70 protein-coding genes and 3 pseudogenes (1 of these 73 running past the window's edge) are annotated in these 52,368 nt (G+C 48.8%); 51 read left to right on the top strand and 22 right to left on the bottom strand.

The window, feature by feature from the left end; all coding sequences use genetic code 11:
* Nucleotides 1–526, bottom strand: the 5' portion of a protein-coding gene (gene ypfJ / locus ACTHTG_RS01350; protein WP_440360489.1) for a KPN_02809 family neutral zinc metallopeptidase. 314 nt of this gene lie to the left of the window's left edge; only the first 526 of its 840 coding nucleotides appear in the window; the start codon lies at nucleotides 524–526; the stop codon falls past the left edge of the window.
* Between the two features lie 186 nt (nucleotides 527–712).
* Here ypfJ and ACTHTG_RS01345 point away from each other — a divergent pair, with 186 nt between their 5' ends.
* Nucleotides 713–1,210: a YbhB/YbcL family Raf kinase inhibitor-like protein gene (locus ACTHTG_RS01345; RefSeq protein ID WP_039862157.1), complete on the top strand. Its 498-nt coding sequence runs from the start codon at nucleotides 713–715 to the stop codon at nucleotides 1,208–1,210.
* 76 nt (nucleotides 1,211–1,286) lie between these two features.
* Here ACTHTG_RS01345 and ACTHTG_RS01340 read toward each other — a convergent pair whose 3' ends face one another.
* From ACTHTG_RS01340 to ACTHTG_RS01330, 3 genes are all read right to left on the bottom strand, one after another.
* Nucleotides 1,287–1,796: a peptidylprolyl isomerase gene (locus ACTHTG_RS01340; protein ID WP_004519830.1), complete on the bottom strand. Its 510-nt coding sequence runs from the start codon at nucleotides 1,794–1,796 to the stop codon at nucleotides 1,287–1,289.
* Nucleotides 1,797–1,913: 117 nt separating this feature from the next.
* Complete coding sequence (locus tag ACTHTG_RS01335; protein ID WP_440360488.1) at nucleotides 1,914–3,329, bottom strand: SLC13 family permease; 1,416 nt, start codon at nucleotides 3,327–3,329, stop codon at nucleotides 1,914–1,916.
* 265 nt (nucleotides 3,330–3,594) lie between these two features.
* A complete protein-coding gene (locus tag ACTHTG_RS01330; RefSeq protein WP_070504804.1) occupies nucleotides 3,595–4,767 on the bottom strand; it encodes a sugar transporter in 1,173 nt (390 codons plus the stop codon).
* Nucleotides 4,768–4,916: 149 nt separating this feature from the next.
* On the opposite strand from ACTHTG_RS01330, the gene ACTHTG_RS01325 reads away from it, so the two are divergent.
* Nucleotides 4,917–5,126 carry a heavy-metal-associated domain-containing protein gene (locus tag ACTHTG_RS01325; protein WP_004519826.1) on the top strand — a complete coding sequence of 70 codons (210 nt, stop codon included), beginning with the start codon at nucleotides 4,917–4,919 and terminating at the stop codon, nucleotides 5,124–5,126.
* A 246-nt stretch (nucleotides 5,127–5,372) separates the two neighbouring features.
* Here ACTHTG_RS01325 and cueR read toward each other — a convergent pair whose 3' ends face one another.
* Nucleotides 5,373–5,765 carry a Cu(I)-responsive transcriptional regulator gene (gene cueR, locus ACTHTG_RS01320; RefSeq protein WP_049336562.1) on the bottom strand — a complete coding sequence of 131 codons (393 nt, stop codon included), beginning with the start codon at nucleotides 5,763–5,765 and terminating at the stop codon, nucleotides 5,373–5,375.
* Between the two features lie 147 nt (nucleotides 5,766–5,912).
* On the opposite strand from cueR, the gene ACTHTG_RS01315 reads away from it, so the two are divergent.
* From ACTHTG_RS01315 to ACTHTG_RS01290, 6 genes are all read left to right on the top strand, one after another.
* Complete coding sequence (locus ACTHTG_RS01315; RefSeq protein WP_003674677.1) at nucleotides 5,913–6,122, top strand: heavy-metal-associated domain-containing protein; 210 nt, start codon at nucleotides 5,913–5,915, stop codon at nucleotides 6,120–6,122.
* Nucleotides 6,123–6,221: 99 nt separating this feature from the next.
* A complete protein-coding gene (locus ACTHTG_RS01310) occupies nucleotides 6,222–8,384 on the top strand; it encodes a heavy metal translocating P-type ATPase (RefSeq protein ID WP_070504807.1) in 2,163 nt (720 codons plus the stop codon).
* Nucleotides 8,385–8,455: 71 nt separating this feature from the next.
* Entirely contained in the window at nucleotides 8,456–8,938 is a 483-nt protein-coding gene (locus ACTHTG_RS01305) for a sel1 repeat family protein (protein WP_070504810.1), read from the top strand.
* Between the two features lie 91 nt (nucleotides 8,939–9,029).
* Nucleotides 9,030–9,287: a hypothetical protein gene (locus tag ACTHTG_RS01300; protein ID WP_049329664.1), complete on the top strand. Its 258-nt coding sequence runs from the start codon at nucleotides 9,030–9,032 to the stop codon at nucleotides 9,285–9,287.
* Between the two features lie 122 nt (nucleotides 9,288–9,409).
* Nucleotides 9,410–9,976, top strand: a complete 567-nt coding sequence (locus tag ACTHTG_RS01295) for an SGNH/GDSL hydrolase family protein (protein ID WP_070460885.1) — start codon at nucleotides 9,410–9,412, stop codon at nucleotides 9,974–9,976.
* Nucleotides 9,977–10,095: 119 nt separating this feature from the next.
* Nucleotides 10,096–10,443: a CsbD family protein gene (locus ACTHTG_RS01290; RefSeq protein ID WP_036490595.1), complete on the top strand. Its 348-nt coding sequence runs from the start codon at nucleotides 10,096–10,098 to the stop codon at nucleotides 10,441–10,443.
* 64 nt (nucleotides 10,444–10,507) lie between these two features.
* Here the strand turns inward: ACTHTG_RS01290 and trpD are convergent, their stop codons facing one another.
* The 13 genes from trpD to ACTHTG_RS01225 all read right to left on the bottom strand — a co-directional run bounded on the left by trpD (nucleotide 10,508) and on the right by ACTHTG_RS01225 (nucleotide 16,497).
* Nucleotides 10,508–11,536, bottom strand: coding sequence for an anthranilate phosphoribosyltransferase (gene trpD, locus ACTHTG_RS01285; RefSeq protein WP_070587759.1), 1,029 nt, complete (start codon nucleotides 11,534–11,536; stop codon nucleotides 10,508–10,510).
* An 88-nt stretch (nucleotides 11,537–11,624) separates the two neighbouring features.
* Nucleotides 11,625–12,215, bottom strand: a complete 591-nt coding sequence (locus ACTHTG_RS01280) for an aminodeoxychorismate/anthranilate synthase component II (protein WP_003683598.1) — start codon at nucleotides 12,213–12,215, stop codon at nucleotides 11,625–11,627.
* A gap of 86 nt (nucleotides 12,216–12,301) precedes the next feature.
* Nucleotides 12,302–12,472 carry a helix-turn-helix transcriptional regulator gene (locus ACTHTG_RS01275; RefSeq protein WP_440360487.1) on the bottom strand — a complete coding sequence of 57 codons (171 nt, stop codon included), beginning with the start codon at nucleotides 12,470–12,472 and terminating at the stop codon, nucleotides 12,302–12,304.
* Nucleotides 12,469–12,672, bottom strand: a complete 204-nt coding sequence (locus ACTHTG_RS01270; RefSeq protein ID WP_440360486.1) for a hypothetical protein — start codon at nucleotides 12,670–12,672, stop codon at nucleotides 12,469–12,471. The genes ACTHTG_RS01275 and ACTHTG_RS01270 overlap by 4 nt, the downstream gene beginning before the upstream one ends.
* A complete protein-coding gene (locus ACTHTG_RS01265) occupies nucleotides 12,669–13,118 on the bottom strand; it encodes a nucleoside triphosphate pyrophosphohydrolase family protein (protein ID WP_440360485.1) in 450 nt (149 codons plus the stop codon). The genes ACTHTG_RS01270 and ACTHTG_RS01265 overlap by 4 nt, the downstream gene beginning before the upstream one ends.
* Before the next feature lie 82 nt (nucleotides 13,119–13,200).
* Nucleotides 13,201–13,689, bottom strand: coding sequence for a siphovirus Gp157 family protein (locus ACTHTG_RS01260; RefSeq protein WP_440360484.1), 489 nt, complete (start codon nucleotides 13,687–13,689; stop codon nucleotides 13,201–13,203).
* 49 nt (nucleotides 13,690–13,738) lie between these two features.
* Nucleotides 13,739–14,398, bottom strand: coding sequence for a hypothetical protein (locus ACTHTG_RS01255; RefSeq protein ID WP_440360483.1), 660 nt, complete (start codon nucleotides 14,396–14,398; stop codon nucleotides 13,739–13,741).
* Nucleotides 14,382–15,095, bottom strand: a complete 714-nt coding sequence (locus tag ACTHTG_RS01250; protein WP_440360482.1) for an AAA family ATPase — start codon at nucleotides 15,093–15,095, stop codon at nucleotides 14,382–14,384. Before ACTHTG_RS01250 ends, ACTHTG_RS01255 begins: the two co-directional genes overlap by 17 nt.
* Nucleotides 15,096–15,209: 114 nt before the next feature.
* Nucleotides 15,210–15,461 carry a hypothetical protein gene (locus ACTHTG_RS01245; protein WP_440362635.1) on the bottom strand — a complete coding sequence of 84 codons (252 nt, stop codon included), beginning with the start codon at nucleotides 15,459–15,461 and terminating at the stop codon, nucleotides 15,210–15,212.
* Nucleotides 15,443–15,643, bottom strand: a complete 201-nt coding sequence (locus ACTHTG_RS01240) for a hypothetical protein (protein ID WP_440360481.1) — start codon at nucleotides 15,641–15,643, stop codon at nucleotides 15,443–15,445. The genes ACTHTG_RS01245 and ACTHTG_RS01240 overlap by 19 nt, the downstream gene beginning before the upstream one ends.
* An 8-nt stretch (nucleotides 15,644–15,651) precedes the next feature.
* Nucleotides 15,652–15,930, bottom strand: a complete 279-nt coding sequence (locus ACTHTG_RS01235; RefSeq protein ID WP_440360480.1) for a hypothetical protein — start codon at nucleotides 15,928–15,930, stop codon at nucleotides 15,652–15,654.
* Between the two features lies 1 nt (nucleotide 15,931).
* Entirely contained in the window at nucleotides 15,932–16,192 is a 261-nt protein-coding gene (locus ACTHTG_RS01230) for a hypothetical protein (protein WP_440360479.1), read from the bottom strand.
* Between the two features lie 89 nt (nucleotides 16,193–16,281).
* Nucleotides 16,282–16,497, bottom strand: a complete 216-nt coding sequence (locus ACTHTG_RS01225; protein WP_440360478.1) for a hypothetical protein — start codon at nucleotides 16,495–16,497, stop codon at nucleotides 16,282–16,284.
* 256 nt (nucleotides 16,498–16,753) lie between these two features.
* Between ACTHTG_RS01225 and ACTHTG_RS01220 the strand changes: the two genes are divergently transcribed.
* The gene (locus tag ACTHTG_RS01220) at nucleotides 16,754–17,674 is read left to right on the top strand and encodes a S24 family peptidase (protein ID WP_440360477.1); all 921 of its coding nucleotides are present in this window, start codon (nucleotides 16,754–16,756) and stop codon (nucleotides 17,672–17,674) included.
* A gap of 348 nt (nucleotides 17,675–18,022) precedes the next feature.
* Here the strand turns inward: ACTHTG_RS01220 and ACTHTG_RS01215 are convergent, their stop codons facing one another.
* Nucleotides 18,023–18,871 (bottom strand): hypothetical protein, encoded by an 849-nt coding sequence (locus ACTHTG_RS01215; protein WP_440360476.1) that lies wholly within the window; start codon nucleotides 18,869–18,871, stop codon nucleotides 18,023–18,025.
* Between the two features lie 53 nt (nucleotides 18,872–18,924).
* Nucleotides 18,925–19,611, bottom strand: a complete 687-nt coding sequence (locus ACTHTG_RS01210; protein WP_440360475.1) for an XRE family transcriptional regulator — start codon at nucleotides 19,609–19,611, stop codon at nucleotides 18,925–18,927.
* A 362-nt stretch (nucleotides 19,612–19,973) separates the two neighbouring features.
* Between ACTHTG_RS01210 and ACTHTG_RS01205 the strand changes: the two genes are divergently transcribed.
* The 39 genes and pseudogenes from ACTHTG_RS01205 to ACTHTG_RS01015 all read left to right on the top strand — a co-directional run bounded on the left by ACTHTG_RS01205 (nucleotide 19,974) and on the right by ACTHTG_RS01015 (nucleotide 50,781).
* Nucleotides 19,974–20,246: a helix-turn-helix domain-containing protein gene (locus tag ACTHTG_RS01205; RefSeq protein ID WP_440360474.1), complete on the top strand. Its 273-nt coding sequence runs from the start codon at nucleotides 19,974–19,976 to the stop codon at nucleotides 20,244–20,246.
* The gene (locus tag ACTHTG_RS01200) at nucleotides 20,243–21,130 is read left to right on the top strand and encodes a replication protein (protein ID WP_440362634.1); all 888 of its coding nucleotides are present in this window, start codon (nucleotides 20,243–20,245) and stop codon (nucleotides 21,128–21,130) included. The genes ACTHTG_RS01205 and ACTHTG_RS01200 overlap by 4 nt, the downstream gene beginning before the upstream one ends.
* Before the next feature lie 9 nt (nucleotides 21,131–21,139).
* Entirely contained in the window at nucleotides 21,140–21,916 is a 777-nt protein-coding gene (locus ACTHTG_RS01195) for an ATP-binding protein (RefSeq protein ID WP_440360472.1), read from the top strand.
* Nucleotides 21,917–22,158: 242 nt separating this feature from the next.
* Entirely contained in the window at nucleotides 22,159–22,851 is a 693-nt protein-coding gene (locus ACTHTG_RS01190) for a DNA methyltransferase (RefSeq protein WP_440360471.1), read from the top strand.
* A 15-nt stretch (nucleotides 22,852–22,866) separates the two neighbouring features.
* Nucleotides 22,867–23,301, top strand: a complete 435-nt coding sequence (locus tag ACTHTG_RS01185) for a hypothetical protein (protein ID WP_440360470.1) — start codon at nucleotides 22,867–22,869, stop codon at nucleotides 23,299–23,301.
* A 115-nt stretch (nucleotides 23,302–23,416) separates the two neighbouring features.
* Nucleotides 23,417–23,779, top strand: a complete 363-nt coding sequence (locus ACTHTG_RS01180) for a hypothetical protein (RefSeq protein WP_440360469.1) — start codon at nucleotides 23,417–23,419, stop codon at nucleotides 23,777–23,779.
* Nucleotides 23,776–23,898 carry a hypothetical protein gene (locus ACTHTG_RS01175; RefSeq protein ID WP_440360468.1) on the top strand — a complete coding sequence of 41 codons (123 nt, stop codon included), beginning with the start codon at nucleotides 23,776–23,778 and terminating at the stop codon, nucleotides 23,896–23,898. Before ACTHTG_RS01180 ends, ACTHTG_RS01175 begins: the two co-directional genes overlap by 4 nt.
* 155 nt (nucleotides 23,899–24,053) lie before the next feature.
* Complete coding sequence (locus ACTHTG_RS01170) at nucleotides 24,054–24,236, top strand: hypothetical protein (RefSeq protein WP_440360467.1); 183 nt, start codon at nucleotides 24,054–24,056, stop codon at nucleotides 24,234–24,236.
* Entirely contained in the window at nucleotides 24,233–24,526 is a 294-nt protein-coding gene (locus ACTHTG_RS01165) for a Ref family recombination enhancement nuclease (protein WP_440360466.1), read from the top strand. The genes ACTHTG_RS01170 and ACTHTG_RS01165 overlap by 4 nt, the downstream gene beginning before the upstream one ends.
* The gene (locus ACTHTG_RS01160) at nucleotides 24,519–24,917 is read left to right on the top strand and encodes a recombination protein NinB (RefSeq protein ID WP_440360465.1); all 399 of its coding nucleotides are present in this window, start codon (nucleotides 24,519–24,521) and stop codon (nucleotides 24,915–24,917) included. The genes ACTHTG_RS01165 and ACTHTG_RS01160 overlap by 8 nt, the downstream gene beginning before the upstream one ends.
* Before the next feature lie 56 nt (nucleotides 24,918–24,973).
* Nucleotides 24,974–25,408: a hypothetical protein gene (locus ACTHTG_RS01155; RefSeq protein WP_440360464.1), complete on the top strand. Its 435-nt coding sequence runs from the start codon at nucleotides 24,974–24,976 to the stop codon at nucleotides 25,406–25,408.
* Nucleotides 25,409–25,439: 31 nt separating this feature from the next.
* Nucleotides 25,440–25,868, top strand: a complete 429-nt coding sequence (locus tag ACTHTG_RS01150) for a hypothetical protein (RefSeq protein WP_440360463.1) — start codon at nucleotides 25,440–25,442, stop codon at nucleotides 25,866–25,868.
* A 196-nt stretch (nucleotides 25,869–26,064) separates the two neighbouring features.
* Complete coding sequence (locus ACTHTG_RS01145) at nucleotides 26,065–26,595, top strand: phage antirepressor N-terminal domain-containing protein (RefSeq protein ID WP_440360462.1); 531 nt, start codon at nucleotides 26,065–26,067, stop codon at nucleotides 26,593–26,595.
* A gap of 327 nt (nucleotides 26,596–26,922) precedes the next feature.
* A complete protein-coding gene (locus ACTHTG_RS01140; protein ID WP_440360461.1) occupies nucleotides 26,923–27,372 on the top strand; it encodes a hypothetical protein in 450 nt (149 codons plus the stop codon).
* A gap of 71 nt (nucleotides 27,373–27,443) precedes the next feature.
* Nucleotides 27,444–27,947, top strand: a pseudogene (locus tag ACTHTG_RS01135) (phage terminase large subunit); the annotation flags it as partial.
* A 9-nt stretch (nucleotides 27,948–27,956) separates the two neighbouring features.
* Nucleotides 27,957–29,033: pseudogene (locus ACTHTG_RS01130) on the top strand (hypothetical protein); the annotation flags it as partial.
* 3 nt (nucleotides 29,034–29,036) lie between these two features.
* Nucleotides 29,037–29,957, top strand: a pseudogene (gene terL, locus ACTHTG_RS01125) (phage terminase large subunit); the annotation flags it as partial.
* Nucleotides 29,954–32,095 carry a phage portal protein gene (locus tag ACTHTG_RS01120; protein ID WP_440360460.1) on the top strand — a complete coding sequence of 714 codons (2,142 nt, stop codon included), beginning with the start codon at nucleotides 29,954–29,956 and terminating at the stop codon, nucleotides 32,093–32,095. The pseudogene terL and the gene ACTHTG_RS01120, both read left to right, overlap by 4 nt.
* Before the next feature lie 64 nt (nucleotides 32,096–32,159).
* On the top strand, nucleotides 32,160–33,173 hold the full coding sequence (locus ACTHTG_RS01115; RefSeq protein ID WP_440360459.1) for a caudovirus prohead protease: 1,014 nt from the start codon (nucleotides 32,160–32,162) through the stop codon (nucleotides 33,171–33,173).
* Between the two features lie 40 nt (nucleotides 33,174–33,213).
* Nucleotides 33,214–34,713: a hypothetical protein gene (locus tag ACTHTG_RS01110; protein ID WP_440360458.1), complete on the top strand. Its 1,500-nt coding sequence runs from the start codon at nucleotides 33,214–33,216 to the stop codon at nucleotides 34,711–34,713.
* Between the two features lie 62 nt (nucleotides 34,714–34,775).
* The gene (locus tag ACTHTG_RS01105) at nucleotides 34,776–35,021 is read left to right on the top strand and encodes a hypothetical protein (RefSeq protein ID WP_440362633.1); all 246 of its coding nucleotides are present in this window, start codon (nucleotides 34,776–34,778) and stop codon (nucleotides 35,019–35,021) included.
* 2 nt (nucleotides 35,022–35,023) lie between these two features.
* The gene (locus ACTHTG_RS01100) at nucleotides 35,024–35,554 is read left to right on the top strand and encodes a head-tail connector protein (RefSeq protein WP_440360456.1); all 531 of its coding nucleotides are present in this window, start codon (nucleotides 35,024–35,026) and stop codon (nucleotides 35,552–35,554) included.
* Nucleotide 35,555: 1 nt separating this feature from the next.
* Complete coding sequence (locus tag ACTHTG_RS01095; RefSeq protein ID WP_440360455.1) at nucleotides 35,556–36,038, top strand: HK97 gp10 family phage protein; 483 nt, start codon at nucleotides 35,556–35,558, stop codon at nucleotides 36,036–36,038.
* Nucleotides 36,035–36,463, top strand: coding sequence for a hypothetical protein (locus ACTHTG_RS01090; RefSeq protein WP_440360454.1), 429 nt, complete (start codon nucleotides 36,035–36,037; stop codon nucleotides 36,461–36,463). Before ACTHTG_RS01095 ends, ACTHTG_RS01090 begins: the two co-directional genes overlap by 4 nt.
* 23 nt (nucleotides 36,464–36,486) lie before the next feature.
* Nucleotides 36,487–37,263, top strand: a complete 777-nt coding sequence (locus ACTHTG_RS01085) for a hypothetical protein (protein WP_440360453.1) — start codon at nucleotides 36,487–36,489, stop codon at nucleotides 37,261–37,263.
* A gap of 60 nt (nucleotides 37,264–37,323) precedes the next feature.
* Nucleotides 37,324–37,653, top strand: coding sequence for a hypothetical protein (locus ACTHTG_RS01080; RefSeq protein ID WP_025455553.1), 330 nt, complete (start codon nucleotides 37,324–37,326; stop codon nucleotides 37,651–37,653).
* 11 nt (nucleotides 37,654–37,664) lie between these two features.
* Nucleotides 37,665–37,931 carry a hypothetical protein gene (locus tag ACTHTG_RS01075; protein ID WP_440362632.1) on the top strand — a complete coding sequence of 89 codons (267 nt, stop codon included), beginning with the start codon at nucleotides 37,665–37,667 and terminating at the stop codon, nucleotides 37,929–37,931.
* A gap of 1 nt (nucleotide 37,932) precedes the next feature.
* Nucleotides 37,933–38,532 carry a DUF2460 domain-containing protein gene (locus tag ACTHTG_RS01070; RefSeq protein ID WP_440360452.1) on the top strand — a complete coding sequence of 200 codons (600 nt, stop codon included), beginning with the start codon at nucleotides 37,933–37,935 and terminating at the stop codon, nucleotides 38,530–38,532.
* Nucleotides 38,529–39,395 carry a DUF2163 domain-containing protein gene (locus ACTHTG_RS01065; protein WP_440360451.1) on the top strand — a complete coding sequence of 289 codons (867 nt, stop codon included), beginning with the start codon at nucleotides 38,529–38,531 and terminating at the stop codon, nucleotides 39,393–39,395. Before ACTHTG_RS01070 ends, ACTHTG_RS01065 begins: the two co-directional genes overlap by 4 nt.
* Nucleotides 39,396–39,836: an NlpC/P60 family protein gene (locus ACTHTG_RS01060; RefSeq protein WP_440360450.1), complete on the top strand. Its 441-nt coding sequence runs from the start codon at nucleotides 39,396–39,398 to the stop codon at nucleotides 39,834–39,836.
* Nucleotides 39,837–39,896: 60 nt separating this feature from the next.
* Nucleotides 39,897–40,295, top strand: a complete 399-nt coding sequence (locus ACTHTG_RS01055) for a hypothetical protein (protein ID WP_440362631.1) — start codon at nucleotides 39,897–39,899, stop codon at nucleotides 40,293–40,295.
* Nucleotides 40,296–40,312: 17 nt separating this feature from the next.
* Nucleotides 40,313–44,404 (top strand): phage tail protein, encoded by a 4,092-nt coding sequence (locus ACTHTG_RS01050; RefSeq protein ID WP_440360448.1) that lies wholly within the window; start codon nucleotides 40,313–40,315, stop codon nucleotides 44,402–44,404.
* 16 nt (nucleotides 44,405–44,420) lie between these two features.
* Nucleotides 44,421–44,723, top strand: a complete 303-nt coding sequence (locus ACTHTG_RS01045; RefSeq protein ID WP_440360447.1) for a hypothetical protein — start codon at nucleotides 44,421–44,423, stop codon at nucleotides 44,721–44,723.
* 53 nt (nucleotides 44,724–44,776) lie between these two features.
* Entirely contained in the window at nucleotides 44,777–48,019 is a 3,243-nt protein-coding gene (locus tag ACTHTG_RS01040; RefSeq protein WP_440360446.1) for a tape measure protein, read from the top strand.
* Nucleotides 48,020–48,077: 58 nt separating this feature from the next.
* The gene (locus ACTHTG_RS01035; RefSeq protein ID WP_440360445.1) at nucleotides 48,078–48,407 is read left to right on the top strand and encodes a hypothetical protein; all 330 of its coding nucleotides are present in this window, start codon (nucleotides 48,078–48,080) and stop codon (nucleotides 48,405–48,407) included.
* Nucleotides 48,404–49,315, top strand: coding sequence for a collagen-like triple helix repeat-containing protein (locus tag ACTHTG_RS01030; protein ID WP_440360444.1), 912 nt, complete (start codon nucleotides 48,404–48,406; stop codon nucleotides 49,313–49,315). The genes ACTHTG_RS01035 and ACTHTG_RS01030 overlap by 4 nt, the downstream gene beginning before the upstream one ends.
* 81 nt (nucleotides 49,316–49,396) lie before the next feature.
* Entirely contained in the window at nucleotides 49,397–49,882 is a 486-nt protein-coding gene (locus tag ACTHTG_RS01025) for a hypothetical protein (RefSeq protein WP_440360443.1), read from the top strand.
* The gene (locus tag ACTHTG_RS01020) at nucleotides 49,882–50,190 is read left to right on the top strand and encodes a hypothetical protein (RefSeq protein WP_342685331.1); all 309 of its coding nucleotides are present in this window, start codon (nucleotides 49,882–49,884) and stop codon (nucleotides 50,188–50,190) included. Before ACTHTG_RS01025 ends, ACTHTG_RS01020 begins: the two co-directional genes overlap by 1 nt.
* A gap of 48 nt (nucleotides 50,191–50,238) precedes the next feature.
* A complete protein-coding gene (locus ACTHTG_RS01015; RefSeq protein ID WP_204788882.1) occupies nucleotides 50,239–50,781 on the top strand; it encodes an NlpC/P60 family protein in 543 nt (180 codons plus the stop codon).
* Between the two features lie 87 nt (nucleotides 50,782–50,868).
* Here the strand turns inward: ACTHTG_RS01015 and ACTHTG_RS01010 are convergent, their stop codons facing one another.
* Nucleotides 50,869–51,270, bottom strand: a complete 402-nt coding sequence (locus tag ACTHTG_RS01010) for a type II toxin-antitoxin system HicB family antitoxin (protein WP_003680975.1) — start codon at nucleotides 51,268–51,270, stop codon at nucleotides 50,869–50,871.
* Nucleotides 51,271–51,359: 89 nt separating this feature from the next.
* Entirely contained in the window at nucleotides 51,360–51,542 is a 183-nt protein-coding gene (locus ACTHTG_RS01005) for a type II toxin-antitoxin system HicA family toxin (protein ID WP_003680974.1), read from the bottom strand.
* Nucleotides 51,543–51,577: 35 nt separating this feature from the next.
* Between ACTHTG_RS01005 and ACTHTG_RS01000 the strand changes: the two genes are divergently transcribed.
* The 3 genes from ACTHTG_RS01000 to ACTHTG_RS00990 are packed head-to-tail and all read left to right on the top strand — an operon-like array spanning nucleotide 51,578 to nucleotide 52,287.
* A complete protein-coding gene (locus ACTHTG_RS01000; RefSeq protein ID WP_440362630.1) occupies nucleotides 51,578–51,811 on the top strand; it encodes a hypothetical protein in 234 nt (77 codons plus the stop codon).
* Nucleotides 51,792–52,136, top strand: coding sequence for a hypothetical protein (locus tag ACTHTG_RS00995; protein ID WP_440360441.1), 345 nt, complete (start codon nucleotides 51,792–51,794; stop codon nucleotides 52,134–52,136). Before ACTHTG_RS01000 ends, ACTHTG_RS00995 begins: the two co-directional genes overlap by 20 nt.
* Nucleotides 52,120–52,287, top strand: a complete 168-nt coding sequence (locus ACTHTG_RS00990; RefSeq protein WP_440362629.1) for a hypothetical protein — start codon at nucleotides 52,120–52,122, stop codon at nucleotides 52,285–52,287. Before ACTHTG_RS00995 ends, ACTHTG_RS00990 begins: the two co-directional genes overlap by 17 nt.
* Nucleotides 52,288–52,368 lie beyond the last annotated feature (81 nt).

Raw genomic sequence — 52,368 nt, 5'->3', positions numbered from 1 at the left:
TAGGCAGAATGCCGAGCAGGTTTTGAACGTGATGGCCGACTTCATGGGCAATAACGTAGGCAAACGCAGCATCGCTGGCAGATTTGAGTTTGGTGCGCATGTCTTCGTAGAAACTCAAATCCAAATAAACTTTTTGGTCGCCCGGGCAGTAAAACGGACCCATGGCAGATTGGCCCGTACCGCAGGCGGTGGACGTGCCGCCTTCATACAACACCATGGTTGCCGGTGTATAGCGTTGGCCGTGTTGTTGGAAATATTTGCTCCATGCTTTTTCCGTATCGGCAAGGACGACGCGGGACAGTTCGTTCAACTCGGCTTCTTGTTGGCTGTCGAGTCGGGAAGCTTGCTGGGTAGGAATGCCCATCGAAGATGAGCCGCCAACCAAACCGCTCAAATCCACGCCGTAATATGCGCCGACCAAAACCACGATAATGCCGAGTATGCCCGGTGTTTTGCCGCCATCGCCGCCACTGCTTCCGCGGCGATCTTCGACGTTTTGGCTTTGTTCACGACCTTTCCAATCCATAATGCGAATCCTGTGTAGTTTTCATGCGGCGGATTATACTATGGAATGTCAAATGTGTTTGATCGAATTGTGAATATTGCTTGAGGCCGTCTGAAAATGCGACATCGGGAAAGTGAAAACGGCAGTATCTTTCAGATGGCCTTGGTGTTTGTTAGAATGAGCCAACCTACTATTGGGAGATGTAAGATGAAAGTCAGCAGTAAAGCTATTGTTAACGGCGAATTTGAAGACAAATACGGCAAGCGCGGCAGCCAGTTCAGCCCGAGCGGTATGCCTTCTTATTCGATTCCTTTTGAGATCAAAGATGCACCTGAAGGAACAAAATCGTTTGCTGTGGTGTTGGAAGACAAAGATGCCATTTCAGCATCGGGTTTCGTATGGACGCATTGGTTGATTTCGGATTTGAAACGCACTTCCGTGGCAGAAAATGAAAGTATTTCTGCAACAGATTTCACACAGGGCGCGAACACTTGGGCGAGCGCGTTGGGTAAATTTGAAATCGAAGAGGCCTCATTTTACGGCGGTATGGCACCACCGAACAACCGTCATCGTTATGAACTGATTGTGTACGCGCTGGATACCGTTTTGGATTTGCCGCGCGGTTTCCGCTTTAATGAGCTGCATTTTGCCATGCAAGGCCATGTTTTGGATTCGGCATGCGTGGTCGGTACTTATGATGTGTGACGGTATGTGTCATTATTGAAAAACAGCCTGTCCGTTTGCAATTCGGACAGGCTGTTTTTATGGGAAATCAAATCGATTAAACCACTTCGGCTTTAGTGATGATGACAGGTTCGCTCGGTACGTCGTCGTGGTAGCCGTGACGTTTGGTAGAAACGCCTTCGATGGCATCGACAACGTCAAAACCGTCAACGACTTTACCGAATACGGCATAGCCCCAGTCTTGGACGACAGTTTTGCCGTACAACTCTTTAGAACGGAAGTTCAGGAAAGCGTTGTCGGCAGTGTTGATGAAGAATTGCGCGCTGGCAGAGTGCGGATCGGAAGTACGCGCCATGGCGATGGTGTATTTTTCGTTAGGTAAACCGTTGGACGCTTCGTTTTGAATCGGATCGCGGGTTTCTTTTTCGTTCATGTTTTCATCCATGCCGCCGCCTTGAATCATAAAGCCTTTGATGACGCGGTGGAAGATTACGCCGTCGTAGAAGCCATCTTTAACGTATTGCTCGAAGTTTTTAGCAGTAACGGGGGCTTTGTCGAAATCGAGTTCGATTTTGATGTCGCCTTTGTTGGTGTGCAGGATAATCATGGGTTTCCTTTCGTTAGAATCCGGTTTTAATCATTCGTTAAATTGTGTCTGAATGACAAACTTCAAGGCCGTCTGAAAAATATTCTTTCAGACGGCCTTGTTGTTTAGGTCGATGGTTTACATCAGTACAGCATAAGCCCACAGAGCAACCAATACCACGCAGAGGATGTTCAGCAATAAGCCGACATTCATCATTTCGCGTTGTTTGATTAAGCCTGTACCGAACACAATCGCGTTAGGCGGTGTGGCAACCGGCAACATGAAGGCACAAGATGCGCCGACACCGATGACGAATACCAAGACTTGTTCCGGCAGACCCATTTGCGCGGCAATGCTGGCGAAAATAGGCACAAGCAGGGCGGCGGAAGCCGTGTTACTGGTGAACTCGGTAAGGAAGATGATGAAAGTGGCAACCACGAAAATCACCAGCAATGCAGGAGAGTGGGAGAACGTGGAAGCAACTTGCTGACCCAATGCTTCAGATGCGCCGGAAGATTGCAGCAACGCGCTCAAGCTGATACCGCCACCGAAGAGCATCAATACACCCCAGTCGGTATTGCGGGCAACTTCTTTCCATTGCGCCACGCCGAATACGACGACGGCAACGGCGGCAATCAGGGCAATAACGGTATCAGGGTTGGAAATACCGAATGCGGCTTTGATTTTGGAGCTGAATACCCAAGCGATGGCTGCGGCCAAGAAAATCAACAGCGCGATAACGCGGTGCAAAGTCCAAGGGATAGATTCAGCTTTAACTTCCACGCGCTCATTCAAATTAGGTTTGAGGATGACGTACATGGAGAACAGCATCAGCGGCAGAATCAACAGCATCATCGGCAGGCCGAGTTTCATCCAGCCGACGAAGTCCAAGTTCAGCGCTTTGGCGGCAATCATGTTCGGCGGAGAACCGACCACGGTACCCAAGCCGCCGATACTGGCGCAGTAGGCGATACCGAGCAGGACGAAAACATAGGTTTTGCGTTCTTTTTCTTGGTCGAGGTGGCTCATCATACCCATTGCCAAAGGCAGCATCATCGCGGCAGTCGCAGTGTTACTGATCCACATAGACAGGAAGGCGGTAACGGCAAACAGCATCAACACGGCAACTTTCATATTGCCGCGGGACAGGCGCAACAGGCTGACGGCGATTTTACGGTCGAGACGCTGCATGTGCAGGGCGGTTGCAAGCGCGAAGCCGCCGAAGAAGATGTGAATCGTCGGGTCGGAGAAACCGGCCATCGCTTTTTTGATGTCCATATCCGGGAAGCCGAGTACAACGGCAAGGATAGGGATCATCAACGCGGTAACGGTAATGTGTACGGCTTCGGTAAACCAAAGTGCCGCAACAAAAATCAACAGCGCGATACCTTTGTTGGCATCGGGGCTGTAGGGAAGGATGTAATAAATGCCGAAGCAGACAACAGCAGAGATAATGGTCGTCAGCAGTCCTTTAAAGTCGGTAATCGGCTTCTGCGCACTGAGAAGCTCGACGTTCTCAGGATGCTGAGTCTTATCCTTGGCGTTTAAGTCCATGATGTATTCCTCTGAAACATGATTGGTTTTTCTTTTCAGCCGAACGTTCAGACGGCCTAATAGGCGACAGTATATTTGTAATTTGATGTAGTGTAAACAAATTGTAAATTATTTTTTAAAAATGAAATGAAAACCGGATAAGCAGCAAGAAAACTGCTTATCCGGCGGAATGAAGACCCATCGTGGGTTAATAAGCATCAGGACAAATCGGTAAAACTGCCAAAATTACGGCCGGGTCAGTAATACCATCCTGATTTATATGGATTTAAACGTTTTGCGTCAGATTGTCTTGTTCCTTAAACAACAAACCGCAAACGGCAAAACCTGTCGCAGCTAAGAGCGCGCCTGCAATGCCGATATTGGAAAGGCCGAACCAGACGGTTACATAATGCCCCAAAAGCGCACCGCCGCCGATACCGACATTGTACAAACCTGAATAAATCGAGTTGGCCACATCTGTTGCATCCGAGGCAAATGCCAAGACTTTCGACACCATGCCCAAGCTGACGATGACGATGGCCACGCCCCAAATAAACACCAGCGCATACACCGCATAAGGGAAAGAGGCAAACGGCAGAAGCAGAAGGGCGGAGAGTAGGATGACCGCCACTGCGCCGAGCATAAACAGGCGTTGCGATTTGGCAAACCATTTACCAAACAAGTAAGAAGCGGCAAAGCCTGCCAAACCGTACAGGCTCAAAACGATGGTAACTTGTTCTGCCTTAAATCCGCCAACTTGCAACACAAAAGGCTCGATATAGCTGTATGCCGTGAAGTGTGCCGTAATAATCAACACCGTCATGGCATAAAGCAACATCAGGTTGCGGCGTTTGAACAGACTCGGCAGGCTGCTTAAAGAGCCGGTATTTTGGCTAGGTAAAGCAGGCAGGTTTTTAGCCAACACCAGCATTACGCCGGCAGCACAGACGCCGATCAGCAGGAAGCTGAGCTGCCAGCCGAAGTATTGCCCGACCACGCGCCCCAGCGGAATACCCAACACCATCGCCAAAACCGTACCCGTACTGAGCAGGCCCAAAGCCTGATTGGTTTTGCCGGTGGGTGCAAGCCGTACCGCCAAAGAAGCCGTAATCGACCAAAAGACAGCGTGTGTCAGCGCAATACCAATACGGCTGATCAAGAGGATGTTGAAGTTCCAAGAAAAGAACGACAGCGCGTGGAATACGACGAATAATGCAAACAACGCCAGCAATAATTTGCGCCGTTCGATGTTTTTCGTCATCAGCATTAGCGGCAGAGACAGCAACGCCACAATCCACGCATACACCGTGATCATCATGCCTACTTCCGTTGCCTGCATTTTGAAGCTTTGGCCAATATCGCTCAAAAGCGCAATCGGAATGTATTCGGTGGTATTGAAAATAAACGCCCCCACCGCCAGAGCGCATACGCTAACCCATTGTTTGAATGTTGAAGTCATTATTATGTCCGTTTGATGAAGCAAAAGGCGTTATTGTACACCTATCTGCATTTTTCAGACGGCCTTAATGAAGAATTTGCAAGCTGTTTGTGTAAGGAGTAAAGTATTTGGCAACCATATTTGATTTGTGTGAATGAAAGGAAATACAAATGCAAACTGTTACCCTCAACATCGATGGCATGACCTGTGGCGGCTGCGTGAAAAGCGTAACCCGTCTTTTGGAAGGCGTAGAAGGCGTGGAAAAAGCAGAAGTCAGCTTGGAAAACAAAAATGCAGTGATTACTTTTGATGAAAGCAAGACAGATACCGATGCGCTGATTGATGCCGTAGAAGATGGCGGCTACGATGTGGCTTTGTAACCGATAAGCGTATTTTGAAAAGGCCGTCTGAAACGCTTCAGACGGCCTCTGTCTCTTGATAACTTACTTTTTGCCATTATTTGGATTACACCGCCACACGGGTAAACAAAAGTTTTCGCGCATATCTGAAGCAAAGCGGCGGCAAGTGGCTGCCGTATTACGACGAGGCCTGTACCAAACCGTTAGCGGCCGACTAAGGCTACCTGAAACTTTTCAGGTAGCCTGTTTCTATTCTGCCCAAGCCGCCTAACGCTCCTCCAGCCCGGCCAAAATCGCACAATCCGGGCAGTCGTCTCCCGCGCAGGCATCGTGCCAACGTTGCAGCTCGGCCACCATGCCCTGCAAGCGTTCGATTTTGGCTTCCAGCTCGGCGATGTGCCGCGCGGTGAGCGTTTTCACTTCGCGGCTGGTACGCTGCGGGTTGTGTTGCAGGCTCAAAAGCTGCCCGATCTGCGGCAGCGAAAAGCCCACTTCCCGCGCATGGCGGATAAAGCGCAGCCGGACAAGGTCGGCCTGTCCGTAGCGGCGGTAGCCCGCTTCGCTGCGCGCGGCCGGAGCGATTAGGCCGTGCTTTTCGTAGTCGCGGATTTGTTTGGCGGAAAGGCCGCTCTCGGCCGCAGCCTGGCTGATGTTCATCATGATGCTTGACCTTTACTTCGGGTAAAGCTTTATAGTGGCGGCACTTAGCGGGAAAGCAAGAGCAGACCCATCATTTCAGGTTACCTGAAAGCTTTGGCTGCAACGGGCTTTAAAACCTCAGCCTCATTCCAACAGAAAGGAAACCCTATGCAAACCATCACATTAAACATCGAAGGCATGACTTGCGGCGGCTGCGTGAAAAGCGTTACCAGCATCCTCGAAGGCGTAAACGGCGTGGACAAGGCCGAAGTGAGCCTGGAAAACAAGAATGCCGTCGTGGAATTCGACCCCGCCCAAACCAACCCCGCCGCGCTGATAGAAGCGGTGGAAGACGGCGGCTTTGATGCGGCTTTGTAAATCGAATCGCAACAAATCGACTGCAACACCCCAAAGGCTACCTGAAAACCCTGCTCCGCTTTTTTCAGGTAGCCCAATCACATTCAGAAGGAAGAAACCATGCAACAAAAAGTCCGTTTCCAAATCGAAGGCATGACCTGTCAGGCCTGCGCTTCTCGTATTGAAAAAGTGTTGAACAAAAAAGATTTTGTCGAATCGGCAGGGGTAAACTTTGCCAGCGAGGAGGCGCAGGTTACGTTTGACGACAGCAAAACTTCCGCTGCCGACATCGCCAAAATCATTGAGAAAACCGGTTACGGCGCAAAGGAAAAAACGGAAGATACATTGCCGCAACCTGAAGCAGAACACCATATCGGCTGGAGGCTGTGGCTTTTGCTGGCCATTAATATTCCGTTTTTAATCGGCATGGTAGGCATGATGATCGGGCGGCACGATTGGATGATTCCGCCTGTATGGCAATTTGTACTGGCAAGCATAGTGCAACTTTGGCTGGCCATCCCGTTTTACAAAAGCGCGTGGGCGAGCATTAAGGGCGGACTGGCGAATATGGACGTGTTGGTTACCATCGGTACGGTGTCGATTTACCTGTATTCCGTCTATATGCTGTTTTTCAGCCCGCACGCGGCGCACGGCATGGCACACGTGTATTTTGAAGTAGGCGTGATGGTGATTGGTTTTGTGTCGCTGGGCAAATTTTTGGAACACCGCACCAAAAAATCCAGCCTGAACAGCTTGGGCTTGCTGCTCAAACTCACGCCGACCCAAGTCAACGTGCAACGCGATGGCGAATGGAAACAACTGCCCATCGACCAAGTGCAAATCGGCGACCTTATCCGCGCCAACCACGGCGAACGCATTGCCGCCGACGGCATCATCGAGAGCGGCAGCGGTTGGGCGGATGAGAGCCATCTTACCGGCGAATCCAACCCCGAAGAGAAAAAAGCGGGCGGCAAAGTGTTGGCGGGTGCGTTGATGACCGAAGGCAGCGTGGTGTACCGCGCCACACAACTCGGCAGCCAAACCCTGCTTGGCGACATGATGAACGCGCTGTCCGAAGCGCAGGGCAGTAAAGCGCCGATTGCGCGCGTGGCCGATAAAGCAGCGGCGGTATTCGTGCCAACTGTCGTGGGCATTGCGCTTCTGACTTTTATCGCCACTTGGCTGGTTAAGGGCGATTGGACGATTGCGCTGATGCACGCCGTTGCCGTTTTGGTAATTGCTTGTCCGTGCGCGCTCGGTCTGGCGACCCCTGCCGCGATTATGGTCGGCATGGGCAAAGCAGTGAAACACGGCATTTGGTTTAAAGACGCAGCGGCAATGGAGGAAGCCGCCCACGTCGATGCCGTCGTGTTGGACAAAACCGGCACGCTGACCGAAGGCAGACCGCAGGTTGCCGCCGTTTATTGCGTTCCCGACAGCGGCTTTGACGAAGACGCTTTGTACCGCATCGCTGCCGCCGTCGAACAAAACGCCGCCCACCCGCTCGCGCGCGCCATCGTTTCCGCCGCCCAAGCGCGTGGTTTGGAAATCCCCACTGCACAAAACGCGCAAACCGTTGTCGGCGCAGGCATTACCGCCGAAGTCGAAGGAGTGGGTTTGGTGAAAGCGGGCAAAGCCGAATTTGCCGAACTGACCTTGCCGAAGTTTTCAGACGGCGTTTGGGATATTGCAAGCATTGTTGCAGTCTCAGTCGATAACAAACCTATCGGCGCATTCGCACTTGCCGACGCGTTGAAAGCCGATACCGCCGAAGCCATAGGCCGTCTGAAAAAACACAATATCGATGTCTATATTATGAGCGGCGACAACCAAGGCACGGTCGAATACGTCGCCAAACAACTGGGTATCGCACACGCCTTTGGCAACATGAGTCCGCGCGATAAAGCTGCCGAAGTGCAGAAACTCAAAGCTGCCGGCAAAACCGTGGCCATGGTCGGCGACGGCATCAACGACGCTCCCGCACTCGCCGCCGCCAACGTCAGCTTCGCCATGAAAGGCGGTGCGGACGTTGCCGAACACACCGCATCCGCTACGCTGATGCAGCATTCGGTTAATCAGCTCGCCGATGCCCTGCTGGTGTCGCAGGCAACTTTGAAAAACATTAAGCAAAACCTGTTTTTCGCCTTCTTCTACAATATTTTGGGCATTCCGCTTGCCGCACTCGGCTTTTTAAACCCCGTCATCGCAGGCGCGGCAATGGCGGCAAGCTCGGTTTCGGTATTGGGTAATGCCTTGCGCCTGAAACGGGTGAATATTGAGTGATAATATAAAGGCCGTCTGAAGACTGTTTTTTCAGACGGCCTGTCATCAAGTATTTTTGGAGAAATAATCAGATGAAAACACTTCGTTTATTGTTTGGTTTAGCATTGGTTGCCACTGCATTTAGCGTGCAGGCTGAGGATTACAGCGAGAAGCAGCACGATAAGCTGATACGGGAATGCAATCGGAACAATCTGGAGAGTTGCGTCACTGCGGCCATTTGGATGCGCGATTATCTTGAAGCGCCTGCTCATGCGTATCCGTTTCTGAAAAAAGCCTGTGATGGCGGCAATATGCGCGGCTGCAATGTTTTGGGTAATCTGTATCTCAATCCGTCCAGCGGTTTGGGCATGGATTATGCCGCAGCGGTCAAGCTCTACGAACGGGCCTGTAAAGGCGGTTATGAAAATGCCTGTACCAATCTTGAAGAAACTAAAGCAGAGATGGCGCAAGGCAATACACCAGACCGCGACAGTCGTTTAAATCAATTAAGCCAATCTTGTGCTTTAGAAAACGAATCCGCTTGCCAGGCATTAATGCTGGAAATGCAACGTTGAGCGTCACGCTGAGGCCGTCTGAAACATTGTTTTTTTCAGACGGCCTTTAATCATATTTTCTGATTTTGAGATCCAAGCGGGAGTATGTCGTATGGACATGATGTTGTTTACCAATATTGTATTGATTGTTTTATGTATTTTTACCATGTTGCTGGTGTGGTCGCGCAACTGGAAACGCAAGCAGGCGTATTTTGAGAAAATCAAAAGCAATCCGGAAAACCTCAAATGGGTTGGGCAAAATCTGACCGGTCAGGAATGGAAGGATTTGAAAGTCGTAAGCGACCGTTTTGGTCTGCCCATGTTGCAGGCCAAGCAATTAATTGATTTTTATAAAAACAGTCAGCTCTAATTGATGATTTAACGATAGAACTTGACTGAAGTTAAGGCCGTCTGAAATAGCACTCTTATAATAATATAAGTGATATTTCAGACGGCCTTGCTGTTGATTCAAATAAAGGGAGGAGAACAAAAATGACCGTTTACTTAATCGGCGACTCCGTTCGGCTTGCTTCGGAGCCTTACACGCGCGCCGCTTTGCCTGAGGTGGATATTGTTTCTCCATCGGAAAACTGCCGTTCGTCGCATGATGTGTTAGAGCATATCAGGCAATGGACAGAGGGCGCGACTGTGGGAGACATTATCCACATCAATTGCGGTTTGCACGACATCCGCCATAATCAAGGCTGTAATGAGCCGGTGGCCGATATAAAAACCTATCGCAGCAACCTGATTCAAATTTTCGATTATCTGAAACAGACAGGGGCAAAAATTATTTGGGCGAGCAGTACGCCGTTTTTGGAAAGCGTACACAATATCGTCAAACCCTCGCGCCGCTATCTGGCCGACTTGAAGGCCTATAACCGTGTGGCGGAGGATTTGGCAAGGCAATATGGTTTTACCGTCAATGATTTATACAGTCTGATGTTTGAGCAGGATTTGACCGATGTGATGCTGTGCGATGGACTTCATTTCAATGAGTTCGGCAGCAAGATGATAGGCGAGGCAGTAGCCGAAGCGATATTGAAACAGTTGTGCTAACTTGACGTAATCCATTTTTATTATGTTTTTAATATTGAGACAGACTTTAAGTTGCAACCCAATATCTATTGGGGTATAGTGATTACCCTTATCAACATGAAACTAAGAAGGAATAAATGATGACTGGCAAATTAGATCAAATCAGCGGTGAAGTAAAAGAGAAAGCCGGCGAAGTTCTTGACGATTCCAAACTCAAAGCTGAAGGCGTAGTTCAACAAGGCGTCGGTAAGACAAAAGAAGTTGCTGCGGATGCTAAAGAAAAAGCAGAAAACTTTGCAGGTGAAGCCAAAGAAAAAGCGGCGCACTTCGCAGGCGAGGCTAAAGAAAAAGTAGAAAACTTTGCAGGTGAAGCTAAAGAAAAAGCAGCTCATTTAGCCGGTGAAGCCAAAGAGAAAGTAGCACACTTGGCTGAAGAAGCCAAAGAAAAAGCTGAAGGCTTGATTAATGATATTAAAAGCAAATTTTAATATTTAAAGAATAAAAGGCCGTCTGAAAGATTTTTCAGACGGCCTTTGTTTATGGTTTTAAAGTTTAGGCAAACTGTTTGCCAAATTCGATAAACTCGTCTTTTTTGGCTTTGGCTTTGCCGGAGTCGATGGCTTCTTGCGCGGCTTTGACACCGTCCGCCAGCGATGCGACCACATTTCCTGCGTAGAGCGCGGCGGCTGCATTGAGGACGACGATGTCGCGTGCGGAACCGGCTTTGCCATCCAGCACTTCGTTCATTTTTTGCAGGGATTCTTGCGCGTTTTCGACTTTGATTTCGTCCAAATTGCGGCGGATTTCCATGCCGAAATCGGCCGGGCTGATATCGTATTCGGTGATTTTGCCGTCTTTCAGTTCGGCAACGCGGGTTTTGCCGGTCAGCGTGATTTCATCCAAACCGCCTTCGCCGCACACAACCAAAACATGCTTGGAACCAAGCTGTTGCAATACGCGGGAAAGAATGCCGCACAAGTCGATGTGGAACACGCCCAACAGTTGGTTTGCCGCGCCGGCAGGATTGGTCAGCGGGCCTAAGATATTGAAGATGCTGCGGAAGCCGAGCGAACGGCGGACAGGGGCAACATAGCGCATGGCGCTGTGATGGTTGGGCGCGAACATAAAGCCGATGCCGGTTTGCTGAATGCTTTGGGCAACCTGTTCGGGGTTGAGGTTGAGGTTGGCGCCCATTTGTTCCATGACATCGGCAGCGCCGCTGGATGAAGAAACGGAGCGGCCGCCGTGTTTGGCGACTTTCGCGCCTGCCGCAGCCGCGACAAACATGGAAGTTGTGGAAATATTGAAGGTTTTGGCACCGTCGCCGCCTGTGCCGACAATATCGACCAAGTCATCGGCGTTTTCTAGCGGCACTTTGGTGGCAAATTCGCGCATCACGCTGGCTGCAGCGGTAATCTCGGAAACGGTTTCAACTTTAATCCGCAGTCCGGTCAGAATGGCGGCGATTTGCTCGGGCGGAACTTGGCCGCTCATGATTTGGCGCATGAGGTCGGTCATTTCATCGTAGAAAAGTTCGTTGTTGCTGATAAGGCGTTCAATCGCTTGTTGAGGGGTAATCATGATTTTTCCTTTGTTCGTGTCCGATGTGATTCAGGCCGTCTGAAAATGCGGTTTGAACATTGTCAAACACCTTTCAGACGGCCTTTCATTAAGATTTTTGCGGGCGGTAGTCTTTGAATTCTTCCAAGAAGTTTTTCAGCATATCGTGGCCGTGTTCGGTCAGCAGGGCTTCGGGGTGGAACTGTACGCCTTCGACGGCATATTCCTTGTGGCGTACGCCCATGATTTCACCATCTTCCGTCCATGCGGTAATTTCGAGGCAGTCGGGCAGGGTGGCGCGGTCGATGGCGAGGCTGTGGTAGCGCGTGCAGTTGACCGGATTGGGCAGGTCTTTAAACATGCCTGTGCCGTGATGGAAAACGGGGGAGACTTTGCCGTGCATCATCGTTTGCGCGCGCACGACATTGCCGCCGAATGCTTCGCCCATGGTTTGATGGCCGAGGCACACGCCCATGACGGGCAGCCTGCCGGCAAAGTGCTGCATGGCTGCAACAGAAATGCCTGCTTCTTTAGGGGAACAAGGGCCGGGGCCGATAACCAGATATTGCGGTTTTAGGGCTTCGATTTCTTCGATGGTGATTTCATCGTTGCAACGTACCAAAACTTCCTGCCCCAATTCGGCAAAGTATTGGACGATGTTGTAGGTGAAGCTGTCGTAATTATCGATAAATAAAAGCATTTTGAATCTAACTTACTGTAAATTAAAGAATATTTGTTATTGCCGCCTGAATCATACCCGATTTCATACCCGCTTTTGATTTTCTGTTACGAAATTGGGCGCGTTTTAATCCAGTTTTCAACTTCATCTAATCGCCATCGGGAAGCTGATCCAATTTTGTATTGGTGCGGAAATTCGTCACGCTTAATCATGGCATAAATTTTTGTCTTTCCGCAACCTGTTTTCTCCATCACTTCTTTAATTTTTAGAAATTTCATTTTCCCCCTGCCTTTCTTTTAAAGAGACGCTTAAATAAAGAAGCCCCACACGGCATGGTCAGCCTTGCTACAATTTCGCCCTCATAAACTGCAGCAGCTTGCGCTCTAATTTTCCGCTTTGCTTCTTCGGCGGTATCAGCAAATACAGACGCCGACCATTCCTTTCCACCAAACTTATACTTAAAGATAAATTCTTTCATTTTTCCCCTACCTTTAAAAACTTCGTCAAATCAGGCTTAAAGTAGCCTTCCGCTTTGGCGATTTTGCCGTTTTCGTCAAATACCGGCGCGCCGTCCTTGAACTTGCTCCAGTTGGACTTATTCACTTCGTCCAACGCGCCGACCATATCAAAGCCCATCATGTAACCTACGCCGATTGCGGTTACAATTTGGTCGCAAAGGGAATCGAGAAGCTCAATTTGCCAGTTTTCAGGCAATTCCATAACTTTGCCGTCAATATCTTTATCAATAGCGTCAGAAGAATAAAATTCTTGAGAAACGTCATCCACCTGTTCTCTAATGCAGGATAATGCCTGCAACATTTCTGAAACTTCCTCGAAATGACAGCCGATTTGAGTAGCTTTGTCTTTTTCTGTCGGTTCTGGCTTGGCCGCCTTAAACCATTCGATGATTTCTTGAATATCCATTTGATAATCCTAAATAATTTCCGCTTGTAATGTTGATGCCGTCCTCTCAACGGCTCGGACGTTTTAGGCCGTCTGCCTGTGGTTATTTAATCTGCAAGTTCAAACGCTCTTCAATCTTCGCGCCTGCTACTTCTTGGCCGCTTTCGATCGCTTTTTTGATTGCCGTCTTATCAGGAACGGCGGTTACACGCTCACGCATAAATTCAGCAGGGATTTGAGCTTCATCGAAAACGTCAATCGCTTTGGATTTGCGGAATGAGGCTTTAAAAGTGCCATCATCTGCTTTAATCTCTTTGATTCCGGCGGCAAGCATATTGCGCTCCAAATAGTCTTTTAGACTTTGATTACGCGCTTTGATAGCCTTGAGTTTCTCGCTCATTTGCTTGATATGTTCTTCAAGCATTTCCGCCGTTGCCTCTTGGTTTTTGATGTAGCCGATAACGGATTGGGCTTTAACATCAAACTGACCGATAACGGCCTCTAGCGTGTCATTTCGCTCCGCCTCTGTGTCAAAGTGGTAGTCCAACGCCTCCTGAACATCGGCGGCGCATTGGTAAAGTGTGATATTCATACAATGCCTTTTTTATAGGCCGTCTTAACTTCAGACGGCCTGCGCTTGGTTAAAATGGGATGTCGCTGTCAATATCTTCAACAGGCGCGGTTGGTGCGGTCGGTTGCTGTGCTGGTTGTCGTGTTGGCTGAGGTGGAACAGGGCTGTTTTTGCGCTTGTCTACAAGTGGCTTGTTTGCGATATAAGCCATGATTTTGCCAAGCTGTGCCGGTTGTCTTTCTTCGCGCATTATTTCGCTTGCGGTCAATTCGCTTGAGGCTTCAAACACGCTGTACAGGCTAGGGGATGGGTTTTCGCGGCCATCTTCATGCACCATCTGAACAACAATGCCAAGCTGTTTACCGTGCAACTTGGTAAAGCAATCACGCATAACTGCTTCTTCTTGCTGTGTTTCGCGGTTGTATTCTTTGACCTGCGCCGGTGTTGGTTCGCCGCTGTCATGTTCTCGTAAGCAAGCCAAGATTGCGCTCACGGTTCGCAAGCCGCCCTCATTTTGTACGCCGTTGGAATAGCTGGTGTTGATGAAGAATGTCGCTTTGCGTTTTTGGTTGTCGATAACAGACAGCTTCAGATTTTCGCTTCGTCCGTTGGCGTTATTACCAACGTGGAACACTGCCGATTCAATGGTTACAACATATTTACCGGCTTGGTTGATATATCCGCCGCGTTGGTCGTAGGCGATTGCGTCTTGTTTATTGAGCTTGTACATCTTGATGTCCTTTCGGTTGGATTTCGTAGTAATTGCAGATTTCTGAATCAATCTGCGCCAAATCGTTGTCGATTTGCTGACTTTCAAAAAGTCCCATCGGGCTTTTCACGGTGTCGCTGCCGTTGTTTTGGGTTAAAAAGCTGTAATTGCCGTTGACTGCCTGCGTTCTCAAAACAATGGTAAACAAGCCTTCCAGTGTGATTTTTTCGTCAAGCAGTTTGCCGATTGTCTTGGCTTTGGTTTTGCCAAAATCGTCTGTTTGAGTGTGGGAAAGGATGTAAACACGCTTGTTTCCCGGCAAGGCGTTGGCCGTCTGAAGAATGTCCCATGTGTTTTTTGCGATCCGGTTAAACTTCATAAATTGCTCATTACCTTTGGCCTCAACGGTAACGCCGCGCATAAACTCATTTGCCATGATGTATTGGAAATCATCAATGATGATGATGTCTTTGCTTGTCTTTTGCAGAATCGTGCAGATTTGCTGGGAATCGTCTGTAATGTAGATGTTTCCTGAATCACCCACTTTCTTCAGACTGCCTTTTTCGTCCTTTTCGGCGGCGGTTTTCCAGCCTTTCGGACGGAATGGCAGGGGCTTTTTAACTGCCTGAATTAAACACACATCATCAGGGTTAAGGTTTCGCATTGAGGCGGTTTTGCCTGTTCCGCTCTCTCCAAGAATAAAAACCGATACGCTCATTTTTTAATCTCCAAATGAATTTTTCTTTACTGGTTAAGCTGTTGCTTTCCATGCTTTCTTGTGACTCAAGATCCTGCATAACTTGGCAATAAAACATTAATTCCTGACACATAGCTAGCTTTCCAGTAACTTGTTGAAATACTTTTCAGCCACCGCTTTTGTCTTAAATGTCTTTTCGTTGACTTTCTTGCGCCCTGCGTTCTTTTTGAGAATCGGCGCGTGAGTGTTTCGGGCGAATGTCTCAACGTCTTGCCAAACGTGCCAAACGCCGTTTTCGTTTCTCATTCGTGCGCCACAATGTTTGCTGATATGGCTATGGCCTTTGGGCTTGGCTACATGACAGGTTGTCAAAATGTGTTGTCGCATGGCTTAATCTCCGCATCTCCCATGACCTTTACTTCGTCCGGCATGGTTTCGTATGTCTGTTCAATTTGAGCTTCTTGGCTGATGGTTTCAGGCTCTGCCGGCTTATCTGCCTTGTTTGAAAAGCTACAAGCCGCGATTGTGATCGCTCCCACGGCTAAAACTGTGCGAATTGCGTATTTCATTTTTTTACCTACTGCGAAAGTTGATTGATGTCGAAGATTCCGTATTGCGCGGCAGTCAATACCGCGCGGCTGTGGTCGGTTTTGCGCTCAAGCCGTGAAACCATCTCATTGAAGTGCCGCAAGAGAATCAGCCTGGCATTGCCAAGCATGATGTCAGGGTGTTTCGCGCCGGCATTGCATGGCATGGCCTTGATTTTTGGATTAAAGGGCAGGGCGATGACTTTTTGCATAAATTCGCGCCGCGCCTGCTTTGCTTCGTCCGTCAGGTATTGGGTTAATGCTTTCATGCTATTCGTCCCATGTTCTGAGGTTGTACTCATATTCCGCCTGCGCTTCGGCAATCTCTTGCTTGCATTGCTTGATAGCCTCTCGTTCAAGGGCTTCTTCCGCCCCTCTTAGGATATTCCCGCTCAAGATTTCCAGCAGGTCAGCCGCTGACCACTCTTTCAGGTAGTCATCGACAATCTGTTCCACTCGCGCGTCGTCATAGTCCATGTCGTCATCAAGCATTGCGTCATACTGGCTTTGTAATGCGCCTAAAGTAATCATTTGGTTTTCCTTTTGTTGCAGTTGTTTGCTTATTTAAAAAGCCGTTTCCAGCCGTTTAAATAAGCCCCCTGTTGCAGGGGCTGTCTTACTTAGATTGGTTCGATGAAATTCCATTTGTCGGCTTTCATGGCGATGCGGCAGGCGTCTTGGTAGTTGCCTTCCACTTCTTCAAGCATCGGGTTACCAATCCACTCTATCCATGTCCGTTTCTTTTTACCCTTGCCGTCTTGAATAATTCGGCCTACTGTGCTTTCTTGCTTGGTGTTCCAGTCGTTAAACTGCATGATGTTCGCTGAATGTTTCATTTCGATTCCTTTCGTGTCGGTGTTTTGCTTCGATGTGTGTATAGTACAAAAATACTTAAATCCTGTAAAGTACAAAAATACTTAAAATAGTATAAAAATACATGAATCTTTGATTTTAAAGAGAATTTATTTTTTATATTTTTAAGTTTAATTGTACTTATAAGCAACAAAAGAAAACCGCCTATCTAGGCGGCTTTCTTTCGCTTCTTCAAATTGTTTAATTATGCGAAAATAATTTTTTAACTGGGAGCAGATGATGAATGAAACGACACAAAGGCTTTTCCAAGCCGCAAAAGATTTGAAAAACATAAACCTACCATCTGAACTTGCGAGGTTTTTGAACGTAAGTCAGCAGGTCATAAAGAATTGGGAGACACGCGGCGTGTCGGCAAAGATGATTCCTGAAGTGTCGGAGCGACTGGGAATATCAGAAAGATGGTTGAGAACAGGCGAAGGGGAAATAATTGGATTAGGTGGGAGTATAGAAATGAGTAGGCTTGACAAGATGAAAGAATTGATTGAAAAACGGTTTAATGGCAGTCAGGCAGAGTTTGCCCGAGCCATAGAAAAAGCACCGGCACAGGTCAATCAGTGGCTTAATGGATACCGGAATATAGGCAATGGCGCGGCGGCTCACATTGAGGACGTGCTATCCCTGCCGCGTGGGTGGCTTGATAGCAAAGAATCTATCAGGCAGCCCGAATCAGACGCCATACCGCTTGGGAAGATTGAAGAATGGGACAGTAAGACACTGTTATCGGCTGATGACTGCGAAGTACCGTTCTACAAAGACATCCATCTGTCAGCAGGGAACGGATTTTCAGACGACATCGATGACTACAACGGCTACAAATTGCGTTTCTCAAAATCAACGCTTAGACGGCACGGAATCAATCACGCCGATGTGGTTTGCGTTTGCGCGGACGGAGACAGTATGGGGCCGGTACTTCCAGACGGCGCGACACTCGGCATAAATACCGCAGACAAGGTCATTAAGGACGGCAAAATCTACGCTGTTAATCATGGTGGGCTTTTACGGACGAAAATCCTGCAAAAGCTGCCTAATAATAAAATCCGTATCAAAAGCTATAATTCCGAAGCCTACCCTGACGAAGAGGCAGACGCAGATGAAATGAACATCATCGGGCGCGTGTTTTGGTGGAGTGTATTGGATTGATAGAGAGTAGATATACCGCCCGCGCAATGCGGGCTTTCCCCGCTTTGTTAGACCGTCCTGCAAGGGGAAATTCCCGTGTGATCGGAATCCCTGTTTTTATGGACGTAAAAAACCTACAAGTCTTTATTGATGAGGATTTGCGCCATGGATCAAAAAAGTGGAATACAGAAACAAACGTTGATTTATGCAAATTAATACAGTTTCAGACGGCAAAAAGAAAGCCCGCGCGTGGCGGGCTGGGTAGGTAGTTATAAACAACCTAACTTTCTGACAAAATAAAACGGAGGAGGACTGTATTATACCAGAATATTTGGATAAATGACGTGAGAAAATTTCAATTAAAAGCCTTTATAATTCAATGCTTTCAATAAATCCTTTTTCGTAAACGCCATTTTTCATGACGGCATTAATGTGCATTTCTTTGAATTGTCCTGATTGAGCGGCCGCCCATATCTTCTGCACATCTTCGGCAAACATGTCTGTCGTGTCTATCTTGGCAATATATTCCGCGCCTGATTTGTTCAACAGGGTTAATTTAAGCAGTTCGGGATAGGTATTGTCGATGATGGCAATCCTGAATTGACCGTGCAAGATTGTGCTGGTGCGATCCGATTTGTTGCGCTTGTTTGCTTCTTGAATATCCGCTTGCGTGTAAACGTTTCCGGCAAGCTGTATTTGGTCGGCGGTTGAGGCGTTTTTCAAAACGGAATCTTTCAGTGTTTCGGTATTTCTGGCGGTTGATTCTGCAACATCTTTCACGGAATCAAACCCTTTGGAAGCTACTGATTCGATGGCCTTCATCATCTCCGTCTTGGAAGCTATTTCAGCTTCTGCTTCTTTTCTTTTTTGCAGTGATTCATAGGATTTATGCCCGAAATAGCAGGCGAAAATAAATCCGATTAGTATTGCTTGATACTCTGCCGGCATGGTTTTAAACGCTTCTTCTACGAGAGTTATCGCCTTATCAGCCAAATCCGTGATGATTTCTGTACAACCCTCTTCAACTCTAAAAACTATCTCATATTTTTCTAGCTCGGCGTTTGTTAGGCGTTTTATATTCTCTTCACCATGTAAGGCAAGGGCGGCTGTTCTGTAAAAACCGCGCTGCATTTCGCACAAGCTGTCAGCAAAAGAGGCGGGGAAACCGCCGTGATATTCTTTCCCCTTAATTTTAACCCATATCATGTCATTCATCATAGCTTCTCCGTAAGACGCACGAAAGGCCGCCTATTTTCAGACGGCCTGAATTTTTAAACCATCACGCTCCACCAAAACACGCGCCCAATGACAGACAAGTCGTCTAGGCTCGCTTCTTCGTCCGGATATTCCGACTGGTTGTAGCTTCTGATTCTGACTTTGTTGTCGGGCAATTTGTGCAAAATCTTGGTACGCAGTAAACCGCCGTGATTGATGGCATAAATCTGCCCATCACGGATAGTCTTGCTGCCGGTATCAATGCCCAATGTTGCACCGCTCGGAAATACCGGCTCCATGCTATCGCCATCTGCCATCACACAAACCACGTCCGCCGGATTGATTCCATGCTTCCTGAGCGTGTTGCGCGAAAATCTCAGCTTGTAGCCGTTGTAGTCCTCTATATCGTCTGCAAACCCATTGCCTGCTGACAGCTTGATTTCTTTGTACAGTGGGGCTTCGCAGTCGTCCTCAGATAACGGCGTGTCATTGTCCCATTCCTCAATTTTCCCTAAAGGCGTGGCATTTGAAACGACCTCCATATCTTCCTTTCCAGTTTCCAACCAATACGGGGAAACGTCTAACGCTTTGGCAATAGATACTAAATTTGTTGGGCGTTTGTTACGACCTGACTCAATCGCTGCGATTGATGCTTGGCTTACTCCCAGTAGCTTACTCAATCCTGCCTGACTTAAGCCTTTGTTTCTTCTAGCTTCTCTCAAGCGGTCTTTGATTTCACTCATGCTGCATTTCCTTCATGTTGTTATAGGTACAAATGTACTACAAAAAATAATTACTTTGGTACTTGCATTTAAGTATTTTTGTACTTATAATTACGAAAAAGTTCCACAGAAAGGAAAAAATGAAAGAGACACCACGGGAAATTGTCGTTTTTCTACGGCAATACAAGAGTTCTCTTGAGATTGCAAAAGCTGTCGGATGTTCTCAAGAGTTGATTAACAAGATAGCAAGTGGGGAACGTCAGAATCCGCGATACCAAATCATGGACGGATTGAGAGATTTGGCTAAAGCCGTAAAAAGGAAAACCCCACGCGGTCACGTGGGGCAGGGTTGAGGCACGAAGCCTGCAACAAAAGGAGTAAACATGATAGACCAAACGGAAACGCAATGCAAGCGGATTGTCGATTATATCCGCGCAAATGGGCATATCACATCGTTAGTTGCGTATAAAGAGCTAGGAGTTACTCAGTTATGCGCTCGAATCTTTGATTTAGAAAGTCTCGGTTTTATTTTCAATAAACCGCGATTCAAGGTTGGAAATTGTAAGAATCCGATTACTCACTATTCGATTGCCAAGTCTGGGATTGAGCTGTGGAACATGGAAGAGGAGGAATGGGAAGAGGAGGAATGGGAATGACGATTGATAGATTTATCCCAAATAGTTTTCAGATTGCAAACTCGGTTATCGATGAATACCTGCCGCAGATGAGCGGGAACGCCCTTAAATGCTATATCTTGATTGTCCGGAAAACAAGAGGCTGGCAGAAAACGCATGACAGTCTTTCGATTTCTCAGATTCAAAAATTTACCGGAATCAGGAAAGAAGAAACGGTTCAGAAAGCTATTAACGAGCTGGTCGATTTAGGGCTGATTGGCAAGCAAAGCAGAATCGGATTACCGAACGAATATTTTTTAATTTCAGACCCCAAAAAAGGGGTAACACCACCCCCGAAAAATGGGGCACCCCCTGAAAACGGGGTACCCCCGAAAAAAGGGGTAACACCACCCCCGAAAAATGGGGCACCCCCTGAAAACGGGGTACCCCCGAAAAAAGGGGTAACACCACCCCCGAAAATGGGGGTAGGACCACCCCCGAAAATGGGGGGTCACATAAATACAAAAAACAAAAAACAAATATCTACTAACGTAGATATTAATACAGCGCCCGAAAAAACAGCGAAAAAACAGACCAAGCACGAAGCCGATTTATCACTGTTGGCAGAGCATGGGATAACAGGGCAAATCGCTGAAGACTTTTTGACAATTCGCAAGGCTAAACGCCAACCGCTGACAGAAACGGCTATGCGCCTGATTGCAAGCGAGGCTCAAAAAGTCGGTATGACGGCATTTCAGGCAGTGATGTTTTCCATTGGCAACGGATGGGGAAGTTTCCGCGCGGATTGGGTCAGAAATAAAACCTTTGGCAAACAGTCAGGCGGAAATGGTGGCTTAACCCACAACATGACGGCTGATGTACTGGACGGCAAAGAATACGGCGACCAGCCGACAACGGATTTCTAGGGGGTGGATATGGCTTTGAAAAGTACCGCCGATTTTTTAAAAAACTATGGCAACGCCAAAACGGAGACACGCAAATGCGCAGAGCATGGCGAGTATTTGGCGAAGAGTGTTTTCCGCAACGTTTGGACTGGTTGCCCGATTTGCGGAAAGCTGAAAGCGGCAAAAGAAGCGGTTGAATATGCCGAACGCCTTGTCAGCGAATTAAAGCAGGACGAAATGTCAAAACGCATTGGCCGATCAGGCATTGCCGAACGGTTTAAAAACTGCCGAATTGAAAATTTCCATGTCGATGAAAGCGTGATCGGAATGGCAAGGGCAAAAGCTGCCGCCGCCGACTATGCGGAAAACTTCGAGGATGTTTTGCAGACTGGCCGGAGCATGATTTTTTCAGGCAAGCGCGGTACTGGGAAAAATCATTTGGCCTGCGGCATTGCTCACAAGGTGATCGAATCGGGTCGCAGTGCAGTTGTGATCACGGTAGGCGATATGTTGCAGACCGTAAAAGACAGTTTCAACGGCGGAAGCGAGAAAGAGGCTGTTGGAACTTTTGTAAAACCTGAATTGCTGGTGCTTGATGAATTTGGCGCGGGCAACCTGTCAGAAACGGATGGTCGGATTTTGTTTTCAGTCATCAACGGTCGATATGAGCGGCTTATGCCAACGCTGGTGTTAACTAACTTGTCGGCTAAAGATTTCCGCGAAAACGTTGATGCCCGTATCAGAGACCGATTGAGAGATGGCGGCGGCAAGTTGATACCGTTTGACTGGGATAGTTACCGTGCGTGAAACCTGCTTTTACTGCAAACACGCAAACTTCCAATCAGAGGCCAACACACCAATGAGAGGGTTTGCAAAATGCGAGAAATCGCAAACGTCTGAGCAACGGGCGAGCTTCTATCACGGAGGCTATCAGTGCGACAAGAGCGATTACTGGAGCGGTGGAAGTGCTTTCCAGCCAGCCGATGAAATCGTGATTCAAAAACGGCGCGAAAAATTTGAAGAATGGTGCAACAAAAGGAAATGACGAAATGAGAATTTTAGCTTTATTTGACGATGGGAACGGCAGTGTGAAAAAGGCACTACCAGACCACGAGGTCGTATCAGTAGGAATCGGCAACGCCGATATTGTGATGGATTTATCAGACCTGAAGAATATTAAAAAGCTGGTCGATATGCACAAAGAAAACCCATTCGACCTGCTGATGGCAAGCCCGCCGTGTGAATCTTGGAGCTTCGCAACAGCAGGCGATAACGGAAATGCTTATCGAGATAAAAACAGCCTGGCATTACGAACTTTTCAAAACTGGAAAAAACACCCGTATGTGTCAGTCCGTAAATTGGTTGAGCGTAACGCGCCTGAAATTCCTGCTGTCTATTCCAGATATTTGAGAAAGGGAGTGAATGGCGATTTAACAGCGTTATTCACGGCTGAATTGGTCAAGGCTTTGGGAATCCCGTTTGTTATCGAAAATCCTCAATCATCAATGATTTTTGACAAGTTGGAGCGTGAGGGTTTGAGTTTTACGAAGAACGTAGCCTGTTACGCCGCATATAGCGATGACTTTCCGCTTAAAAGAACTGGCTTTGCTTCGGGTGTATCGATGAATTTAAAACAGGCGAAGCGCGCGAAATTTGCATTTGGCGATTGGAAAGGAAGCCGTCATATCGTGCGGTCATCTATCCCTGAAGATTTAATAAAACACATTGTCAGTCACTTTTAACGAGGAAAACGGAAAATGAAAAACTGGTTAATCGAGAAATTGGGCGGCGTGAGTAAGAAAGACCACGAAGAAGTTATTCAGACCGCTAATAGCTTAAAGAACATGGCTGATGATTACAGTCAGAGAATTTCAGACGGCCTGAAAGAAAAAGCTGAAATGGAAGAAGCCGGTAAAGAAATGAGCGAGCGAATCTCAGAACTTATCGACAAGCTGAACGAAGAACGCAAAGTTTCCAACGGCTTGATGGCAAAAGGCACGGCACTGGGAATCAAGGTTTCAGAGATTCAGGACGAATTGGAGCGTAAAGACAAAGAGCTGAGCGAGACGAAAGTGCAGTTACTGGACGTTTTACGAAACAAACCCGATTCCGCGCTACGAAGCGAGATTGCACGACTGAAAGGGGAATTGGAATTGCTGAAACGCAATAAATTCAAGAGAGGCCGCAAATGATGACACTTTTTCTTATTGGGCTTGGGGCAATAACGGCACTTATCGGGATCACGATTTTGGTAGATATGCCGCCGATTGATGAATTTGGACGTGATTTGAAAAAGGATTAAGGGAAATGGAAACGCGCAAATGCTCAGGATGTGAAGAAAGAAAGCCTATCAGCGAATTTTATAAAAAAGGCTTTAACAAACAGGGGATTCAGCAATACAGCAGCAGATGCCGGCAGTGTCAGGCTGAATATCACGCGAAATACTATGCGGTCAAGAAGCCAAAATTGCCCGGTACGCGCCAGAGGGCGAAAGAGTTTACAGACGCAGACGAAGAACGACTGTTCTCAGCCAAGCGCGGCGCGGTAAGCATGAGTATTTCAGCAGAGCTTGCAAACGAGGCTTGCCCGCAATTAGACCCGAAAAACTGGCCTATCGGCGTAGCGGAAAGCATTTACAAACAATTCGGCATGAAATGGAGCTATTTATGAAACTCGCAGTATTTTTGATTTGCGTATCGGTCGTAGTGTTGGCGATCGGATTTGTCGAATGGGTCGCTAAGAAAGTACGCAACCAAGACGATGATTGGGGTGGTCATTGGCCGTATTGAAATCTGTATTGCTTCCATACCCTAGTAGCCTATTGAATCCAAATAGGAAAGCCAATAGGCACGTTAAAGCGAAGATTTTTAAAAAGACCAAAAGCGAGGCGTACGAGATAGCCATGCAGTCAGGACTAAAGGGGATTCAGCAAAGGAAAATCCGATTGCTGTTTTCCCCGCCTGACAAGAGACGGCGCGATATAGACAACATGTTGGCAAGCATGAAAGCTTCTTTGGATGGTATTGCTTTAGCGATTGGGTGCGATGATGTTGAGTTTTGTCCTGTAATTTTAGACCGTGCGCCGCCGGTAAAAGGCGGTTCTGTTTTGGTGGAGTTTTACGAATGAGCAAAACCAAAGAGGAAAAGAAGCACCTTGAGCGCGTGGCCTCTCTCGGTTGTATCGTCTGCCGTAACAGTGGGCAATACGACATACCGGCAGAGGTGCACCATATCCGAAACGGAGCAGGGATAGGACGGCGGAACAGCCATTTTGAGACGATACCGCTATGCCCTGCCCATCATCGGACTGGTGGAGTAGGGATAGCATTTCACGCCGCGCCGAGAACGTTTGAGAGCCTGTACGGTACGGAGCGAGAGTTATTACAACAGGTTCAGGGATTATTAGGGGATGAATAGTCAGAAATTCAAAGCAACCGCCGATAACGCGGACAACATCGTAACCCTGTTTACTAACGAGCTTAAAAGCTGGGTTAAGAACGGGGATTTAGAAATCACAATCCGACCTTACAAAGCCAAGCGAAGCCATGAGCAGAACAAAAGGCTTTGGGCGATTTATGGGGAATTAGCAGATAAGGCGTGGGTCAACGGCAGGAGATACAGTGCAGAGACGTGGCACGAATATTGCAAAGGCTACTTTCTGGGCTTTGAGCTTAAAGCCATGCCGGACGGCAGCGAGCTTAAAACGCCAATCAGCACTACACGCCTGAATGTGGCAGAAATGACAGAGTATCAAAACAATATCCAATCATGGGCGGCGAACGAATTTAAAATCAGTTGGAGCATGTGATGTACAGAAACGTGGAACAAGTCTTACTCGATGTTTATAAAATCAGGGGCGTGAGAATGGAGCCGATGAACAACACGGCCTCAGTCATGCACTGGTGCGAATCTAAGGGCGTGATGGGTGGCGGTGGGGATTTAACGCAAGCAGAAACACACGCGAACGCTGCGATGATTATCAGCCGAATTGAACGCGTATTGAACCGCTACGAGCTTGCAGTAGTGGAGTGTAAATACAGCGAGGACTTGAGCGGGATTGTTGATATAACCGCCTATATTGAGCAACAAAACGAGGGTGTGAACTTGCTGATATGTGATGCGCTGGTGTCGAATATCTTGAGACACGCACCGAAACAGACGGAAATCATGGATAAGTACGATATACCAAGAAAAACGCTATACCGTCAAACAAAAAAAGCGAGCCAACAAATTGCCAAACTGGAAGAGTCTATTCAAATAAAACTCTATGATGAGTTTAAACACTGTGGCATAATTTAATAACACTCTTTATCACAAAAAGGAAAACAACATGAAGAAACTGTTACTGACTGCTATTGTCGCAGGATTGCTGACTGCTTGTGCGGCGGCGATTGAGCCAAGTCAACAACAATTAGCCGCTGCGACCTATCCTAACCCAATGCCGCCAAGCCAGTTTGAGAAAGCTGTAAAAGAATGGGCGGTTGATAACCTTGTTGACCCTGATTCTATGAATATTCGCAGCGTTGATACGACACCAGCGCGTAAGGGGTGGATTGCGGTTTGTACAAAGATTGACCCATCTATGGGTAATTGCATGACGCGTATGTTCTACTTTGGCCATATCTTCAATGCGCGTATTAACGCCAAAAATCAACACGGCGGATATACAGGTTTCAAAGACTACGCCTTTGTTGTGCGCGGCGACCAAATCAGTTATGGCGTTGAAACTGAAAAAATTTCTAATATGAAATTGTTCTAATCTGTTGACATGATGACCCATTTTTGATACAATTATGCTATAGTTTGGAAATAGCTATATAAACCGCCTTTATTGGGCGGTTTTTGCATTTCAGGCAACCTTAAATCGCGTAGATACCGAGCCGCTTTGCGGTGGGAGTGCCGCAGTAAATCAGCCCCGCGCTTTCGAGCCGGGGCTTTTTTATTGGAGAATGTAAGTGAACAAAAGCCTGTATATCCCTTTTGAAGGTGCAAAGCTGATTGCTGCCGAGTATGACGGCCAAGTGTATGTTGCCATGCGTCCGATTGTGGAAGCCTTGCAAATGAGCTGGCCGACACAACGAAACAAGCTACAAAAAAACGTTAAAAAATATGGCTGTATTCTTATGAATACTCCCACTTCCAGCGAGATGCAGGAAATGCTATATATCCCGCTGAAGAAGCTGAACGGCTGGCTGTTCAGTATCAATACCGCCAAAGTTCGCGCTGATTTGCGGGAAACGGTGGAGCGGTATCAGGAAGAATGTTTTTTAGTGCTGTACGATTATTGGAATCGTGGCGAAGCGGTTCGGGCGAAAGTACAGGCAGAATTGGACGCATGGCGCAATCAGGAAACGGCGTCATTTACGCGCGGAAGTCATGCAGGGCGTGATTTGAATCTGCGTAAACAGGAAAAGCACTATATTGCCGCCAAAATCAGGCAGTGCGAAGTGAACCTGTTGCAGCCCGATTTGTTTCAGACAGCCTGAATTTCAGGTTTTCTAGCCACGCCATAAATGGCAATAGGCAAAAGGGGCGGCGTAGCCGTTGAGGAAGATGCCGCGGACGCTTCCAAATCAAACTAGGGGTCGCGCCCTACATACGAGAGAGAGTCGTAACAAAACGCGGTGCGAGTGAAAAGCGTTTGCCCGACCTGATGGTTGTCATGCCAAGACAGACTATAAAGCGGTTCTTGCACTTCGCCCTATGCCTTGTTGGTGTAGGGCGTTCCATTTTTCCTGTGAGCCGAGTGTGTTTCAACCGTCTAATTCTGAGAGGGGTCGGAGTTAGACGGTTCTTTTTTTGAGGGAGGGTTTATGAGCGACACAAAACGCAAAACAGGCCGTCCAAGTAAATACAGCGACGAGCTGGCGGAAAATATATGCGAGAAAATCGCAAATGGCAGAAGCTTGCGCTCAATATGTGCCGAAGATGGCATGCCTACAACGTCAACCGTGTGTAAGTGGCTGATTGAAAACAAAGAGTTTTCGGAACAATACGCGCGAGCCAGAACTAGGCAGGCAGATTATTTTTTCGAAGAGATAGTTGAAATCGCCGATAGCGTCGAAGCTGATAGCGCGGCGGTGATGAAAGCAAGGTTACAGGTTGACGCGCGTAAATGGGCGGCTTCCAAGATTGCGCCGAAGAAATACGGCGATAAGCAAGAGATTGACGTTAAATCGAGCGATGGCAGTATGAGGCCGTCTGTACGGCTAGACGCTGAAGAGTTTCGCAAGATTGCCGAAGATGTTTTGAACAAGGTTTAGCATAAAATGCTAATCCTATGGTAGGCTAGATTGCCATTTTTATGCAATTTTCCAAAGGAATTTAAAATAAAATGGCACTAGAGCAATTTAATGAGGCTGAAATCTCTGTTATTCGGGATTTAAGCTCAATCAATCTGTATATGTTCACACGGTGGATGTTCCGCGAACGGAGAGGCTACCAGTGGACGCAGGCAAGACATCACGCCCTAATCTGTAACGCGCTTGAGCGTGTTTTTAACGGCGAGACAAAGCGCCTGATTATCAACATTCCGCCGCGCTACTCTAAGACAGAGATAGCGGTAGTGAACTTCATTGCATGGGCGATGGGGCGTGTGCCTGATTGCGAGTTTATTCATGCGAGCTATTCGGCTACGTTGGCCGTCAATAACTCAGTGCAAATCAGAAACCTGTTACAGCATGAAGAGTATCGGGCGATATTCCCCGGCGTGGAGCTTGCGAGCGAGAGTAGCCATCACTGGAAAACGACAGCTGGCGGCGTGATGTATGCAACAGGTACAGGCGGCACGATTACAGGTTTCGGCGCAGGTAAGCACCGTGAGGGCTTTGGCGGTTGTTTCCCTGTTGGCACTATGGTGTGGACTGAAAAAGGTTTAATCGCGATTGATGAGATTGTAGAGAAACGATTGCCTTTAAGGGTGTGGGCTTATGATTATCAGGGGAATCTTGATTTAATGCCTGTTACGGCTTGGCACCGAAACCCTGCAAATGCGATTGTTAGAGTAACTTTTAACGATGGCGAAACGGTAGAATGTACCCCTTGCCATCGTTTTTGGACGCTTAACCGCGGTTGGGTGCGTGCTGATTTACTCGCGGAAAATGATGTGCTTCCCCGCGTCAATCGCAGCATAGAAGATAGTAATAACCTCCTTGTCCACGCCAAATCTTTTAGCGGTGGCGGTTGGGGACAACCCATCATTGCGGCCTGTCCTGTTGGCGCGGTTGTAAATGGCTTCATCCCCTTGTTCCCGGGTAAGTTTGGTGCGGAGGTACGTTTTCCGGCCTCGCTTATTGATAATATTTACACCTCCAGTTACGGAACGCCAGCGAGAACCGCTCCATATTCCTTGTATGACACCAACACTAACGTTGTATCGTTCAGCAAGTTCAATGGCTGGGGTGTGATCACTCTTGTAAATGTCCAAAACTTGGCTATCGGTCAAAATAGCGAAGGGATGTCTCTCGGCTTCGCTAAATGTTCCGTGCAATTTACTGTCCGCGATGTTGCTTTGGCGCGTGTCATATCGCAAGTTTTCCAACCTGTTATCGCGGGGGTTGCCGTTCGCATGGCAAATATCAGCCCCATTTGGGCGTTTACCCACAAACGCGAGCATGACAAGGCTATGAATGGTTACGGTTTTTATTTTGGAGCCGACGCTAAGGTTAACGCGCAAGTGTCCGCTAGGCATAACATTGCCCTTGAGCAATTTCCCTTTGATGATGTTGTTCCTGCCGTTTCCGCGATTGATGATTGTCCTATCTTCGCTGCGGACACGCCCAAAATTACTAACGGAATAAATCCCTTCATATCCGGGAATCGGAAGCCATCGTTCGTCGAGTATGTGAGGCATGATGATGTAACCTATTGTTTAACTGTTGAAAAGTACCATAATTTTATCATAAATTCTGGTTTGGTGGTTAAAAACTGCATTATCATTGACGACCCGCATAAGGCCGATGAAGCACGAAGCGAGGTTAGACGGCAGAACGTTATCGACTGGTTTCAGAACACGCTGGAATCTCGTAAGAACAGCCCTGAAACGCCGATTATCCTAATCATGCAACGATTGCACGAGAATGACTTGGCAGGTTGGTTGCTTGATGGCGGTAATGGCGAGGAGTGGGAGCACCTTTGCTTACCAGCTATCCAAGACGATGGCACAGCGTTATGGCCTGAAAAGCACGATATTGAAACATTGCGCCGTATGGAGCAAGCCGCGCCGTATGTATTTGCAGGGCAGTATTTGCAGAAGCCTGCGCCGCCTGATGGTGGTACGTTTAAGCCTGACAACCTGCAATTTGTGAAAGCATTGCCTGCTGGAAATATCAGATGGGTTCGCGCATGGGACTTAGCCTCAACAGCGAACGATGGCGACTATACGGCAGGCGGTAGGCTTGGCGTGACAGAAGACGGGCGGTATATCATCGCCAACGTCGTGCGCGGCCAGTATGGGGCGGATGAACGGGATAGGATATTACGCAACACGGCGCAAAAAGACGGCGTGAAAACAAAAATATCTATCCCGCAAGACCCTGGGCAAGCTGGTAAATCGCAAACCTTATACCTAACCCGTCAACTGGCGGGTTTTTCTGTATCTGCCAGTCCTGAGTCGGGCGATAAGGTTACACGCGCCGAGCCGTTTGCTGCTCAAGTCAATATCGGTAATGTGATGTTGTTAGATGATGGCACATGGGACACAGACGCACTGATTTCAGAAATGCGGATGTTCCCGAACGGGCAGCATGACGACCAAATCGACTGCTTGAGCCGTGCGTTTGGTGAGTTACTGGATACCCGAACGGGCATGATTGATTACCTGCGAGCGCAGGTTGAGGCAAATAAATGAGTAAAAAGACACCATTATCACAAGGCTTTATTTCCCGTGTGGCCGCTGGTGTCCGTTACGCCTTTACCGGCAACGCGGACGGGTGGTTTGACGCGGGCGAGCCTTTGGCCCCTGTTGCACAGCAGGCAGAGGGTCGGCGGTTCGATTATGAGCCGTTCTACAACGTAGGGCATTCCAAGCCGCGCGAGCGCGAGGCAATAGGCTTTACACAATTACGCGCCCTTGCCGATAACTACGATGTTCTGCGTTTGGTTATCGAAAAGCGCAAAGACCAGATGGAAAGCTTGAAGTGGACGATTCAGAAGCGCGATATCGAATCAACCAAAGATAACGAATCGCAGCGCAAAGACCGAAAGGTAGATGAAGCCATTGCGTTCTTTCAATCGCCTGATAAGGAGCATACATGGGCGGACTGGCTGCGTATTTTGTTGGAAGACCTGTTTGTCATTGACGCGCCTTGTATCTACCCGCGCAAAACGCTGGGCGGCGACTTGTACGCCCTTGAAGTGATGGACGGGGCGACGATTAAGCGCGTTTTGGACAATACAGGCCGTCAGCCATTACCGCCTGATACAGCTTATCAGCAAATCTTGCACGGCATGGCGGCGGTTGACTACACGGCGGACGAATTGATTTACCGATCACGCAACAATCGAAGCTATAAAGTCTATGGCTATTCGCCTGTTGAGCAAATCATCATGACCGTGAATATTGCCTTAAAACGGCAGCTTCACGCGCTGGAATACTACACGGCAGGCAGCGTGCCTGACGCTTTAGTCGGCGTGCCTGAAACATGGGCGGCTGATGATATTAAACGCTTTCAGGAGTATTGGGATTTACTGCTGTCAGGCGAAATAGCGGAACGGCGCAAAATGCGTTTCGTGCCGGGCGAGTTGGCTAGAAACTTTAAAGAGACGAAACAGCCGCCGCTGAAAGACGTTTACGACGAATGGCTGGCGCGTGTCGTCTGCTTTGCGTTTAGTGTCGAGCCTACGCCGTTCGTGGCGCAGGTAAACCGAAGCGTGGCAGAGACTAGCCGTGAGCAATCACTTTCAGACGGCATGAGTAGTCTGAAGAACTGGGTAAAAGCCCTGATTGATGATGTGCTTGCCCGTTATATGGATATGGCGTCCTATGAGTTTGTTTGGAAAGAGGAAGAATCACTCAATCCGAAAGAGCAGGCTGAAATCTACGCTATCTACAAAAACGCAGGCATTTTGACCGCTGATGAAATCCGCGCCGAACTGGGCAAGGAGCCATTGCCGGAGCAAGAACAGCCAAACAAGCAAGACGACCAACAGCCTGAAGAACAGCCGAATCAAGAGGCTGAAAAGCTGGGAAAGTCGGAAAGCCCGATGAGCGAAGACGAAGCCGCTGCGCTTATTGAGGCTTATTTGCTTACGCGCGTGGACGGCTTGGCTGAACAAATTGCCGCGCTGATTGCTGGTGCAGCCGTTGACTGGCAGGCAGAAGACTTGACCGCCGAACTGAACCGGGTAGCGAAAATCGTTACCGACGGTTTGGACTTTGGCGAGTGGTCGGGCTTGTCTGATGTGGTTGAGCCGATAATCAGGCGAGCGGCGGAAGACGGGGCGGTTGCCGCTTTGTTGCATGTAATGCCTGACCCTGCTGTCGGTATGGTTACGAATATTCGCAGCCGTGCCGTCAAGTGGGCGCATGAACGCGCCGCCGAAATGGTCGGCATGAAGTGGGTGGGCGGTGAGCTTATCCAAAACCCTGCCGCCGAGTGGCAAATCACAGAGGGAACGCGCGAAATGATACGCGGCCAAGTGGTGGAAGCCATGCAAAACGGCGACAGTGTGCAGGAGTTGGCAGGCCGTCTGAAAGAATCTCACGCTTTCAGCAATACCCGTGCCCGAACTATTGCCCGAACTGAGACGGCGATGGCTGACGGCATGGGCAACCTGATAGGCTGGGAAGAGACCGGGCTTGTTTCCGGCAAGCAGTGGCTGACCGCTGAAGACGATAAAGTGTCAGAGATTTGCAATACCAATGGGGATATGGGCGTTATTGGGCTGCATGAGCATTTTGCGCATGGTTCGCCGACGATTCCAGGTCATCCTAATTGCAGATGTACGGTTATCCCTGTTTTGGCAGAGGATATGCCTAAATCTTGATCCCTTTGGGTAAAGTGAGTGTGTTTGCCGCCTCTTCGTGGGGCGGCTTTTTTTGGAGCAACGAATGGCGAAGTTATACGCGGAAATTGCCAAGATGGAGGCGCAGGACGACGGCACTGTCAAAGTTTGGGGGTACGCCTCAAGTGAAGCGGTCGATTCGGACGGCGAAATTATCGCGGCAGAAGCAATGAAAGCGGCTATTCCCGACTATATGAAATTTGGTGCGGTGCGTGAAATGCACGGCTCAAACGCAGCGGGGACGGCTATTGAGATTAATGTAGAAAACGATGGGCGCACATTCTTCGGCGCACATATCGTTGACCCTGTTGCCGTGACGAAAGTCAAAACAGGCGTTTACAAAGGCTTTTCGATTGGTGGCAGCGTTACCGCTCGAGACGAATTGAATAAGTCGCAAATCACTGGCTTGAAGCTGACAGAAATCAGCCTTGTTGACCGCCCTGCAAATCCTGATGCGGTGTTTACCTGCTATAAGGCAGACAAACCCAAAGACGAGGAAGAGGCAACGGATAAAGACGACAAGCCGTCTGATAAATCAACCGAGGAGGACGGCGACAAGCCTAAAGACGGCGACAAAGAGCCTGAAGCTGAAGATAAAGACGACAAGGACGACAAAGAAGATGACAAAGAAGACGACAAAGAAGATGAAACCGAGAAATCGGCAAGCGTGAATTTGTCCGAATCTGAAATCGCCGTCTTGAAAGCAGTCTTGGCTAAAGCCGAGAAACAGGAAGTGGCAGCTAAAGCTGACGAGCCTGTCGATGAATCGGTAAGCAAATCTGACAAATCAGATGACCTTGCTAAAGCTGAAATGGCAGACGCGTTGGCAAAAGCGCAAGACGCGCTGAAAAAATCGAATGACGCCCTTGCCAAAGCACAGGCGGAAATTGAAAGCCTGAAGAAACAGGCAGCGCCGCCTAAAGGTAGTACGAAAGCTATCAGCAAGGCAGAAGATAACGGCGAAGACCCATTAAAAGGTTTTGAGCCGATTGTAAAGAATGACGGTTCGCTTGACGACGTGGCGACACTCATCAAAGCAAAACAAACAGGCCGTCTGTAACACCGCTTACAGGCGGTTTTTTTATTATCAGGAGCGATAAATGAACGTGAATCAACTCACACAAGAAACAATTGAGCTGATGAAGTCAGCACAAGCAAACGGCGAGCCGTTGAACAAAGGTTTTACTCAGCCAACCAGCTTTACCACTGGTTTGCAAACCTATGACCTGTCTGCGCCGTCTCAAAAACTTTATCCGGTATTGACGCCGTTGCGCAACCGTATCCCACGCGTGGGCGGCGGCCGCGCCATCGGCTCAAACTGGAAGGCTATCACGAATATCAACGTTGGTAATCAACGCGCCGGCATCAGCGAAGGTAAACGTGGCGGTGTTATCAACCACGAAATGGTTGAGCGTAACGCCCAATTCCGCGCTATCGGCTTGGAAAACCAAGTTTCCTTTGAAGCTGACTATGCCGCACGTGGCTTCGAGGACGTGAAAGCGTTGGCGGTTGCCCAAACCTTGCAAGCCACTATGATTGCCGAAGAAATGATTTTACTGGGCGGTAACACTAGCCTGAAATCAGGCGTTACACCTACTCCGACCGCTGTCGTTTCGGCTGAAGCGTCGGGTAAAATCAGCGGTAGCATCTTGTCTGTAATCTGCGTGGCTTTGGGCTTGCAGGCATATTGGGATGTAGCAGGCGCAAACAACGGCGCAATCGGTCAAAGCTTGAACATCAAGACTGCTCAAGTACCGACCAAAATCACACGCCAAAACGCGGACGGTTCTACCGATACATTCGGCGGCGGTTCTGCTCAAAAATCTGCTGCCGCTTCTGTTTCCGGTATCGCAACCGGCAAAAAAGTAACCGCTATGGTTCCAGCCGTTCGCGGCGCGGTTGCCTATGCTTGGTTCTGGGGCGCTGCTGGTTCTGAAAAACTGGGCGCGGTCACTACTTCTGCGAAAGTGGATATTCTGGCAGACGCTGAAGGCACTCAAACCGCCGCTTCTTTGCCGTCTGAAGACAACTCTACTTCCATCTTGGAATTTGACGGCCTGTTGACCCAAATTGCACTGCCTGATTCTGGCGCATACTGGGCTGATAACAAAGGCAGCGGCTTGACCTCAGACGGCGCCGGCGGCGTGTATGAGTTTGAAGAAGCTTTTGCAAACTTCTACTCTAAATATCGCTTGTCCCCTGACACAATCTACGTCAACGCACGCGATTTGGCCTCTTTGACCAAGCTGATTATCGGCAACGGCGGCGCACCGCTGATTAAGCTGAATGTAGACGTGAACAACACTGCCAACATTAAGGCTGGCGTCGTTGTCGGTTCGTACCTGAACAAAATCACAGGCGACGAATTGAATATTGTCGTACACCCGAACTTGCCTGCCGGTACTTACCTGTTCTACTCAAGCCGTCTGCCTGCCTACGTCCAAGGCGTGGGCAACCTGTTGCAAGTGCGCACACGTCAAGAGTACTACCAAATCGAATGGCCGTTGCGTACCCGTATGTATGAATATGGCGTTTACGCAGACGAAGTGCTGCAAGGTATGTTCATGCCTGCTTTCGGTATGATCACCAACGTAGGTTAATCCTAATCAGGCCGTCTGAATTTTCGGACGGCCTCTTTCTTTTGGAGATTGAAATGACTGAAATGGTTAAATTACAAGCCCCTGAGGGCTTTACCGATGTTTCATTTGGTAGCCAAAGCTACGAAGTGGGCGAAAACGGCGTTGTTGAAGTGCCTGCTGAAGCGGCGCAATTCCTGTATCAGTTCGGCTTTGGCAACGTGGCTGAAGAGCCTACTGAAGCTGAAGAGCCTGAAAAAGGCAAGCGCGGCCGTAAAAAAGCAGACGCTGAACAGGAAGAACAGACTCCTGATTCTGAAAAGACTGAATAACGATGACCGACCTTTTCCTACTTGATTCGCTCAAGCAACGGCTTGGCGTTACCCATGACAAGCAGGACACGTATTTTCAGACCTTGCTTGATGGCGTGTCGGCGGCGGTTGAGGCTTTTATTGGTCGAAAACTCGAAGCGGCGGATTATGTCGAGCGATACAACGGCAACGGTAAGAATCGCCTTGTACTGGAACAATGGCCTGTCATTTCCGTGTCGTCCGTAAAAATCAACGGACGCGCGGTAGATGACTGGGACTTTGATAACTGGCTGTTGATTCGCCATGCCTGTTTTGCGCAGGGAATCCGTAACGTTGAAGTGTCGTACCGTGCTGGCTATGAAGCCATGCCTGCCGATATTCAGGAGGCCGTCTTGATTATCGCAACGCAACGGCTGAACGAAATCGAGAACAAGGGCGTGCAGAGTAAAAGTCTTGCAGGGGAGACCATATCCTTTTCAAGCTTTGGGCAGTCGGGCGGTATCCCACCGTCCGCTTACGCTATCTTGATGGAATACAAGCGAAAGGCCGTCTGAAATGCTGAACGTTGAGTTTATCGGAGGCGACGCAATCGCGGCCGTCTTGAAAGCTTATTCTGATGGTGTGCAGTCGGCGGTTGAAAAGTCTATCGGTCGGTCGGTTTTGAAGTTGCAACGCGAAGTTAAGCAAAACCGCCTGTCTGGTCAGGTGTTGAATGTACGGACTGGCAATCTTCGCCGCTCAATACATCATCAAGTAACCAGTTCGGGCGGTTTGGTGGTTGGCGAGGTCAACACGAATGTCCGATACGGCGCAGCGCATGAATATGGCTTTGCCGGAACGGTCAACGTTAAAGCCTCAATGAGGCAGATACGTCAGGCTTTCGGCAGGCCGTTGAAATCGCCGCGTTATGTTCAAATCCGCGCCCACTCTCGCAATGTGAAACTGCCTGAACGGTCATTTTTACGGTCAGCTTTACGCGATATGAAGCCGGAGATTGAGGCGAATTTGCAAAGATCCATTAAAGGGGCATTACGATGAATCGTGAAGCGATTTATTCCGCGCTATGGGCAAAGCTTGAGGCGTTGGACGGTTTTACAACCAAGAGCCGAAAACTGCTGCACTGGAATGACGTAAAAGGCTACGACCAACCGGCGTTATTTATGGCTCAAGGCGATATGCAGGCAGTAACGACAACAGGGCAAGAGACGAAATGGCTGTTGCGTGTTGACGTGTATTTGTATGTTCAGACGGCAGGCGAGCCGCCAGCGCCTATCATGAATCCGCTGATTGATGCGGTGTGCAATACCGTGAACGCTGTACACCCAATCACGGGTAAGACGGCTTTGGCGGTCGATGGCGCGGACGTTGAGTATTGCCGCGTTGAGGGTACGGTAGAAACAGACGAGGGAACGCTTGGTAATCAGGCCGTCTGTATTATCCCAATTATGATTTGCGCCGCTTAGTCGGCAATTAGAAAGGAAATGTCATGCAGTTGACGTTTGGTAGCGGCGAGGTTTTCGCCGAAATGATTACGGATGCTTACGGCAACCGTGTGCAAAACGCAACGCCTGTGCGAATCATGGGCTTGCAAGAAATGTCTGTTGACTTGTCGGCAGAGTTGAAAGAGTTTTACGGTCAAAACCGCTTTGCGCTGGCTGTTGCTCAAGGTAAGGTAAAGGTTTCAGGTAAATTCAAAGGCGCGTTAATTAACGGCCTGACGCTGAATACTTTGTTCTTCGGCGATGAGTTTGCGACCGGCACGATGAAAGCGTTATGGGCAAATATTGACGGCAAGGATATTCCGGCTCAAGCACCATATAACATTACTTTGGCTGGTATGGCACCAGGCGGTACTTTCGTTGAAGACCAAGGTGTTATGTCCAGTGATGGCACGGCTATGATTAAAGTAGCCAGTAATCCGAAAGCAGGCCAATACTCCGTTAATGCAAACGGTGTTTACTCGTTTAACGAGGCGGATAAAGGCAAAACGGTTTACCCTAGCTTTACCTACACGATACCTATGCCGTCAGCCAAGAAAATTGAGCTGACTAATATGGCGATGGGTAACACGCCGACCTTTAAGCTGAAATACCTGACGCAGTTTAAAGGTAAAAAAGCCTTGCTGGAACTGGAAAGCGTAACCAGTGGTAAATTGGGCTTGTTCTCAACTAAAAACGATGATTTCTCCGTGCCTGAAATTGACTTTACTGCCTCAACCGACGAAGCAGGCTTTAAAGTCGGTACGTTGTGGATTCAAGAGTAATAATGCAGGCCGTCTGAAAATGACGGCCTTTTTTCATTTGCCCCAAAAAAAGGAAACAAAATGACCGTACGAATTAAAGGCGTGACCGTTGAACTGAACGGCACTGAATATGTTATTCCTCCGATCGCTTTAGGCGCGTTGGAGCAGTTGCAAAGCCGTATTGGTGCGTTTGACGGCAACGTACAAGACGCAAAACAGATTTCTACCGTTATCGATTGCGCCCATTCCGCGCTGAAACGCAATTATCCTGATATGACGCGCGAAGAAGTGGCTGATTTGATTGATATTGGCAACATGAACGAAGTATTCGCCGCTGTGATGGACGTTTCCGGTTTGAAACGCAAGGAGCAGGAAGCCGCGCAAGCGGGGGAAGCTCAGGCGGCGGTTTAAGTTTCGGCGCGATGATTGCCCACGTCTGCGCCTCAACTGGGTGGACGTGGGATTATGTCGCCGATAACTTGGATTTGCCGCGAATCGGGTATTTAAACGACTACTGGCGTGAACATCCGCCTGTGCATATCTTGGTAGCCTCATACATGGGCATTAAGCCATCATCTAGCCCTGTACAGAGTGAAACAGACGAGGCAGAGGCCATTAGTATGCTTGGCGGTGGAGAGCTGTCAGAAGATGAATTTAACGCATTGCTGAAAGCGAAGGGGATTATTTGATATGAGCAACGCAGTTTTCCCAACGTTTCCCGGCTTAAAGTGGGGGCGTAAAAAAACGGCTGTTTGGAGTACCAATATTCAAAAGTCAGCTTCAGGGCGTGAGATTCGCAGCGCGTACTACACTTATCCGCAATGGAAATTCTCGCTGTCGTTTGAAGTGTTGAGAACAAAAGCCTCAATCAACGAACTTGAGAAGCTGGCAGGCTTTTTCAATGAGCGGCGTGGCAGTTTCGACAGCTTCTTGTACGAAGACCCGACAGATAACAAGGTAACAGACCAGCTTATCGGGAATGTCGTTCAAGGCGTAACGAGATACCAGCTTGTGCGCAATTACGGCGGCTTTACCGAGCCTGTTTTAGCGGTTAAAGGCGTGCCGGTGGTTAAAGTTGGTGGAGTTGCTTTGACACATGGCCGTGATTTCTCAATAGACAATAACGGCGTATTGGTTTTGAACACACCGCAAACGCCCGGCAGACCCATCACATGGACAGGCGGTTTTTATTTCCGCGTCCGCTTCACGTCTGATACGGTGGATTTTGAAAACTTCATCGGCCATTTGTGGAACGCTAAGAAAATCGAGTTTACGAGTTTGAAATTATGAAAAGTGCAAGCGCTGAATTAATGAATCTGCTTCATAACGAAGATAGGTTTCTAATGGCCGATTTGTTCACGATTACCTTAGCGAATGGTCAGGTATTGCGTCATACGAATTTTGACAAGCCTGTTACATGGCAGGGGAATCAGTACGAGGCTTACAAGCTGATTATCAAACGCGGCGCGACAAGAACGGCGGTAGGGCTTGATGTTGATTCCAATACGTTGCAAATCGCCGCCGAGCCAAGTTACAGACTTGAGGGCTTGCAGTGGGCAGAGGCCGCGCTTGGCGGTGCTTTAGACGGTGCAAGGGTGGTTATCGAGCGTGTCTTTTTCCGCGATTTCCTTACACCAAATCCTGAGCCTGTTGGCACGGTTATTATCTTTTCCGGCCGCGTGTCGGACGTGTCGGGCAGTCGGTCGTCCGTCAAGGTTGATGTTAAGTCAGATATTGAGCTATTGAACGTATCAAGCCCACGCAATATCTATCAAGCCGGTTGCATGAGAACGCTTTATGACGGTGGCTGTAAGGTCAACCGCGAAAAGTTCACGGTAAACGGTCGTGTAACCGCAAACAGCACGACTGGAACGGAACTGACTTGCAATCTGACACAAGCGAATGGGTGGTTTAATCAGGGCGTTATCAAGTTCACAAGTGGCCTTAACGCAGGGCTGACACGCACCGTCAAAGAACACAAAGACGGCACACTGTCTTTTGCCTTACGTTTACCACACCCCCCACGCGCTGGGGATGTATTTAAAATCTATCCTGGCTGCGACAAGCGGCAAAGCACCTGTAAAGACAAGTTTCAAAACATCGTGCATTTTCGCGGTTTCCCTTATATCCCATCTGCTGATACGGTGGTTTAAATGAGTCTATCTGAAATGGATTTAAGAAAGCGAATTGTCGAAGAGGCTTATTCGTGGCTTGGTACGCCGTACCATCATCAAGCGATGGTAAAGGGTGCTGGTGTGGATTGCGCGATGATTCTTGTCGCAATCTATCGGGAGGCTGGCTTGCTTCCTGCTGATTTCGACCCACGGCCATATCCTCAAGACTGGCACTTACACAGAGATGAGGAGCGTTATCTTGGCTGGGTTTTAAAAGTCTGCCATGAGACCGACACGCCGCAACCGGGCGACGTTGTTGTTTGGAAGTTTGGGCGTACGTTTTCGCATGGCGCGGTTTATGTTGGCGACAACAAAATTATTCACAGCTACATCGGGCGCGGTGTGGTTTTGGACGAATTGGATCAGGCTGAACTTTCAGGCCGTCCGATGAAGTTTTTTACTTTTGGAGCAAGGGAATGAATATCCAATTAACAGCTTACGGATTGGGCAGTGGCCACGGTGGCGCCGCTGGGGGTAGTTATGACGACACCGAAATTAAAAAAGAATTGGACGCCGTCAAAAAAACAACTTTCCAACCTGCCAAAAGGCGGCGCGACGTATGACGATACCGATTTGCGCAAACAGATTGCAGCAGTCGTGGAGCAGGTCAGCAAAATAGCTGATACCCGCAAAGAGTATCAGGCGGCATACGTCCCAAAAAGTGATTTTTTGGGTGGCTTGGATAACTCCAAATTTGTAACGATTAAATTTAAAAAGCCGTTTTCAAAAATCCCATTTGTCAAGGTTACGCTTGACCTAAAAACAATTAACGCACGGTTGACTTATATTGCAAATGCGACAGAAACAGGCTTCGATATTGCAACTAACTACGTCGGGGATTTGTACGGCCTTTGGTATGAAGCGCATTTAATAGATTGATTTTATAGAGGTTACTCATGGGCGGTAAGACATCCACTATTTCAAATTCTGAACAACGTATTCTGTCCCTACAGGTTCAACAGTCATCTCAAGGCTTGACCCTGCCTGTTGTTTACGGTCGGGCGCGTGTTGCTGGTAATTTGATTTGGTACGGCGACTTTACCACTATTGAGACCAAGACAACGACCCGACAAGGCGGCAAGGGCGGCGGTGGCGTAAAACAAGAGGATATTTCCTACACTTACGAAGCCGCCGTCATGATGGCCTTGTGCGAGGGCGAAATTAAGGGAATCGGGCGCATTTGGCGCGATAAAGAAAAGTTTGAATCGCTTTCACAATTGCGCCTGAATCTTGCCAAAGGCGGCGATGAACAGCCGACCTGGACGCATTTGCAACAGCCGAAGCACCAAGCGCAGGCCATCAACTATTCCGGCACGGCTTATATTTATAGCCCGAATTACGAACTGACGAAATCAGCGCAGATTTATAGCCATAATTTCGAGGTTATCGGGAAAATGGGGTATTCGTCCTCAATTCCTGACGCAAATCCGAGCGAAATTATCCGCGATATGCTGACGAATCAGAACTACGGTTGCGGATTTCCTGCTGAAAACTTAGGCGATACAAGCGTTTACGGCGTTTATTGCCGCGCGGCAGGTATCTTTTTAAGCCCTGTTTACAGTGAGCAGACGGAGGCGCAACAGAACATTTCCGAACTGTTGGAACAGACCAATAGCGCGGCAGTGTTTTCGCAAGGCCGTCTGAAAATTGTCCCTTATGGCGACGTGAAGCTGTCAGGAAACGGCGCGGCCTATGTGCCAAACCTGACACCTGTTTACGACTTGACCGATGACGATTTTATCGTTTCAGGTGCTGAAGACCCTTTAAAGGTTGAGCGCAAAACCAATGCGGACGCTTACAACCAAATACAGGTTGAGTATCTCGACCGCGCGAATGACTACAATATCGCCGTAGCCGAAGTAAAAGACCAAGCGAATATTGAGCAATACGGCCTGCGCCCTAAAGATGCAGTGAAGATGCACGGAATTTGTGACGCTAAAGTCGCAAACCATGTAGCACAATTGCTGTTACAGCGTGCCTTGTACGTCCGAAACGAGTATGAGTTTAAGCTTGGTTGGAAATACTGCCTGCTTGAGCCTATGGACTTGGTAACGCTGACAGACGAGGGATTGGGGCTTAATAAAACGCCTGTCCGAATCATTGAAATTGAGGAAGACGAAGAGGGCGTTTTGACCGTCAAGGCTGAAGATTTCCCAATGGGCGCGGCATCGGCTACAGCTTACCCAACACAGCCGTCGTTAGGCTATTCCGCCGATTACAATAAATCGCCCGGGAACGCCCATGCGCCTGTTGTTTTTGAAGCGCCTTTACAGCTGACTGGCGGCGAGCCTCAAATTTGGCTTGCAACCGCTGGCGGCGATATGTGGGGCGGCGCTGAAGTGTGGATTTCAACCGATGGCGACAGCTACACGCGAATCGGCGCAACCAACAAGAAAGCGCGTTTCGGCTCACTGTCCGCGCCTTTGGCAAGCGGTGCAGTTTTCGACCGCGCTAATACTTTGAACGTTGAAATTTCCGCCGGGCAAATGACAGGCGGAACGGAGCAAGACAGCCGCGATTTGCTGACCTTGTGTTACGTTGACGGCGAGTTTTTGGCCTACGAGACTGCCGAATTAAAAGGCGTGGGACGTTATACGCTTGGCAACCTAACGCGCGGTGCGTATGGCTCAACCATCGACCGACACAATGCAGGCAGCCAGTTCGTGCGTATTGATGAAGCGATGTTCAAATACGCCGTTCCTGCAAACTGGGTAGGACGCACGGTTTGGGTTAAGCTGGTGTCTTTCAACGTCTTTGGTAGTGGCGTGCAGGAGCTTGCAGAAGTACCGGCTTATTCCTACACAATCAAGGGCGCACCGCTTGGGCAGATTCAGAACTTACGCCTCACATCATCTTGGGCATACGGTAAGGAAGCCGTTATTGCTTGGGATAAATTGGGCGGCGCTGATACCTATGACGTAGAAGTCTATGCAGGCAATACGCAAAAACTACTGCGAAGCTTGAGCGGTATTGTTGACAACGGCTTTACCTACACGCAGGCCGACATGAAAGCTGACGGCGGTCAAGTGCGTGATGTTGTCTTTAAAGTTCGTGGACGCGCGGTTACTGGGAAAACTGGCAACTGGGCGCAAGTAGCCGCTCAGAATCCTCAACTCAAACCATTGCAAGGCATTGAGATTGACAGCGGTTTGCGCCAGGCGTTTTTCAAATGCGCTATGCCGTCTGAAGAGGATTTTGCAGGTATTGTTATTTGGGTGTCAGAAAATCAGGCTGTCCCAACAACAGACGCAAATAAAGCCTACGATGGCGCGGAAACATTTGTTCCCATCATAAAATGCAACGGAAAGGATTTGCAACAGGGTAAAACCTATTATTTGCGCGCCGCCGGTTATGACAGCTTCGGTAAAGACGGTATGCACGTCAGCAACAGTATTGCTTTTACCGTTGCTGATGTGTCAGTCACAGATTTAGCAGAAAGCAATCTGAACAAGTCTTTGCGTGACAAAATCGCATTGATTGACGGCAACGGCGCAGGCAGTGTAAACGCACGAATCGAAGCGGAAACGCGTGAGAGGGTAAGCAAGATTGAACAAGTATCCTCGAAACTCAATAACTTATCTGTCGGGGGCAGAAACTTAATTCGAGATTCCGCAACACAAGTTCAAAATTCCAACTATTTAATTCAGTCATATCAAATGACGGATAATTCGTTACAAGAGGGCGAGCCGGTTACTGTCACGATTTGGGGGGATTTGGGTAGTGACCGCGAAGCGTTCTGGCCTTTTAACTCGAATGGTTTTAACTGGCTAGGCGCAATGAAGAAAGTGTCTGATGGGGTTTATCAACTATCAGCAACATGGAAACGGTCGCAAAACAACCCGTCAAACGACCGCTTATTGATTTATTGTGGTCCGAATAGCGGCAGAACGGCCTCACGGATTGACCGTATTAAGCTGGAGCGTGGCACTGTTGCGACCGACTGGACGCCAGCACCTGAAGATAATACGGCGGTGGTGCAAACCCACGCCCAAAGTATCAACGGCTTGGAGGCGCAATACACGGTCAAGGTTGACGTTAACGGTAAGGTGGCAGGCTACGGCTTGGCAACCACGCCGAAAAACGGAACGCCCGAAAGCAAGTTCATTGTGAACGCTGACCGCTTCGGCGTTGGTTCGACTGGCAAGGCTGACGTGTTCCCGTTTGTGGTTGATACGCAAAAAAACCGTGTCGGCGTGAACGGCGAGTTAGTGGTAAACGGCAAGGCGATTATCGATAGATTGAACGCCGGGGATATTCACGGCGACAAAATCACGGCAAACACACTGAACGCAAACCGCCTGAAAGCTGGAAGCGTTACTGCACTGGAAATGGCGGCTGGTAGTATCACGGCTGATAAGCTGGCGGCAGGCTCAATAACCGCTGATAAATTGGCGGCTAATTCCGTGACGTCTGATAAGTTATCTGTGAAAAACCTATCATCAATGAGTAGTGATTTAGGGGATATTCGCGCAGGTAACATCAATATCGGCAATGGTGCTTTTACTGTGTCTAGTGAGGGTGATTTGTACGCAAGAAACGGCAGATTTGAAGGCACTGTGTACGCGGATAAAATCGAAGGCGACGTGCTGAAATTTTTCCAGTTCCAGCGCGACGGAGTTGGTAGGTTTAGCTTGAGATACCACAATAACGGCAGTAAAACCGTTATGTTATCGTTGCAAAACCTGTCATTTACAACGCCTGATTCTAAGTCAAGTTATTGGGTTTCTATTCGCGTGAATAATAGTGTTGTCGTTAATAAGGAGTGTTGGTCGATTTATACATATACGTCAGACACCGGCCCGAATAACGCCAAGTCTGATAAATACAAGGGAGTTTTCTACAATATCCCTTATCTTTTATCTGTTGATTCAGGGCAAGTTGTTGACTTATATATCGAAATTAATCATGAATTAACGAGAGGTAGGACGGCAACAACAGAGCCTGTTGATATTGACGGACACCCTTATGTTTTAGCCGCAAGAATTTAGTTTGAAAGGAATTAATATGAAACAAGCAATCGCGATCAAGCACGAAATCGAAGACGAAAGCACCGGCGCAATAGCTAACTACCATGTAATCGAATATGTAAGTATCGATTATAAGTACAACAATGTTACGGCAACAATGAATGGCTATGTGTCTAAAAAGGCATACGAATCAGGCAGAAATCCGCTTTGTTCCCACACTGTTACTGTGAACGGATTGCCTGACGGCGCGGAAGTATCACGCGCTTGGCTGTACGGTAAAGCTGTTGAGCAGGGAAATGAACAAAGCGTTTTTTCCGGTGCTGAATTGGTTGAAGCGTAAGTAAATTGAAAACACGCCCGTGATGATTCGCGGGCTTTTTTATGGGCGGTCGTATGAGCGATTTAGAAGCAAAAATCAAGATAACCGTCGAAAACGGCACGGCGGCAGGGTTTAACCAAGCAGCAAACTCTGCGGAATCGGCGTCAAAGGCCATTGAAAACGCCATTGGTAACGTCAAAGCGCGATTGAAAACGCATTTTGACGATATGAAAAAGTCGATGGAGCAGGCATTTCACGTCAACCCATCGACTTTTAAAAATCTTGGCGACGCACAAGAGGGGATGTTTAACAAAATCTCTTCTTCGGCGCGGAAAGTGTATGAAGAAACGCGTACGCCAATGGAGCAGTTTAAGGCGAAGCTAGCAGAAGTTAACCAACTGTTGAATCTTGGCGCGATTGACGTGGAAACCTACGAGCGCAAGGTTCAGCAACTGAACAGCGAGCTTGAACAGACAGACGGCAAGGCTTCAGCGGCCGCTGGTGGGTTGGGTAAAATCGGATCAGTTCTGGCAGGATTCGCCTCACTGTCATTTGCCAAGTCCATGCTTGATACTGCCGACGCCATGCAGTCAATCAACGCACAAGTTAGACAGGTTGTATCGTCTGAAAGCGAGTATTTGGCAGTACAACGCCAGTTATTGGACGTGGCAAACAATACGCGCGCCTCATTGGAATCAACGGCGAATCTGTATGTTTCCACAAGCCGCGCCTTAAAGGACTACGGCTACACGCAACAAGAAATTTTAACCTTTACCGAGGCAACCAATAACGCGATGGCCATCGGCGGCGTACAGGCGCAACAACAGGCCGCCGCGCTTATGCAGTTATCGCAGGCTTTGGGCAGCGGCGTATTGCAGGGCGATGAATTTAAATCTATTGCCGAAGCTGCGCCGATTCTGCTTGATACGATTGCGGAGTATATGGGCAAATCACGCGCTGAGATTAAAAAGCTGGGCAGTGAAGGGCAATTGACGGCTGATGTGATTTTTAAAGCCATATCCGGCGCGTCTGAGAAATTTGGAGAGCAGGCGGCCAAAATGCCTATGACAATGGGGCAGGCTTTGACGGTGTTTTCAAATAACTGGCAAAGCATGGTTTCCAAACTGTTGAACGACAGCGGCGCAATGTCTGGGATTGCCGCCGTTATTAAACTTATTGCCGATAACCTGAATTTGGTCGTCCCTATCGTCGCAGGTTTTGCCGTTGCTGTTGCCGCCGCTGTTGCACCAACGCTGGCCTTGAATGTGGCATTACTGGCAAATCCGTTTGGGATTGTGGCCGTCGCAATCGGCGCGGTCATCGGACTTATTGCCCAATTCGGCGATGAAATAGACGTTTTCGGCGATGGCTGGTCGAATTTGTCTGATGTGATTCAGGCCGTCTGGCAAGTCATCACAGAAACCATCGGCGAAGCTGTCGATACCGTTAAATCATGGTTCGGCGAGCTGACGGCATGGGTTGACGAGAGTGTCGGCGGCTGGTCGGCGGTATTTGAGCGCGTGATGGGCTTAATCTCAAGCACCATCGGGGCGTACGTCAACGTCTATATCAACACATTCGCAACCGGCTGGATGTTGATTAAAGAAGCCGCCAACAATATGCCGCAATTCTTTGCCAATCTTGGCAAGGCTATTGGCAACGTGTTTATTTCCGCGATTGAGTGGATGGTAAACAAAGCGGTCGGCATGATTAACAGCATGATTGACTTTGCCAACAAGGCCGCGTCGATGGTCGGCGTTTCAGGCATTGAAAAGCTGAACAACGTCCAAATGGGACGAATGAATGACGGCGGGCTTGGCGGTCGAATCGCTGACAGCATGACGAAAGACCGCGCCGGCGCAATGGCGAACGCCATCAAGGGACGCGCGGCAAACATTCACGAAGACAAAGTGATGAGAGGCGCGCGAGGTGGCGGCGGCGGTTCTGCCAAAGCTCACGCGCCTGCCGGTGGCGGTGGTGGCTCAGGTCGTAAAGGTGGTGGCGGACGTAAAGGCGGCGGAAAGGGTCATGCAGGCGGCTCAGGAGCGGCGCAAGACCCAATGCAAGGCTGGGAAGAGGAAATCAAAGCCCAAAAACTTGCACACCGCGAAATGCAACGCGAAACGCTCACGCACCAAGAATGGGATTTAGCGCGTGAGGCCGCCTACTGGCGCGAGAAACTGGCAACGGTTGACGCTGGTAGTAAAACCGGCCTGAAACTGCGTGAAAAAATCCTGACCCTTGAAGACCAGTTATCGAAGCAGTCGACTGAAGCGAAAATGAATCAGGTGGCTGAATGGGAGAAGCTGGACAAACATAAGCTTGAGATGGAGAAAGACGCGGCAGACCAGGCACTGTCTGAGGGCCGTATCTCGCAACTCGAACGCCTTGATTTGGAAATCGAGTTTGAAAACCGCCGTTATCAGATTGCCTATGACGCATTGCAAGAACGAATCGCACTTGCTGAGCAAGACCCGACTTATAGTCAGGCGGCCATTGATAAGCTTAAAGCACAAATGGCGGAACTTGGGCAAGGTCATGAACGGACGCAGTCGAAGAATGAGGGTAAACGCGAAAGCCAACGCCGCAAAGACGCGCCAAATGTTATGGAAATGCTGCAAGACGGCGGTAAGAACGTTTGGCAGGAAGCGCAGCAGCAAATGGGGCAGGCGTTCACCGCCATGCTGACAAGGGCGAAGAGCTTCAGGCAGGCGATGAACGGCGTGTTCTCCTCCATGCGTCAAACCTTCGTTCAAGAGATGGTCAGTAAGCCGCTGGCCGCGCTGATGGGGCGTTTCGCCAAGGAAGGCGCGATGTGGTTGGCTAACGGCGCACGCCAAATTGCCACGCAATCTGCTACATCGGCTACCGTAACCGGTATTAAACAGACTGAAACGACGACAAACGTCGGCATGAACGCCATTCAAGCGGCGGCCGAGGCATTTAAGGCGATGGCGGGTATTCCATACGTCGGTCCTGTTCTTGCCGTTGGCGCGGCGGCAGCAGCGATGGCGGCAGTCTATGGATTGATGAGCGGAATGGGCGGCGGCGGTTCCTCAACCTCCACGACCACAACACGGATTCCATCGGCGGCAGGTGGTTGGGATATTCCGGCAGGTATCAACCCTCTTACTCAGTTGCATGAAAATGAGATGGTTTTGCCTGCGGAACACGCCCAAACAATCCGCGAAATGGCAGGCCAATCAGGCGGCGACGACAGCACGATTATTATCAACTCAACAGGCGGCGACTTTATTCACAAAAAGGATTTGGCAAAGCTTTTGAAACAGATGAAACGTGATTTCAAATTTGTTTAACGGTCAGGCCGTCTGAATGGTTCAGACGGCTTTTTTGTAAACCCTGAAAGGGGGAGTTATGATTAAAATCAAAGCGGAAATCCCGATTATAAACATCGAGATACCACGCGGAAATGCACGGCGTTTCGAGGTAACGGTAACGGCGGACGGTAAGCCTTTTGATTTATCGACCGCTAGTTTGAAAATGATGATAGCTCCTAGCACTGGGGGAACGTTCGAGGCTACGGCGAATATCCAAGTAGCGGAGAACGTACTAACGCTGGAGTTTCCGCCTGAATTTTCCAAAAATGCGAAATGGCGACGCGCCAAATACGATATTTTGAACGTATCGACACGGCACACGCTGATTCGTGGCGAAATTTGCTTACTGGAGGTGGTAACACTATGACGGAATATGTATTTACCCTGTCTGACAAAACGCCGTCTGTTGAGATTGACGTTAAGGAAACCGCCATTGCTCAAGGTGCAGGGCAAGATCTGTACGACCGCGCCAAAAGGGAGCTTGGCTTTACCGGCACTTTTGAGGAATTTCTCGCTTCGTTCAAAGGCGACACTGGCGAACGAGGGATTCAAGGCGAAAGAGGAACGGACGGCTTGCCCGGTGCGAAAGGCGACACTGGAGCGACAGGCGCACCGGGCGCGAATGGCCTGCCTGGAGTAAAAGGCGATACAGGTGAGCGTGGGCATGACGGCAAGTCTGCTTATGAAATCGCGGTTGCGAATGGTTATGTTGGCAGTGAAGAGGCATGGCTTTATAGCTTAAAAGGCCGTGATGGTTCGCCTGGGCGAGATGGACGAAATGGACTTTCAGCATATGAGCTTGCTGATGGTGAGTTGTTATTTGGGACGGTGGGTAAATGGCTTGAATCTCTGAAAGGCGCAACAGGTGCTAAAGGAGATAATGGCGACACTGGTGCGGCTGGCAAATCTGCAACTGTAACCATCGGCACAGTAACGACTGGCGAAGCGGCGAGCGTAACCAACACTGGCACGGCGACAGAGGCCGTCTTGAACTTCGTCCTACCTGCTGGTGGAGGCGGTCAGTCAAACGGCCTACACACGGAAATCAAGACCGTTCCTGTCACAGTCAGCGCTCAAAGCATTCAAACGGTTGAATTTGAAGCGAAGTTTGCAGAAACGCCAACGCTTCACGGTCAGCCTGCTTTGATGGGCGCAGGAGAAAACCGCTTTCTGTACCTGCTTTCAGTGGATAAAAACGGCTTTACCTGCCGTTCAAACTACTTCAGTGCAGGCGTTCAGACGATTCACTACGCCGTAACTGGCAAACTGGCATAAGTCATCTTTTGATGGCTTTTTTTGTAAACGGACTTTTTGATAATTTTGTCAAAAAGTCCTTTTTATTTGGAGATTGGAAAAATGAATAACTCATTGAAATGGGTTAAATATGTTTTGGAATGGCGTTTTTTGCCTGTACGTTTTCAGAAGTGGCTGTTTGGCACTGGTACGCGCGTTGTCGAGTTTGCCAGTGGGTTGTCGATGATTGGTTATGCCGCCGTTTTCGCGTTTTCGCCTGTGGACATTTATAACTGGCCTATCTATTACAAATTCAAATCGATACCTGAATCTATCCTGATTCCAGTTTTCGGCGGTATCGGCTTGTTACAGTTGGCTTCGATGTACTGGCAGACGTACCGCGGAAACGTCTTTTCAGGCTATTTATTGCTGGTGTCGGCGTTTATTTGGTACTTGACGGCTCAAGCGTTTTGGGGAGCGTTTCCGCCTGCCCATACAGGCATGGTCATTCCGCCGATTCTGTCATTCTTGTGCCTTTTGGCTGGGAACAACTCACTTAAATTTTTATTTTCGGGCAGAAAACTGAAAGACGGCCTAAAGGGGGAATAATGGATTTTTTCCAATTTGGCTACCTGTTTGCCATAGGGGGCGGTATTGTCGGCAGCGCGTGGTCGAGTATTAAAGACCACGACAAAATCGTTTCGAGTGTATTTGAGGCGGTTGTGTCGGCAGTGGCAGCGGCGGCGGTAGTGGAACGGTTTTTGATGGTTAATCAGGTATGGACTTGTGCGATTGCCGGTGCGTTTGTCGGCATCTTGACAGGCCATGCGATGGATACCGTCAAAACCCTTGCCCCGGGTTTGATGAAAAAATGGGTCAAGAAAACGGCTGACAAATTTATCGATAGTAAAGAGTAACGACAGGTCGTCTGAAATCAGACGGCCTTTTTTAATGGAGCAGTAGAAATGCAAGAGTTGGAATGGATTAAAGAAGCGAAAAAACATCTTGGTTTAAAAGAAATTGTCGGTACGAAAGCGCATAACCCGACAATCGTGCAGTGGCTGAAAGATATGGGAACATTCCCCGGCGCGGCAAAGTCTTGGTACTTTGAAGATGAAACGCCGTGGTGCGGTTTGTTTGTCGGTCATTGCTTGGGCAAGAGTGGCCGCGCGGTCATTAAAGATTGGTATCGCGCTAAAGCATGGGCAAGTGCCGGGCTGACGAAGCTGGCAAAACCTGCCTATGGTTGCATTGCGGTTAAATCCCGACAAGGCGGCGGCCATGTGTTCTTTGTGGTCGGCAAAAACGCCAAAGGTCAGATTCTTGGTTTAGGTGGCAATCAAGGCAATACCGTGTCTATTGTGCCGTTCAACCCTGCTGATATTGACGGCTATTTCTGGCCGTCTAAGCTGGTGGATGGCAAGGCGGTGCAGTCTAGCCCCGCGCCTGAGCGTTACGTTTTGTCATCTGTTACAGCAACCGCCGCGCATGGTGCAAGCGAGGCGTAAGGCCGTCTGAACGGGTGATGTGGGCAAATCCCACATCACTTTTTGAGCGGTTGAAAAAGCGAAAACCCCCGAATCGGGGGCTGGCGGTTAGGAGCGGTTGATAAGGTTCAGCGCGGCTTTTGCCAAGAATCCGCTGCGTGTCTCGTGATGAACGGCGGTATATTCATCTACGCGGTCAAGCAGATATTGCGGCCAACTGACGTTAAAACGGGTTTGCTGCTGGCTGATTTTGGCGGGGTCAATTTCAAGCAGCAGCCAAACAGCGTCTTTAAAGTCTTCTTGGCCTTGCAAATCTTGGATATTGCTGGCTTTCAAATCGTCGAACATTCCGTCTTCAATCATGCCGTCGATGTGGAAGTAGGCGGCTTCCTTGGCGTTGGCAACGGCTTCTTCTACGGTCTCGCCGTAAGAAAAGCAGCCGGGAAGATCGGGGACGGTTACGCCGTAGCCGGTATGTTCGTCTTTGTGTAAGGCGATCGGGATTAACATATTCGGGCTTTCTTCATTTTTATAAAACGGGAGGGCGCGTGAGATTACCCTGATTGCAAAAAGGGCGGTGGGTCTCCCCACCGCTTACGCTACTTCAAGCCTGCCTGTTTGTAAATCTGTCTCAACGTTCCTAGCGGCAAGTCTTTTTTCGGATGCGGTACAGTAACACGGCCTTTTTTCTCGGGGTGTTTGTACTGCCGATGACTGCCTCGGGTTGAAACCAGAAACCAACCGTCAGACTCTAGAAGCGCAATGACTTGTGCACTAGTCATATAACTTCCTTTATTACAACTAAGGCAGATTTGCCATGTGTGTATTATTACACAATATCAGTTATTATGCAAGTATTTTGTGTGTATTTTTAGTGAAAGAAAACGAAATGAACAACCAACTGAAATTTATAGAACGGCAAATCGCCGAATGGGAAGCCAAAAGTAAAGAGGCCAGCGAAAACGCAGACTTTAAAGCTTTTGAGTTTGCCGAGAGTGAAATTAAAAACTACAAAGCGATGTTGAAAACCTATGAACAGCCTGCTACTTAAAAACTGGAAACTGGTTCTGATCGCTTTTTGCTTTGTGCTGATTGCGGGCGCGTGGCAATACGACCATGCCGCCCAATATCGGCGCGGCCGTGATTCAATGGCGGCTGAAATTTCAGGCCGCCTGAAAGATTCCGCGATTGAGAAAGCGAAGCAAGACCGTGAATTGTCCGCTGTGTATCAGACCGGCAAAGCCGTGCGTGAAGAAAAGGAGCGTGTTAGATATGTTCAAGTCCAAAAGATTGTCGAGAAGCCTGTCTATCGTAACGTCTGTGTTGACTCTGACGGCGTGTCAGTCATCAACGCCGCCATTGCCGACGGCAATTAAACCGCCTGCCGACCTTGTGCAACCATGCCCGAACCTGCCTAAACTTGAGGGCGGAACAGGCGCGGACGTGTTGCCGTGGTCGTTGCAAGTCATCGGCTTGTACAATGACTGCAAAGCGCGGCACAAGGCGTTATCTGATACTATTAAATAAAACAGAAGCCGTCTGAAGCCTTGTTCAGACGGCATTTTCTGTTTACCTTGCCGTAGCCTTGCTGTAAATGCCTTTAAGACA

The sequence above is a fragment of the Neisseria sp. P0017.S009 genome (assembly GCF_051957375.1).
Taxonomy (GTDB): domain Bacteria; phylum Pseudomonadota; class Gammaproteobacteria; order Burkholderiales; family Neisseriaceae; genus Neisseria; species Neisseria perflava.
Note: the sequence above shows the minus strand (reverse complement) of the source record. Positions and strands in the feature narration are given on the sequence as shown.

What these genes read in the sequence shown, in the direction of transcription:
- ACTHTG_RS01205 (WP_440360474.1), top strand. Translation starts at nt 19,974, where the DNA reads ATGATAGACCAAACGGAAACGCAATGCAAGCGGATTGTCGATTATATC.
- ACTHTG_RS01000 (WP_440362630.1), top strand. Translation starts at nt 51,578, where the DNA reads ATGTGTGTATTATTACACAATATCAGTTATTATGCAAGTATTTTGTGT.
- ACTHTG_RS01005 (WP_003680974.1), bottom strand. Translation starts at nt 51,542, where the DNA reads ATGACTAGTGCACAAGTCATTGCGCTTCTAGAGTCTGACGGTTGGTTT.
- ACTHTG_RS01245 (WP_440362635.1), bottom strand. Translation starts at nt 15,461, where the DNA reads ATGCGACAACACATTTTGACAACCTGTCATGTAGCCAAGCCCAAAGGC.
- ACTHTG_RS01310 (WP_070504807.1), top strand. Translation starts at nt 6,222, where the DNA reads ATGCAACAAAAAGTCCGTTTCCAAATCGAAGGCATGACCTGTCAGGCC.
- ACTHTG_RS01040 (WP_440360446.1), top strand. Translation starts at nt 44,777, where the DNA reads ATGAGCGATTTAGAAGCAAAAATCAAGATAACCGTCGAAAACGGCACG.
- ACTHTG_RS01335 (WP_440360488.1), bottom strand. Translation starts at nt 3,329, where the DNA reads ATGGACTTAAACGCCAAGGATAAGACTCAGCATCCTGAGAACGTCGAG.
- ACTHTG_RS01280 (WP_003683598.1), bottom strand. Translation starts at nt 12,215, where the DNA reads ATGCTTTTATTTATCGATAATTACGACAGCTTCACCTACAACATCGTC.
- ACTHTG_RS01290 (WP_036490595.1), top strand. Translation starts at nt 10,096, where the DNA reads ATGACTGGCAAATTAGATCAAATCAGCGGTGAAGTAAAAGAGAAAGCC.
- ACTHTG_RS01250 (WP_440360482.1), bottom strand. Translation starts at nt 15,095, where the DNA reads ATGAGCGTATCGGTTTTTATTCTTGGAGAGAGCGGAACAGGCAAAACC.
- ACTHTG_RS01185 (WP_440360470.1), top strand. Translation starts at nt 22,867, where the DNA reads ATGAAAAACTGGTTAATCGAGAAATTGGGCGGCGTGAGTAAGAAAGAC.
- ACTHTG_RS01085 (WP_440360453.1), top strand. Translation starts at nt 36,487, where the DNA reads ATGCAGTTGACGTTTGGTAGCGGCGAGGTTTTCGCCGAAATGATTACG.
- ACTHTG_RS01260 (WP_440360484.1), bottom strand. Translation starts at nt 13,689, where the DNA reads ATGAATATCACACTTTACCAATGCGCCGCCGATGTTCAGGAGGCGTTG.
- ACTHTG_RS01030 (WP_440360444.1), top strand. Translation starts at nt 48,404, where the DNA reads ATGACGGAATATGTATTTACCCTGTCTGACAAAACGCCGTCTGTTGAG.
- ACTHTG_RS01120 (WP_440360460.1), top strand. Translation starts at nt 29,954, where the DNA reads ATGAGTAAAAAGACACCATTATCACAAGGCTTTATTTCCCGTGTGGCC.
- ACTHTG_RS01240 (WP_440360481.1), bottom strand. Translation starts at nt 15,643, where the DNA reads ATGAAATACGCAATTCGCACAGTTTTAGCCGTGGGAGCGATCACAATC.
- ACTHTG_RS01050 (WP_440360448.1), top strand. Translation starts at nt 40,313, where the DNA reads ATGGGCGGTAAGACATCCACTATTTCAAATTCTGAACAACGTATTCTG.
- ACTHTG_RS00995 (WP_440360441.1), top strand. Translation starts at nt 51,792, where the DNA reads ATGAACAGCCTGCTACTTAAAAACTGGAAACTGGTTCTGATCGCTTTT.
- ACTHTG_RS01115 (WP_440360459.1), top strand. Translation starts at nt 32,160, where the DNA reads ATGGCGAAGTTATACGCGGAAATTGCCAAGATGGAGGCGCAGGACGAC.
- ACTHTG_RS01230 (WP_440360479.1), bottom strand. Translation starts at nt 16,192, where the DNA reads ATGATTACTTTAGGCGCATTACAAAGCCAGTATGACGCAATGCTTGAT.
- ACTHTG_RS01220 (WP_440360477.1), top strand. Translation starts at nt 16,754, where the DNA reads ATGAATGAAACGACACAAAGGCTTTTCCAAGCCGCAAAAGATTTGAAA.
- trpD (WP_070587759.1), bottom strand. Translation starts at nt 11,536, where the DNA reads ATGATTACCCCTCAACAAGCGATTGAACGCCTTATCAGCAACAACGAA.
- ACTHTG_RS01010 (WP_003680975.1), bottom strand. Translation starts at nt 51,270, where the DNA reads ATGTTAATCCCGATCGCCTTACACAAAGACGAACATACCGGCTACGGC.
- ACTHTG_RS01045 (WP_440360447.1), top strand. Translation starts at nt 44,421, where the DNA reads ATGAAACAAGCAATCGCGATCAAGCACGAAATCGAAGACGAAAGCACC.
- ACTHTG_RS01275 (WP_440360487.1), bottom strand. Translation starts at nt 12,472, where the DNA reads ATGAAATTTCTAAAAATTAAAGAAGTGATGGAGAAAACAGGTTGCGGA.
- ACTHTG_RS01090 (WP_440360454.1), top strand. Translation starts at nt 36,035, where the DNA reads ATGAATCGTGAAGCGATTTATTCCGCGCTATGGGCAAAGCTTGAGGCG.
- ACTHTG_RS01055 (WP_440362631.1), top strand. Translation starts at nt 39,897, where the DNA reads ATGACGACACCGAAATTAAAAAAGAATTGGACGCCGTCAAAAAAACAA.
- ACTHTG_RS01080 (WP_025455553.1), top strand. Translation starts at nt 37,324, where the DNA reads ATGACCGTACGAATTAAAGGCGTGACCGTTGAACTGAACGGCACTGAA.
- ACTHTG_RS01150 (WP_440360463.1), top strand. Translation starts at nt 25,440, where the DNA reads ATGAAGAAACTGTTACTGACTGCTATTGTCGCAGGATTGCTGACTGCT.
- ACTHTG_RS01160 (WP_440360465.1), top strand. Translation starts at nt 24,519, where the DNA reads ATGAATAGTCAGAAATTCAAAGCAACCGCCGATAACGCGGACAACATC.
- ACTHTG_RS01340 (WP_004519830.1), bottom strand. Translation starts at nt 1,796, where the DNA reads ATGATTATCCTGCACACCAACAAAGGCGACATCAAAATCGAACTCGAT.
- ACTHTG_RS01215 (WP_440360476.1), bottom strand. Translation starts at nt 18,871, where the DNA reads ATGATGAATGACATGATATGGGTTAAAATTAAGGGGAAAGAATATCAC.
- ACTHTG_RS01305 (WP_070504810.1), top strand. Translation starts at nt 8,456, where the DNA reads ATGAAAACACTTCGTTTATTGTTTGGTTTAGCATTGGTTGCCACTGCA.
- ACTHTG_RS01270 (WP_440360486.1), bottom strand. Translation starts at nt 12,672, where the DNA reads ATGAAAGAATTTATCTTTAAGTATAAGTTTGGTGGAAAGGAATGGTCG.
- ACTHTG_RS01070 (WP_440360452.1), top strand. Translation starts at nt 37,933, where the DNA reads ATGAGCAACGCAGTTTTCCCAACGTTTCCCGGCTTAAAGTGGGGGCGT.
- ACTHTG_RS01255 (WP_440360483.1), bottom strand. Translation starts at nt 14,398, where the DNA reads ATGTACAAGCTCAATAAACAAGACGCAATCGCCTACGACCAACGCGGC.
- ACTHTG_RS01075 (WP_440362632.1), top strand. Translation starts at nt 37,665, where the DNA reads ATGATTGCCCACGTCTGCGCCTCAACTGGGTGGACGTGGGATTATGTC.
- cueR (WP_049336562.1), bottom strand. Translation starts at nt 5,765, where the DNA reads ATGATGAACATCAGCCAGGCTGCGGCCGAGAGCGGCCTTTCCGCCAAA.
- ACTHTG_RS01025 (WP_440360443.1), top strand. Translation starts at nt 49,397, where the DNA reads ATGAATAACTCATTGAAATGGGTTAAATATGTTTTGGAATGGCGTTTT.
- ACTHTG_RS01345 (WP_039862157.1), top strand. Translation starts at nt 713, where the DNA reads ATGAAAGTCAGCAGTAAAGCTATTGTTAACGGCGAATTTGAAGACAAA.
- ACTHTG_RS01065 (WP_440360451.1), top strand. Translation starts at nt 38,529, where the DNA reads ATGAAAAGTGCAAGCGCTGAATTAATGAATCTGCTTCATAACGAAGAT.
- ACTHTG_RS01110 (WP_440360458.1), top strand. Translation starts at nt 33,214, where the DNA reads ATGAACGTGAATCAACTCACACAAGAAACAATTGAGCTGATGAAGTCA.
- ACTHTG_RS01265 (WP_440360485.1), bottom strand. Translation starts at nt 13,118, where the DNA reads ATGGATATTCAAGAAATCATCGAATGGTTTAAGGCGGCCAAGCCAGAA.
- ACTHTG_RS01225 (WP_440360478.1), bottom strand. Translation starts at nt 16,497, where the DNA reads ATGAAACATTCAGCGAACATCATGCAGTTTAACGACTGGAACACCAAG.
- ACTHTG_RS01140 (WP_440360461.1), top strand. Translation starts at nt 26,923, where the DNA reads ATGAGCGACACAAAACGCAAAACAGGCCGTCCAAGTAAATACAGCGAC.
- ACTHTG_RS01020 (WP_342685331.1), top strand. Translation starts at nt 49,882, where the DNA reads ATGGATTTTTTCCAATTTGGCTACCTGTTTGCCATAGGGGGCGGTATT.
- ACTHTG_RS01330 (WP_070504804.1), bottom strand. Translation starts at nt 4,767, where the DNA reads ATGACTTCAACATTCAAACAATGGGTTAGCGTATGCGCTCTGGCGGTG.
- ACTHTG_RS01295 (WP_070460885.1), top strand. Translation starts at nt 9,410, where the DNA reads ATGACCGTTTACTTAATCGGCGACTCCGTTCGGCTTGCTTCGGAGCCT.
- ACTHTG_RS01195 (WP_440360472.1), top strand. Translation starts at nt 21,140, where the DNA reads ATGGCTTTGAAAAGTACCGCCGATTTTTTAAAAAACTATGGCAACGCC.
- ACTHTG_RS01155 (WP_440360464.1), top strand. Translation starts at nt 24,974, where the DNA reads ATGGAGCCGATGAACAACACGGCCTCAGTCATGCACTGGTGCGAATCT.
- ACTHTG_RS01190 (WP_440360471.1), top strand. Translation starts at nt 22,159, where the DNA reads ATGAGAATTTTAGCTTTATTTGACGATGGGAACGGCAGTGTGAAAAAG.
- ACTHTG_RS01180 (WP_440360469.1), top strand. Translation starts at nt 23,417, where the DNA reads ATGGAAACGCGCAAATGCTCAGGATGTGAAGAAAGAAAGCCTATCAGC.
- ACTHTG_RS01300 (WP_049329664.1), top strand. Translation starts at nt 9,030, where the DNA reads ATGGACATGATGTTGTTTACCAATATTGTATTGATTGTTTTATGTATT.
- ACTHTG_RS01175 (WP_440360468.1), top strand. Translation starts at nt 23,776, where the DNA reads ATGAAACTCGCAGTATTTTTGATTTGCGTATCGGTCGTAGTGTTGGCG.
- ACTHTG_RS01035 (WP_440360445.1), top strand. Translation starts at nt 48,078, where the DNA reads ATGATTAAAATCAAAGCGGAAATCCCGATTATAAACATCGAGATACCA.
- ACTHTG_RS01105 (WP_440362633.1), top strand. Translation starts at nt 34,776, where the DNA reads ATGGTTAAATTACAAGCCCCTGAGGGCTTTACCGATGTTTCATTTGGT.
- ACTHTG_RS01200 (WP_440362634.1), top strand. Translation starts at nt 20,243, where the DNA reads ATGACGATTGATAGATTTATCCCAAATAGTTTTCAGATTGCAAACTCG.
- ACTHTG_RS01325 (WP_004519826.1), top strand. Translation starts at nt 4,917, where the DNA reads ATGCAAACTGTTACCCTCAACATCGATGGCATGACCTGTGGCGGCTGC.
- ACTHTG_RS01165 (WP_440360466.1), top strand. Translation starts at nt 24,233, where the DNA reads ATGAGCAAAACCAAAGAGGAAAAGAAGCACCTTGAGCGCGTGGCCTCT.
- ACTHTG_RS01100 (WP_440360456.1), top strand. Translation starts at nt 35,024, where the DNA reads ATGACCGACCTTTTCCTACTTGATTCGCTCAAGCAACGGCTTGGCGTT.
- ACTHTG_RS01060 (WP_440360450.1), top strand. Translation starts at nt 39,396, where the DNA reads ATGAGTCTATCTGAAATGGATTTAAGAAAGCGAATTGTCGAAGAGGCT.
- ACTHTG_RS01210 (WP_440360475.1), bottom strand. Translation starts at nt 19,611, where the DNA reads ATGAGTGAAATCAAAGACCGCTTGAGAGAAGCTAGAAGAAACAAAGGC.
- ACTHTG_RS01315 (WP_003674677.1), top strand. Translation starts at nt 5,913, where the DNA reads ATGCAAACCATCACATTAAACATCGAAGGCATGACTTGCGGCGGCTGC.
- ACTHTG_RS01095 (WP_440360455.1), top strand. Translation starts at nt 35,556, where the DNA reads ATGCTGAACGTTGAGTTTATCGGAGGCGACGCAATCGCGGCCGTCTTG.
- ACTHTG_RS01015 (WP_204788882.1), top strand. Translation starts at nt 50,239, where the DNA reads ATGCAAGAGTTGGAATGGATTAAAGAAGCGAAAAAACATCTTGGTTTA.
- ACTHTG_RS01235 (WP_440360480.1), bottom strand. Translation starts at nt 15,930, where the DNA reads ATGAAAGCATTAACCCAATACCTGACGGACGAAGCAAAGCAGGCGCGG.